General features: G+C 56.4%; 49 protein-coding genes, 2 tRNA genes and 2 pseudogenes (2 of these 53 only partly in view). 25 read left to right on the top strand and 28 right to left on the bottom strand.

The features are described 5' to 3' along the window. The 4 genes from trxB to BM261_RS01445 all read left to right on the top strand — a co-directional run. Positions 1-140: the 3' end of a thioredoxin-disulfide reductase gene (gene trxB / locus BM261_RS01460; protein WP_074894447.1), read on the top strand. The gene continues 811 nt to the left of window position 1, outside the view; 140 of the gene's 951 nt are visible here — the last part of the coding sequence; its start codon lies off the left edge, out of view; the stop codon is at positions 138-140. Positions 141-218: 78 nt separating this feature from the next. Further along, entirely contained in the window at positions 219-710 is a 492-nt protein-coding gene (locus BM261_RS01455; RefSeq protein ID WP_049249526.1) for a peptidylprolyl isomerase, read from the top strand. Positions 711-809: 99 nt separating this feature from the next. Further along, the gene (gene recA / locus BM261_RS01450) at positions 810-1,880 is read left to right on the top strand and encodes a recombinase RecA (protein WP_074894445.1); all 1,071 of its coding nucleotides are present in this window, start codon (positions 810-812) and stop codon (positions 1,878-1,880) included. 184 nt (positions 1,881-2,064) lie between these two features. Next, positions 2,065-2,847: a sugar ABC transporter permease gene (locus BM261_RS01445; RefSeq protein WP_240317904.1), complete on the top strand. Its 783-nt coding sequence runs from the start codon at positions 2,065-2,067 to the stop codon at positions 2,845-2,847. A 308-nt stretch (positions 2,848-3,155) separates the two neighbouring features. On the opposite strand, the gene BM261_RS01440 is transcribed toward BM261_RS01445, so the two are convergent. Both BM261_RS01440 and argH read right to left on the bottom strand, forming a co-directional pair. Beyond that, positions 3,156-3,246: transfer RNA gene (locus BM261_RS01440), tRNA-Ser, on the bottom strand. 242 nt (positions 3,247-3,488) lie between these two features. Then, complete coding sequence (gene argH, locus BM261_RS01435; RefSeq protein WP_074894441.1) at positions 3,489-4,868, bottom strand: argininosuccinate lyase; 1,380 nt, start codon at positions 4,866-4,868, stop codon at positions 3,489-3,491. A 40-nt stretch (positions 4,869-4,908) separates the two neighbouring features. Between argH and BM261_RS01430 the strand changes: the two genes are divergently transcribed. Beyond that, the gene (locus tag BM261_RS01430; RefSeq protein ID WP_074894439.1) at positions 4,909-5,955 is read left to right on the top strand and encodes a sensor histidine kinase; all 1,047 of its coding nucleotides are present in this window, start codon (positions 4,909-4,911) and stop codon (positions 5,953-5,955) included. Positions 5,956-6,081: 126 nt separating this feature from the next. Further along, on the top strand, positions 6,082-6,414 hold the full coding sequence (gene trxA, locus BM261_RS01425; RefSeq protein ID WP_074894437.1) for a thioredoxin TrxA: 333 nt from the start codon (positions 6,082-6,084) through the stop codon (positions 6,412-6,414). Positions 6,415-6,530: 116 nt separating this feature from the next. Here trxA and BM261_RS01420 read toward each other — a convergent pair whose 3' ends face one another. Next, positions 6,531-7,097 (bottom strand): peptidylprolyl isomerase, encoded by a 567-nt coding sequence (locus tag BM261_RS01420; RefSeq protein WP_070452301.1) that lies wholly within the window; start codon positions 7,095-7,097, stop codon positions 6,531-6,533. A gap of 209 nt (positions 7,098-7,306) precedes the next feature. Here BM261_RS01420 and BM261_RS01415 point away from each other — a divergent pair, with 209 nt between their 5' ends. From BM261_RS01415 to BM261_RS01405, 3 genes are all read left to right on the top strand, one after another. Then, positions 7,307-7,765 (top strand): pyruvate kinase, encoded by a 459-nt coding sequence (locus BM261_RS01415; RefSeq protein ID WP_240317903.1) that lies wholly within the window; start codon positions 7,307-7,309, stop codon positions 7,763-7,765. Positions 7,766-7,826: 61 nt separating this feature from the next. Further along, positions 7,827-8,240 (top strand): hypothetical protein, encoded by a 414-nt coding sequence (locus BM261_RS01410; RefSeq protein WP_074894433.1) that lies wholly within the window; start codon positions 7,827-7,829, stop codon positions 8,238-8,240. 87 nt (positions 8,241-8,327) lie between these two features. Beyond that, positions 8,328-8,870 carry a 5' nucleotidase, NT5C type gene (locus tag BM261_RS01405; RefSeq protein WP_074894431.1) on the top strand — a complete coding sequence of 181 codons (543 nt, stop codon included), beginning with the start codon at positions 8,328-8,330 and terminating at the stop codon, positions 8,868-8,870. A 142-nt stretch (positions 8,871-9,012) separates the two neighbouring features. Here the strand turns inward: BM261_RS01405 and rnc are convergent, their stop codons facing one another. From rnc to recB, 7 genes are all read right to left on the bottom strand, one after another. Beyond that, positions 9,013-9,741, bottom strand: coding sequence for a ribonuclease III (gene rnc / locus BM261_RS01400; RefSeq protein ID WP_074894429.1), 729 nt, complete (start codon positions 9,739-9,741; stop codon positions 9,013-9,015). Positions 9,742-9,933: 192 nt separating this feature from the next. Beyond that, positions 9,934-12,351, bottom strand: a complete 2,418-nt coding sequence (locus tag BM261_RS01395; protein ID WP_074894427.1) for a TonB-dependent receptor — start codon at positions 12,349-12,351, stop codon at positions 9,934-9,936. A 309-nt stretch (positions 12,352-12,660) separates the two neighbouring features. Further along, complete coding sequence (locus BM261_RS01390; protein WP_003770738.1) at positions 12,661-13,455, bottom strand: ABC transporter ATP-binding protein; 795 nt, start codon at positions 13,453-13,455, stop codon at positions 12,661-12,663. Continuing rightward, complete coding sequence (locus tag BM261_RS01385) at positions 13,452-14,357, bottom strand: ABC transporter permease (RefSeq protein ID WP_003770739.1); 906 nt, start codon at positions 14,355-14,357, stop codon at positions 13,452-13,454. Before BM261_RS01385 ends, BM261_RS01390 begins: the two co-directional genes overlap by 4 nt. Positions 14,358-14,566: 209 nt before the next feature. Further along, positions 14,567-15,592, bottom strand: a complete 1,026-nt coding sequence (locus BM261_RS01380; RefSeq protein WP_074894425.1) for an ABC transporter substrate-binding protein — start codon at positions 15,590-15,592, stop codon at positions 14,567-14,569. Positions 15,593-15,692: 100 nt separating this feature from the next. Next, a complete protein-coding gene (locus tag BM261_RS01375; protein ID WP_074894423.1) occupies positions 15,693-15,965 on the bottom strand; it encodes an accessory factor UbiK family protein in 273 nt (90 codons plus the stop codon). 78 nt (positions 15,966-16,043) lie between these two features. Then, positions 16,044-19,613, bottom strand: coding sequence for an exodeoxyribonuclease V subunit beta (gene recB / locus BM261_RS01370; RefSeq protein WP_074894421.1), 3,570 nt, complete (start codon positions 19,611-19,613; stop codon positions 16,044-16,046). A 136-nt stretch (positions 19,614-19,749) separates the two neighbouring features. Between recB and greB the strand changes: the two genes are divergently transcribed. Then, positions 19,750-20,238, top strand: coding sequence for a transcription elongation factor GreB (greB, locus tag BM261_RS01365; protein ID WP_074894419.1), 489 nt, complete (start codon positions 19,750-19,752; stop codon positions 20,236-20,238). Between the two features lie 71 nt (positions 20,239-20,309). Here the strand turns inward: greB and BM261_RS01360 are convergent, their stop codons facing one another. The 4 genes from BM261_RS01360 to pgeF form a co-directional block, all read right to left on the bottom strand. Next, positions 20,310-20,765, bottom strand: a complete 456-nt coding sequence (locus BM261_RS01360; protein ID WP_074894417.1) for a WG repeat-containing protein — start codon at positions 20,763-20,765, stop codon at positions 20,310-20,312. Positions 20,766-20,856: 91 nt separating this feature from the next. Further along, positions 20,857-21,717, bottom strand: a complete 861-nt coding sequence (locus tag BM261_RS01355; protein WP_074894415.1) for a phosphoribosylaminoimidazolesuccinocarboxamide synthase — start codon at positions 21,715-21,717, stop codon at positions 20,857-20,859. A 201-nt stretch (positions 21,718-21,918) separates the two neighbouring features. Continuing rightward, positions 21,919-23,238, bottom strand: coding sequence for a DUF445 domain-containing protein (locus tag BM261_RS01350; protein WP_074894413.1), 1,320 nt, complete (start codon positions 23,236-23,238; stop codon positions 21,919-21,921). Between the two features lie 643 nt (positions 23,239-23,881). Then, positions 23,882-24,670: a peptidoglycan editing factor PgeF gene (gene pgeF, locus BM261_RS01345; RefSeq protein WP_074894411.1), complete on the bottom strand. Its 789-nt coding sequence runs from the start codon at positions 24,668-24,670 to the stop codon at positions 23,882-23,884. A 127-nt stretch (positions 24,671-24,797) separates the two neighbouring features. Between pgeF and BM261_RS01340 the strand changes: the two genes are divergently transcribed. The 4 genes from BM261_RS01340 (at position 24,798) to BM261_RS01325 (ending at position 29,752) form a co-directional block, all read left to right on the top strand. After that, positions 24,798-25,547 carry a GNAT family N-acetyltransferase gene (locus tag BM261_RS01340; protein ID WP_049249553.1) on the top strand — a complete coding sequence of 250 codons (750 nt, stop codon included), beginning with the start codon at positions 24,798-24,800 and terminating at the stop codon, positions 25,545-25,547. 74 nt (positions 25,548-25,621) lie between these two features. Further along, entirely contained in the window at positions 25,622-26,368 is a 747-nt protein-coding gene (locus BM261_RS01335) for a lysophospholipid acyltransferase family protein (RefSeq protein WP_074894409.1), read from the top strand. Positions 26,369-26,735: 367 nt separating this feature from the next. After that, on the top strand, positions 26,736-29,057 hold the full coding sequence (locus BM261_RS01330) for a TonB-dependent hemoglobin/transferrin/lactoferrin family receptor (protein ID WP_074894407.1): 2,322 nt from the start codon (positions 26,736-26,738) through the stop codon (positions 29,055-29,057). 77 nt (positions 29,058-29,134) lie between these two features. Then, a complete protein-coding gene (locus BM261_RS01325) occupies positions 29,135-29,752 on the top strand; it encodes a biliverdin-producing heme oxygenase (RefSeq protein WP_074894405.1) in 618 nt (205 codons plus the stop codon). 345 nt (positions 29,753-30,097) lie between these two features. On the opposite strand, the gene BM261_RS01320 is transcribed toward BM261_RS01325, so the two are convergent. From BM261_RS01320 to BM261_RS01305, 4 genes are all read right to left on the bottom strand, one after another. Then, positions 30,098-31,630, bottom strand: coding sequence for an L-lactate MFS transporter (locus BM261_RS01320; RefSeq protein ID WP_074894403.1), 1,533 nt, complete (start codon positions 31,628-31,630; stop codon positions 30,098-30,100). Positions 31,631-31,827: 197 nt separating this feature from the next. Beyond that, positions 31,828-32,628, bottom strand: coding sequence for an NUDIX domain-containing protein (locus BM261_RS01315; RefSeq protein WP_074894401.1), 801 nt, complete (start codon positions 32,626-32,628; stop codon positions 31,828-31,830). Positions 32,629-32,674: 46 nt separating this feature from the next. Further along, complete coding sequence (gene aroC, locus BM261_RS01310; RefSeq protein WP_074894388.1) at positions 32,675-33,775, bottom strand: chorismate synthase; 1,101 nt, start codon at positions 33,773-33,775, stop codon at positions 32,675-32,677. A 132-nt stretch (positions 33,776-33,907) separates the two neighbouring features. Next, positions 33,908-35,740: an ABC transporter ATP-binding protein/permease gene (locus BM261_RS01305; protein ID WP_074894651.1), complete on the bottom strand. Its 1,833-nt coding sequence runs from the start codon at positions 35,738-35,740 to the stop codon at positions 33,908-33,910. A gap of 341 nt (positions 35,741-36,081) precedes the next feature. Between BM261_RS01305 and BM261_RS01300 the strand changes: the two genes are divergently transcribed. Continuing rightward, entirely contained in the window at positions 36,082-38,394 is a 2,313-nt protein-coding gene (locus BM261_RS01300; protein WP_074894386.1) for a TonB-dependent receptor, read from the top strand. A gap of 134 nt (positions 38,395-38,528) precedes the next feature. Here the strand turns inward: BM261_RS01300 and BM261_RS12240 are convergent. From BM261_RS12240 to BM261_RS01270, 6 genes and pseudogenes are all read right to left on the bottom strand, one after another. Then, positions 38,529-38,642 (bottom strand): annotated as a pseudogene (locus BM261_RS12240) (IS5/IS1182 family transposase); the annotation flags it as partial. 225 nt (positions 38,643-38,867) lie between these two features. Further along, positions 38,868-39,728 carry an SAM-dependent methyltransferase TehB gene (gene tehB, locus BM261_RS01290; RefSeq protein ID WP_074894382.1) on the bottom strand — a complete coding sequence of 287 codons (861 nt, stop codon included), beginning with the start codon at positions 39,726-39,728 and terminating at the stop codon, positions 38,868-38,870. A gap of 55 nt (positions 39,729-39,783) precedes the next feature. Continuing rightward, entirely contained in the window at positions 39,784-41,238 is a 1,455-nt protein-coding gene (locus BM261_RS01285) for a TrkH family potassium uptake protein (RefSeq protein WP_074894380.1), read from the bottom strand. 46 nt (positions 41,239-41,284) lie between these two features. Beyond that, the gene (gene trkA / locus BM261_RS01280; protein ID WP_049249577.1) at positions 41,285-42,679 is read right to left on the bottom strand and encodes a Trk system potassium transporter TrkA; all 1,395 of its coding nucleotides are present in this window, start codon (positions 42,677-42,679) and stop codon (positions 41,285-41,287) included. A 154-nt stretch (positions 42,680-42,833) separates the two neighbouring features. Then, a tRNA-Asn gene (locus BM261_RS01275) sits at positions 42,834-42,909 on the bottom strand. Positions 42,910-42,988: 79 nt separating this feature from the next. After that, a complete protein-coding gene (locus BM261_RS01270; RefSeq protein WP_074894378.1) occupies positions 42,989-43,531 on the bottom strand; it encodes a type IV secretion protein Rhs in 543 nt (180 codons plus the stop codon). A 183-nt stretch (positions 43,532-43,714) separates the two neighbouring features. Here BM261_RS01270 and BM261_RS01260 point away from each other — a divergent pair, with 183 nt between their 5' ends. From BM261_RS01260 to ubiD, 6 genes are all read left to right on the top strand, one after another. Next, positions 43,715-45,064 carry a DUF3482 domain-containing protein gene (locus tag BM261_RS01260; RefSeq protein WP_074894376.1) on the top strand — a complete coding sequence of 450 codons (1,350 nt, stop codon included), beginning with the start codon at positions 43,715-43,717 and terminating at the stop codon, positions 45,062-45,064. 130 nt (positions 45,065-45,194) lie between these two features. After that, positions 45,195-47,825 (top strand): leucine--tRNA ligase, encoded by a 2,631-nt coding sequence (gene leuS / locus BM261_RS01255; RefSeq protein ID WP_074894649.1) that lies wholly within the window; start codon positions 45,195-45,197, stop codon positions 47,823-47,825. Between the two features lie 86 nt (positions 47,826-47,911). Further along, positions 47,912-48,490, top strand: coding sequence for an acyltransferase (locus tag BM261_RS01250; protein ID WP_074894374.1), 579 nt, complete (start codon positions 47,912-47,914; stop codon positions 48,488-48,490). Between the two features lie 39 nt (positions 48,491-48,529). Further along, positions 48,530-49,615 carry a DegT/DnrJ/EryC1/StrS family aminotransferase gene (locus tag BM261_RS01245; RefSeq protein ID WP_074894647.1) on the top strand — a complete coding sequence of 362 codons (1,086 nt, stop codon included), beginning with the start codon at positions 48,530-48,532 and terminating at the stop codon, positions 49,613-49,615. Between the two features lie 121 nt (positions 49,616-49,736). Then, the gene (locus BM261_RS01240) at positions 49,737-50,057 is read left to right on the top strand and encodes a hypothetical protein (RefSeq protein ID WP_074894372.1); all 321 of its coding nucleotides are present in this window, start codon (positions 49,737-49,739) and stop codon (positions 50,055-50,057) included. A gap of 63 nt (positions 50,058-50,120) precedes the next feature. After that, on the top strand, positions 50,121-51,599 hold the full coding sequence (gene ubiD, locus BM261_RS01235; RefSeq protein WP_074894369.1) for a 4-hydroxy-3-polyprenylbenzoate decarboxylase: 1,479 nt from the start codon (positions 50,121-50,123) through the stop codon (positions 51,597-51,599). Between the two features lie 118 nt (positions 51,600-51,717). Here the strand turns inward: ubiD and BM261_RS01225 are convergent, their stop codons facing one another. Continuing rightward, the gene (locus BM261_RS01225) at positions 51,718-51,984 is read right to left on the bottom strand and encodes a SemiSWEET family transporter (protein ID WP_040665672.1); all 267 of its coding nucleotides are present in this window, start codon (positions 51,982-51,984) and stop codon (positions 51,718-51,720) included. Between the two features lie 209 nt (positions 51,985-52,193). Here BM261_RS01225 and BM261_RS12235 point away from each other — a divergent pair. Continuing rightward, positions 52,194-52,280, top strand: a pseudogene (locus BM261_RS12235) (IS1595 family transposase); the annotation flags it as partial. A 172-nt stretch (positions 52,281-52,452) separates the two neighbouring features. Then, entirely contained in the window at positions 52,453-52,854 is a 402-nt protein-coding gene (locus BM261_RS01215) for a hypothetical protein (protein WP_074894367.1), read from the top strand. 212 nt (positions 52,855-53,066) lie between these two features. Here the strand turns inward: BM261_RS01215 and BM261_RS01210 are convergent, their stop codons facing one another. After that, positions 53,067-54,863, bottom strand: a complete 1,797-nt coding sequence (locus tag BM261_RS01210) for a bifunctional chorismate-binding protein/class IV aminotransferase (RefSeq protein ID WP_074894365.1) — start codon at positions 54,861-54,863, stop codon at positions 53,067-53,069. A 247-nt stretch (positions 54,864-55,110) separates the two neighbouring features. On the opposite strand from BM261_RS01210, the gene ppk2 reads away from it, so the two are divergent. Further along, positions 55,111-56,040 carry a polyphosphate kinase 2 gene (gene ppk2 / locus BM261_RS01205; protein ID WP_074894363.1) on the top strand — a complete coding sequence of 310 codons (930 nt, stop codon included), beginning with the start codon at positions 55,111-55,113 and terminating at the stop codon, positions 56,038-56,040. A 126-nt stretch (positions 56,041-56,166) separates the two neighbouring features. Further along, positions 56,167-56,919, top strand: coding sequence for an endonuclease/exonuclease/phosphatase family protein (locus BM261_RS01200; protein ID WP_074894361.1), 753 nt, complete (start codon positions 56,167-56,169; stop codon positions 56,917-56,919). 113 nt (positions 56,920-57,032) lie between these two features. Here the strand turns inward: BM261_RS01200 and BM261_RS01195 are convergent, their stop codons facing one another. Beyond that, a complete protein-coding gene (locus tag BM261_RS01195) occupies positions 57,033-57,413 on the bottom strand; it encodes a hypothetical protein (RefSeq protein WP_074894359.1) in 381 nt (126 codons plus the stop codon). A gap of 20 nt (positions 57,414-57,433) precedes the next feature. Next, positions 57,434-57,531 carry the 3' end of a phosphatase PAP2/dual specificity phosphatase family protein gene (locus tag BM261_RS01190; RefSeq protein WP_074894357.1) on the bottom strand. It continues 1,552 nt past the right edge of the window, so only the last 98 of its 1,650 coding nucleotides appear in the window; its start codon lies off the right edge, out of view; the stop codon is at positions 57,434-57,436.

The raw sequence follows: 57,531 nt of genomic DNA, 5'->3' as shown, positions 1-57,531 counted from the left end.
ACGTCGGCGCAACCAACATCGAAGGCATTTGGGCGGCGGGCGATGTGAAAGACCACACCTACCGCCAAGCCATCACCAGCGCGGCCTCCGGCTGCCAAGCCGCTCTCGATGCCGAACGCTGGCTCGACGGCCAACACTGATTTCCACGCCGTCTGAAAAAAACCTTTACACGAAAAAAGTTTTCAGACGGCCTTTACCTCAACCGAAAGGATTGCAAAATGATTAAACTGACCACCAACAAAGGCGTGATTACCCTCGAACTGGATCACGAAAAAGCCCCGATTACTGCCGCCAACTTCGAACAATACGTTAAAGACGGCTTCTACGACGGCGTGATTTTCCACCGCGTCATCAAAGGATTCATGATACAGGGCGGCGGCATGACCCCGGACATGGGCGAAAAAGCCACCCGCGACAGCATTCAGAACGAAGCGCAAAACGGCTTGAAAAACGACAAATACACCATCGCCATGGCGCGTACCCAAGCCCCGCATTCCGCATCCGCCCAGTTCTTTATCAATACTAAAGACAACGACTTCCTCAACCACACCTCGCCCAGCCTGCACGGTTGGGGTTATGCCGTATTCGGCAAAGTAACGGACGGTTTCGATGTGGTCGATGCGATTGAAAACGTCACCACCAAACGCCACGGCTACCACGACGACGTTCCGGTAGAACCCGTTATCATCGAGAAAGCGGAAATCGTTTAATCCGCACATGCAGGCCGTCTGAAAACTTGGGTTTCAGACGGCCTCCCCTTATGAGATAATCATCACCCCATTTGACAAACCTCAACGAGAATACCCACCATGGCAGACGAGAAAAAAAGCAGCAAATCGGAAGACAAAAGCAAAGCCTTGGCCGCAGCCTTGGCCCAAATCGAAAAACAGTTCGGCAAAGGTTCCATTATGAAAATGGACGGCAGCCATCAGGATGAAGACCTCGAAGTCGTCTCTACCGGCTCGCTCGGCCTCGATTTGGCGCTCGGCGTCGGCGGTTTGCCGCGCGGCCGCATTGTTGAAATTTTCGGCCCGGAATCTTCCGGTAAAACCACCCTGTGTCTGGAAACCATCGCCCAATGCCAGAAAAACGGCGGTGTGTGCGCCTTTATCGATGCCGAAAACGCCTTCGACCCGATTTATGCGCGCAAGCTGGGCGTGAAAGTGGAAGAATTGATGGTTTCCCAGCCGGATACCGGCGAACAGGCATTGGAAATCTGCGATATGCTGGTGCGTTCCGGCGGCGTAGACATGGTGGTTATCGACTCGGTTGCCGCACTTGTACCGAAAGCGGAAATCGAAGGCGATATGGGCGACAGCCACGTCGGCCTGCAAGCCCGTCTGATGAGCCAGGCACTGCGCAAACTGACCGGCCACATCAAAAAAACCAACACCTTGGTGGTATTCATCAACCAAATCCGCATGAAGATTGGCGTCATGTTCGGCAGCCCGGAAACCACCACCGGCGGTAATGCCCTGAAGTTCTACGCATCCGTCCGCCTCGACATCCGCCGTACCGGCCAAATTAAAAAAGGCGATGACGTTATCGGTAACGAAACCAAAGTCAAAGTCATCAAAAACAAAGTTGCCCCGCCGTTCCGCCAGGCCGAATTCGATATCCTCTACGGCGAAGGCGTGAGCTGGGAAGGCGAATTGATAGACCTCGGCGTGAAATACGATATTGTTGAAAAATCAGGCGCATGGTACAGCTACAACGGTGCGAAAATCGGTCAAGGCAAAGATAATGTACGCGTTTGGCTGAAAGAAAATCCCGATGTTGCAAACGAAATCGACAGCAAAATCCGGGCTGCCGCCGGTACCAATATCGAAATTACCGAAGGCGTGCGTGATGAAACCGACGGGGAAGAACCGGAAGAATAAACTTTGGGTTCGGCTTGAATAGAAGCAGTATCGACTGTCTGTCTGATTCAAAACACCTTCTCCCCAATATGGACACGGTTGTTTTAAATTCAGACAGGCCGTCTGAAAAGCATGAATCAGAGTCCGGAAACGGCTGTTCAAACAAACAGGCAATTGCAGAGGCAATTGCCTGTTTTAACATAACTTGATAGAATTACGCCAAATATTATATTGTCAATTACTCACTTTATCTAAAATCATGTCTAAATTTTCTAATTCATTAACCAAGTCGCGCAATCCTTTCGATCAGCAAAAAAACAAAAAAAGTGCCGCGCCGGGCAGTACGGCGGGTGCGTTGGGATTGTTGTTGTCCATTCTTGCCTTTGCCGTTTTGCCGCTGTTGAAAACGCTTGAGTTAGGCAGCGTTGTTACTGACTTGGGCGTGCCGCTATATGTATTGCCGATCGCTTTGGCAGTCTTAGCGGTGGTGTGCGGATTCAAAGGACGGGGCGGAGTGGCCGTAATCGGATTGTTGCTGGGCATCGCGTGCCTGTTGTTGGCGGGTACCTGTGTCGGCATCGAGCGCTTTGCACCACAGTTTAATACGGCATTGAAGCCTGTTTATGAACTATCCGGTTTGGAAATGCCGACGGCTGTTTCCCCAGTAACGGGGAGTCCCGTTCCCAATATCGAACAGAAAAGCAGCCCTAATCCTGACTCTGCTGCTGATGCCTTGATTTTTACGCAAAACCTGGTTGCGTCCAAGCTATCGGAAGGTTTGGAGTTGAATCAGATTACAGAGGCACTGATGTTGAACGAAACGCAGCATAAGTATTGGCAAAGTATCAGCATCCTGCAGGGCACGATTACCGCTATTCCGGTTGGCAGCGATCAGGCTTTGGCTATGCTTCCATTGCAGGAAGGCAATAAAATTACATGGGTATGCAGCGGCAATATTCCCGATAGTGTAAAAGAGTTATGCGAATAACTTGCTCACAAACTGGATTTAATCAGGCCGATGCAGTAGGAGGCTTTGAACCCATAAACTAAACAGTGCTGGGCAATCTACTTTGATTGTTCAGCATTGTGCATGAAGAAAATGATTTTCTTTGGGGGTGTGCAATACAGCTGGATATTCTTAATTTTAAAGTTAATGTATAGTCTCATTGACTGCCATATTGTCGGTTTATCTTACCTACATTCTTTGATTGTCTGAGGTTCGAACCTTGTGGCAGTTGATTAAAATGGAGATAAACAAAAAGCAGACTGTATAAAACAGTCTGCTTTTTAAATTTGTGGCGGAAAGGAAGGGATTCGAACCCTCGATACGCTATTCACGTATACACGCTTTCCAGGCGTGCGACTTCAACCACTCATCCACCTTTCCTGAAATAAGAGGCGCATTATAGGGAAATTTATTGTTGAAGGCAATATTTTTTTCAGACGGATTTAAACAGGGAGTATCTAAATATGAAAATATTCAGGCCGTCTGAAAATTAGTTCAAATGATGCCTCTGTCTTTTTCACATAAATCATCAGGATTTTCCCGATATTGCCTGTCTAAATCCTTCAGGAAATATAAAAGGCCGTCTGAAAAAAGTTTTCAGACGGCCTCTTTCATCACTTGAATCAAGCCAGTAACTGCCGCCAGCGTTTCACTTGGAAGCGCACTTGCTCCGGTGCGGTTCCGCCCAAGTGGTTACGCGCGTTCAGGCTGCCTTCGGGTGTCAGCACGCCGTACACGTCGTCTGAAATCAGCTTGCTGAAACCTTGCAAGACTGCAAGCGGCAGTTCGCTCAAATCGACGCCCGCTTGGTCGGCATGGCGCACGGCTTGGGCGACGACTTCGTGGCTGTCGCGGAAAGGCATGCCTTTTTTCACCAAATAATCCGCCAAATCGGTGGCGGTGGCGAAGCCCTGCATCACGGCGGCGCGCATATTGTCGGGTTTGATGGTCACGCCGCGCATCATATCGGCGTAAATCCGCAGCGTGTCGATGAGCGTGTCGGCGGTGTCAAACAACGGCTCTTTGTCTTCCTGATTGTCTTTGTTGTATGCCAAGGGCTGAGATTTCATCAGGGTAATCAAGCCGATAAGGTGTCCGATGACACGGCCGGATTTGCCGCGCACGAGTTCGGGCACGTCGGGATTTTTCTTCTGCGGCATGATGGACGAACCCGTACAGAAACGGTCGGCAATGTCGATAAAGCCGAAACGCGAACTCATCCACAAAATCAATTCTTCGGACAAACGACTCAGGTGAACCATAACCAGCGAGGCGGCGGCGGTGAACTCGACGGCAAAATCGCGGTCGGATACGGCATCGAGCGAGTTTTGGCAGATTTGTTCGAAACCCAGCAATTCGGCGGTGATTTCGCGCTGAATCGGATAAGTCGTACCGGCAAGGGCGGCTGCACCGAGCGGCATACGGTTGACACGTTTGCGACAGTCTGTCATGCGCTCAAAATCGCGTCCGAGCATTTCGACGTAGGCGAGCATGTGGTGTCCGAAACTGACAGGCTGGGCGACTTGCAGATGGGTGAAACCGGGCATGACGGTTTCGGCGTTTTGTTCCGCCAAATCGACCAAGGCCGTCTGAAGGCTCCGAATCAGGTCTTGAATGACGGTAATCTGGTCGCGCAGCCACAGGCGGATGTCGGTGGCGACTTGATCGTTGCGGCTGCGGCCGGTATGCAGGCGTTTGCCGGCATCGCCGATTTTGTCGGTAAGGCGGCGTTCAATGTTCATGTGGACGTCTTCCAAATCCAGCGACCATTCGATTTTGCCGGCTTCGATTTCTGCCAAAATCTCGGCCATACCCTGTTGGATGGCATCCAAGTCGGATGCGGGCAACACGCCGGATTGGCATAACATCTCGGCATGAGCGAGTGAGCCTTGGATGTCCCATTGTGCCAAACGTTTGTCGAATTCGATGGAGCCGGTGTATTTTTTTACCAGTTCGGATACCGGCTCGTTGAATCTTCCCGACCATGTTTTGTTGCTATTCATATATAATCCGCAGTTTACATTGGTTAATGATAATAAAGAAATGGGTATTATACGTCAAATGGGCAGCTGGTTTGCAGTTCCCGATATGCGCAATTTGGGTACGACGATCAGGATAGTCGCATTCGGTATCATTGCAGCATTGATGCTGCCTTTGGTGTCCGGCGACGGCGGTTCGTATTTCAATAAAGTTTTGAAGGAGCTTGAATGGATTGCCCCGGTTATTCTGATAAACGGATTGGTCGGCTGTTTTACAGACCGTTTTTTAGTCAGGTACAGTCATGGCGTGTGGATTAAAATCATTGCCTGCATGGCCCAGTTTTTTATTGTCGATTATATATTTCTGGGTACGCGGGGTGAGTTTGTCAGGCATTTGGTTCTGTATGGGACGGGATTGCTCTTCATGATGTATGTCGAGGCCAACCGTTTGCGCGCGTTGTCTCCTGCAGTATCGGAAGCCCGATTAACGGCCTTAACAGCGCGTATCCGGCCGCATTTTCTGTTTAACAGCCTCAATGCCGCCATCAGCCTGATACGTTTGCGGCCTTATGATGCCGAAACCCTGCTGGAAAACTTGGCCAACCTGTTCCGCGCCCAGTTGCGCGACGGCGGCCAGTACAGCACGTTGGGGCAGGAAATCGAATGGGCGCAGGAATATATCGCCATCGAGCAAATCCGTATGGGGCACCGCAGGGTTCAGGTGGAGTGGCATCACGATGCGCCGGATGATGCGGAAACTCCGCAGCTGCTGTTGCAGCCGTTGCTGGAAAATGCGGTTTTCCACGGCGTGGAAACCACCCACAGGCCGGGCAATATTGTGGTTCAAACCGCTTTGCAGGGGCATTGGCTGTATATCCGCATTGAAAACCCCTTTACACCGCATGAAAATATGGAGAATACGCAAAAAGTCCACCGCAGCAATTCAATGGCCCTGAAAAATCTGAAAGAGCGTTTGGACATTATGTATGACAATGATGCCCAGCTGAAATTGGAAGCATTGGACGAATTGGGCATTTACCGCGTCGATATCCGCTTGCCTTACCGCAGCAAGGAAAAAGAAACGGAATACCAAACCCTTTTCGGCGATTAACGTCGTTGATAAAGCGTATGGCTGCCATACGCGAAAACTATTGTTTGCACCTAGGGCTTGAAATCGGCGGTCATTCCCCATATTCTGTCTGCCGTATTGCTTACAACCGAAAGAAAAGGACAAACCATGAGCAGCGAATTGATTGTACACAGCAGTGATGCCGATTTCGAACGCGACGTTTTACAGTCTGACGTTCCCGTATTGCTGGACTTTTGGGCACCTTGGTGCGGACCGTGCAAAATGATTGCACCAATTTTGGACGAAGTGGCTGCCGAATTTGAAGGCCGTCTGAAAGTGGTTAAAATCAATATTGACGAAAATGAGCAAACCCCCGCCAAATTCGGCGTTCGCGGTATTCCGACTTTGATGGTGTTCAAAAACGGCCAAAACGTGGCAACCAAAGTGGGCGCGCTGGCCAAAGGCCAATTGACCGCTTTTGTTAATGCCTCCATTGCCTAAGCGGATTTTTATTCATTTGAAACAAAACGGTATGCTTAAAAGCATACCGTTTTTCGTTGTGCGCCGTATTGATGGCGGCAAACCGGTCGGAAGTGCCGCCATGTTTTTCAGACGGCCTATTTCAAAATATTGACACGGCGGATGATGACGGGTTTGACCGGGACATTTTGATGAATGGCCTGATCGGTAGTGGAAACTTTGCCGATATTGCGCACGACGTCCATACCGCCGATGACTTTGCCGAATACGGCATAGCCGTAGCCTTGGGGCGATTGGTCTTTATGGTTTAAAAATCCGTTGTCAGCCAGGTTGATAAAGAATTGGCTGGTGGCGGAATGCGGGTTGCCGGTGCGCGCCATGGCGATGGTGCCTGCCGTGTTTTTCAGGCCGTTCCCCGCTTCGTTGCTGATGGCTTTATCGGTGCTTTTTTGTGCCAGGTCGGCCGTAAAGCCGCCGCCCTGAATCATGAAGCCGTCTATCACGCGGTGGAAGACGGTATTGTTATAAAAGCCTTTTTCGGCATAGCGGACAAAGTTGGCTACTGTTTTCGGCGCGCGCTGTTCATCCAGGCTGAGTTTGATGGTGCCGTAGTTAGTGTCTATCTCGGCCAAGGTTTCGGCTTGGGCGGTCAGGCCGGAAACGGCAAAAGCGGCGGCCAGCAGCAGTTTGGCGGTTTTATTCATAAAATGACTCCCGTGTGAAAAAGGTGCAATCATGCGCGATTTTTTTGTGAGGAAGGGTAAACGGCGGTTAAAACCTGTTTGAGGCCGTCTGAAAATAGGGAAACGGCAAAAAGCCGGGTTTCAAAAAAGCCAACGTGCAGTAGAAGTCTGAAAGCAGCCTGAAAGTCGGCTATACTGCAAACCCTTATCCGTAAACAAGGAAACAAACCGTGGCGGTGAATAATTACTGGCACATGCAGATGCATCCGACAGACGAACCGGCGGATTTCGGCTGCCATATCGATTGGATTTTGGAACACCGGAGCTTTATCGGCATGGGCGAATGGGAAGGTGGGCGCGATACGATTAACACATTTGTCAATGAGATGGCGGTAAACGACATCGTTGCCATCAAGCGCGGAGGCAAACTGGTGGCTTTGGTTCAAGTCATCGGCGATGCCTATTTCGTCCCGCGCGAAAACGATGCCGACCCGCGCACGCAATGGATGGAAAACCGCCGCCCTGTCCGCGTATTGGACTGGGCAATCAACGGCGAAACCCTGCCGCAACGGATGGGCACGTTAAACCGCTGTGCCAGCCAACAGGCGGAGACCACAAAGATTATCCGAAACTGGCACGCGCGCGTGAACGAATCGTTGAAAAAACGCGGAATTCCGATCGAAGTCTGACCGATTTTGATGCCGTAGCCTGTAGGGTAGGGAACCGATTTGCCGTTGGAGCGGGATTGTTATGGGCATACTGACAACCTTCATCGTTGCACTTTTTTCCACATCAGAACCTAAAATTGCCGAAATCCGACACACGGCGGAGTACGGTGGTTTGCTGCAAATCCGGATTGCGGCGGATAATAATCGGCCATGCGGCAGCATACACATGACGCCGGAGAGCTTGGATTACATCATTACTTGCGGCCGATACGCAGGCAAAGCCCTGATGCCGCATCATGACATCATATTGAACCATACCGGACAGCAGCTTGTCGCGCACTACCGTTCAAACGGAAAAATATTGTTCAAAATCAACTGTTCTGCCGACGAATACAGAAAAATCTCGACCTTTCTGCCCGAACCGGTAGAGGATGTGCGGATGGAGATTGGAAAGGAAAGCCCGCATCCGCCCCGCAGTCATCCGTCAGACAAATAACGGCCAACCAACTTATAATACCCAATTTCCGGGTATGGCCGTTTCATGCGGCCTGCCGCTGTCCGACACACACCTGAAAGCCACAATATGCTTATCCTGCTTGATCAAGACAACGTACTTGCCGATTTTGAAAGCGGCTTCCGCCGGCATTGGCGCAACCGTTTTGGCGAAGACGCGCCGATAGAAGGCAAAGAACATCTCTTTTATATCCGCGACCGCCTGCCCGAGCACCTGCAAGCATATGCGGCCGAACTTTACGGCACAGTCGGTTTTTTCGAGAGCCTGCCGCCCGTCTCAGGCGCGGTGGAAGCCGCACGCGCGCTCTTGGCTGCCGGGCACGACGTGCGCATCTGTACCGCGCCGGTAAACCAATACCGTTACTGTGCCGGCGAAAAAATTGCTTGGGTAGAACAGCATTTGGGCACGGAATGGACACGGCGAGTCATCATCACCAAAGACAAAACCTGGGTACGCGGCGACATCCTTATCGATGACAAACCCAATATCGAAGGCACATTGCCGCCCCTATGGCAGCACCGTCTCTACGATGCACCGCATAACCGTCATCTTGATGTGCCCCGCATCGTATGGGCACAGCCGGACACTTGGGCGGATTTGCTGACCGGTTGATGCCGCTTTTGTGCGGATGGCCGATATGGCGGATTCGCCGGGGTTGGGTTGGTATTTGATAGATTTTGTTTCGATTGAAAGATTACCCATATGCCGAGAGGCCGTCTGAAAGGGTTTCAGATGGCCTCTTGCTGCATTCTGCCTATTTGTTTTTCCTGCGTTTCGATTTGGCGGGCGGGTGGTGCTGTTCCAGCCATTCGAACGCCGTTTTTGCGGTTTGCTGTTCGGCGGCACGGCGGCTGTGCGCTTCTGCGGTAGTGATGAAGCCGAGTTCGCCCAAGTCGCAGGAAACGGTAAAGCGGGCGGTGTAGCCTTCGCCTTCTTGGTGTTCGATGCGGTATTTGGGCAGTGCGAGGCGGCGTGCCTGCAGTGCTTCCTGCAACATGGTTTTGGCATCTTTGCCTTCGTTATCGAAGTTGATGCTGCCGACCCGGCGGGCAAACAGGTGGCGGACGACTTGTTCGGCAGCGTTGAAATCCGTGTCGAAGCTGACGGCGGCAAACATGGCTTCCATGGCGTCGGAGAGGATGGAAGGCCGTCTGAAACCGCCGCTCTTGAGTTCGCCGTTGCCCAACAGCAGGGCGTCGCCGACTTTGAGTTCCGTTGCGATTTCGGCCAGTGTGTCTTGATTGACGAGGTTGGCGCGCAGGCGGGACAGGCGGCCTTCGGGCAGGTCGGGGAAGGTGTCGTAGAGCATTTTGGCTATGGTGTAGTTCAAGATGGCATCGCCGACAAATTCGAAGCGTTCGTTATGGCGGGAGGAGTAGCTGCGGTGCGTGAGGGCGCGGGTCAGCAGTTCGGGCTGTTTGAATCGGTATTGCAGTTTTTGTTGGATGTGCTGCAATGCGGCGGTATGCAGTTTCGGGTTCATTTCGGTATCCGTCGGGAGGCCCGAATGCTTTTCCAGACTCGGCAGGAATACGGAAAAGGATTGGGACGGTTTGCGGCATCAGAGGCCGTCTGAAAAGGCGGTATTGTAACGGATTTGTATGCGGATGTGCCAAAGAGAGGCCGTCTGAAAAGCCTTAATCGGTTTTCAGACGGCCTTTTGTGCGGCTGTGGTTTAGAAATTCAGTCGCAGTCCGGTGCGCAGGGAGCGTCCGGGAAGCGGGGCAAGATATTTGAGGGTGGAGTTGTGCGGCCGTGCTTCGACGTTGCCTAAGTTGCGTGCATCGGCAAACCATTCGAGTGTGAGGTCTTTCGGCAGTTTGCGGGTGTAGGAGAGGTAGGCGTCCCATATGTTGTAGCCGCCGAGGTTGGGCTCTTCATATATGGCGCGGCCGCGACGTTTTTGTGCGGTGTGGCGCGTCAGGCTGCTGCCGAGCAGCCAGTTGCCTTTGCTCCATTCCAAGCCGATGCCGTAGCGAGAGGTAGGCATGGCGGGCATGTATTTGCCTTGGTTGTGGGAGCGGACGCATTTCAGCCATTTTTCGCGGTTTCTCGAGTCTTCCGGGCTGCAAGAGCTGTGATTTTCAGCAGGGTAGTTTTTGACCAAGTCGGCAAAGAGGCGTGCTTCCAAATTACCCGCGCGGTTGAGATCGAAGAGGTGGGTGAATTCCAGTTCGAAGCCTCGGATTTTGGTGTCTCCCTGCTGCCAGTAGCGCAGCGGCATCCATTCTACTTCTGCGCCGCTGTCGTTGAGGTAAATGTAGTTGTCGAAGGCGGTGTGGTAGTAGGCGGCTTTCAGGGTGCTGTTTTTCCATTTGAATTCATTGGACAGCTCCCAGGTTTTCGCGGTTTCTTTTTTCAGGTCGGTATTACCGCTTTCGTTGGCAAAGACGGCAAAGTGGCGGTTGGCGGCAAACAGCTCGTTGATTTCGGGTGCGCGCTGCGAGCGGCTGTGGCGGATGCCGATGCGCCAGGCATCAAAGGGTTTCCAAGACAATGCGGCCTGATTGCTGTTGAGGCTGTAGCGGTATTGTTTGTTCTCAAGCGAACCGCCGTAGTTACGCATCGGTTTGAAGCCGTTGAAGTTTGGGGTATGGCTGACACGGCCTATCCGGCTGCCGATTTCGGCTTCCCAGTTGCGGTAGTTGAGTTTTTCCAAGGCGAAGATGCCGTAGGATTGTGATTGGGTGTCAGGCATGAGGCGGTCGATTCCTTCGCCACCGGTACGGCGTTTTTTCCAATCCAGTCCGGCACTACCCCGTACCAGGCTGCCGATTTTGTGGTTGAGTTCGACGCGCAACTGCGTACTGCGGCTGTCGATGCTGCTGACGAAGTGGTCGGCAAGCAGTTCGCGGTTTTCGGCATCGGTGTAAGCCAGTTGTGTTTTGACGTTATCCAGCCAGTTGTTGTTCGGCCGGTATTGGGCCTCGGCCGTCCAGCGGGTTTGGTCGGCGGAGATGTTGGTCGGCAATGAGCCGTCCAGATGGCTGCGGGTGCGGAGGAAGGAATAGCCGGGCATGCCGTAGTCTGTCAGGTAACGGCTGACGCCGATGCCCGCATAACCTTGGCTGCCGATATAGCTGGCGCCGACGGAAAAGTTACGGGTGTGTTGGTGGCTGTTGGTAAGTTTGCCGTGTTCGTTGGGTGTGATGTGGGTGATGCTTTTGACGGTTTGACCCTTGCCGCTGGTGATGCTCGGATCATACAGCGGGTTTTCCGCCCAATTTCCCCACTGAGGCCGTTCTGTCCTGTAAATGTCGGCGTAATCCAGCCCCATCATGTCGCGCCATGCTTCGCCGCGGTCAAGGTAATTCTGCATGACATAACGGTAGTAGCCTTTATTGAAAAAAAAGTCGTACTGTACGTCGAATTGGCAGGCTTTCCCAAGAGGGAAGTAGTGCCTTTCGCCGACGGAATTGTAGCAGGCATCGGCTTTGCTGTTGCCGGGTATGCGATAGTGGGAAATTTTGCTGTTGATGCCGTCTACATGCCAGGCTATTTTGCCAATTTTGCCGTCTAGAGACAGCAGCTCGGTGTGGGGTGTGTTGTAACCGCCGCTTACTTCGGCTTTGCCCGTCCAGTTTTTTTCAGGCAGTTCGTCCGGGATTTGTCCGGTTTCTACGTTTACCGCGCCGCCGATGGCGTTGCCGCCGTAAAGTACGGCGGTGGATGATTTATGTACGGTGATTTTATCGGCCATAAAGGGATGGACAGCGGTAGGCAGGTTGCCGCCGAAGGCTGCCGTATCCGAAATGCCCAAGCCGTTTTCCATCAGTTTCACCCGTGTACCGCCAAGGCTGCGGATTTGCGGTGTGCCGTTGCCCGGACCGAAGCTGCTGTTTTGTACGCCGCTGATTCTTTCTACTGTCTGCCCCAATGAGGTGCTGCGGGCGGATTTCAATTTTTGTCCGTCCAGAATGTCCAGCGAATCTTTGCTTCCGCTGTCCAAGCGGCTGCCGCTTTGCGCCGGCCGTTTGCCGGATACGGTTACTTCGGGAAGTTCCCCGGTTTGCACATCTTCGGCATATGAGAGCGCAGGAAAGGCGGCAATGGTGAGAAGTACGGATAATTTGATTTTATTTGAAGGGTTCATACTTTTCCTAATGCTATAATCTATCAAAAACAGTTATATTATATCATTTAGCGAAAAAAAATGTTAATAGGGAAGTAAAAAATATTTCTCTGCAGATGAAAAGAGAGGCCGTCTGAAAACATGGTTGGATGCTTTCAGACGGCCTCTATCGTTGATTCGGCAAATAACTTTACAGAGAATGTTTATCTAATTATATGAATTTCCGAGTAAATAAATTTTTAATTGCGTGTGTTTACGGGAAGTGGTTTGCCGTCTGACATGACAGGCGCACACATTTCCGATAAGTGGTTAGGCACTTTATCCTTATCGTTAATCTAGTAATAAAGAGTCGTCAGATATTTGTTCGCCACGCGTCCGTTCGAACAGGTCGAGCAGGTCGGGAACGTCCATGCCCGCGCGTTTTTCCCCGCCGACATCGAGGACGACGCGGCCTTGGTGCAGCATGACGGTGCGGCTGCCGTGGTCGAGTGCCTGACGCATGGAATGGGTAACCATCATGGCGGTCAGTTTGTTGTCGGCGACGATTTGTTCCGTCAGCTCCATCACGAAGGCCGCGGTTTTGGGGTCGAGGGCAGCGGTGTGTTCGTCCAGCAGCAGGATTTTGCTTGGTTGCAGGCTGGCCATCAGCAGGCTGACGGCTTGGCGTTGGCCGCCGGAGAGCAGGCCGATGCGGTCTGTGAGGCGGTTTTCGAGGCCGAGTTTGAGCAGGGCGAGTTTTTCGCGGAAGAGTTCGCGGTTTTGGCGGTTCAGGGCGAAACCCAGCCCGCGTTTGCGGCCGCGGGAGTAGGCCAGCGCCATGTTTTCTTCGATGCTGAGTGCTTCGCAGGTGCCGGCAAGCGGGTCTTGGAAGACGCGGGCGACGAGGTGGGCGCGTTTGTGGGCGGGCAGGCGGGTAACGTCGCGGCCGTCGATATGTATGCTGCCGCTGTCCACCATCAGGTCGCCGCTGACGGCGTTGAGGAAGGTGGATTTACCCGCGCCGTTGCTGCCGATGACGGTAACGAATTCGCCGTCTCTGATGTGCAGGCTCATGCCGCGCATGGCAGGGTTTTCGATGGCCGTGCCGGGGTTGAAGGTTACTTTCAGGTTGTCGGCGCGCATCATGGTGTCGGTTTCCTTTTCAGACGGCGTTTGACGGCCGGCAGTTGCAGGGCGAATACGACCAGTACGGCGGTAATCAGGTTCAGGTCGGTGGGGCGCACACCTATGCTTTGCAGTTGCTCGTTGCCGAGTGCGAAGGCAATCATCAGGCGATAGACGATAGAGCCGAGGACGGCGGACAGGGTGATGAGGAAGATGCGTTTTGCTGGCAGCAGGTTTTCGCCGATGATGACGGCGGCCAGGCCGATGACGATGGTGCCGATGCCGCTGCTCATGTCGGCGCTGCCGCTGGTTTGGGCGAAGAGTGCGCCGCCCAGGGCGATAAGGGCGTTGGAGAGGGCCATGCCGAGGACGATCATTTTAGAGGTGGGCACGCCCTGGGCGCGCGCCATGCGGGCGTTAATGCCGGTGGCGCGTACGGCCAGGCCGGTTTTGGTGTTGAAGAACCAGTCGAGCAGGAGTTTTGCGGCGATGACGAAAAACAGGACAATGAGCGGCTGTACCCAGAATTGGTTGGAAAAATCGGGTGCGGTAAAGGGGGAAAAGACGCTGGGCGTGTCGATAAGGGGCAGGTTGGGCGTGCCGCCGGTAATGCGCAGGTTGAGCGAATAGAGGGCGACCATGACCAGGATGCTGGCCAAAAGGGGCAGGATGTTCAGTGAAACGTGCAGCCAGGCGGTAACGGTGCCGGCGGCCGCTCCGGCCAATGCGCCAAGCAGGCAGGCCAGCCAAGGATTTACGCCTGCTCCGACGGAGACGGCGAAAACGACTGCGCCGAGCGGGAAGCTGCCGTCGGCGGTTAGGTCGGGGAAGTCGAGGATGCGGAAGGAAATCAAAACGCCCAAGGCGACTAATGCGTAAATCAGGCCGGTTTCGATGCCGCCGAAAAAGGCGATCAAGGTCATTGCTGCGGTGTTTCTTTCTGGTTGTTTCCGATGTGCCGGTATGGCGGGACGGCTGTTGGCAGTGGCTGGATTGGGGACGGAATGCGTTGTGCCGCCCTGCCCCGATTTAAGTTTTACCCGTTATGCGGATTCGGCCACTTACGTTTTCAGACGGCCTTTTTTCGGGAGGCCGTCTGAAAACGGTGTGGCCGGATATTTTGCAGGAGGGTTTATTCTTTAACTTCTTTGGCTTCTTTCAGCAGCTCTTCCGGCAGGGTGATGCCCAGTGCGGCGGCGTGTTTTTTGCTGAGGTAGAGGTCGAGCTGGTCGAGTTTTTCAGACGGCATATCGCCCGGTTTGCCGCCTTTCAAAACGGCTGCGGCGAGCTTGCCTGCTTTTTGGCCCGTGCCGAAGGAGTCCATGCCCAAGGCAGCAACTGCGCCGCGCGTTACCGAGTCGGCATCGGAGGCGACCAGGGGGATTTTCAGTTCCATCGAGGCTTTATACATGGATTCGTAAGAGGAGACGACGTTGTTGTCGAGCGAGGTGAAAATCACGTCGGCTTTGCCGCCAAGGCTGCGCGCGGCGGTTAATACGTCGGCCGAACGCTGTGCGGGCGCGGCGGCTACTTCGATGTTTTGTTCGGCGGCTTTGGCTTTCAGGCGTTCGAGCACGGTGGTGGAATTGACTTCGCCGGGGCTGTAAACGTAGCCGATGGTTTTCAGATTGGGCACCAGTTTTTTCATCAGGTCGATTTGCGGGCCGACGGGCAGTTCGTCGGATACGCCGGTGATGTTGGTGTGCGAGGGTTCGAGCGAGGGCACGAGTTTGGCGCCGACGGGGTCGGTTACGGCGGTGTAGATGAGGGGGATGTTTTTAGTGGTGGCGGCGACGGCTTGTGCGCTGGGGGTGGTGATGGCGATGATGGCGTCGGGGTTGGCACCGGCGAATTTTTTCGCGATTTGGGCGGCGTTGGCGGTGCTGCCTTGCGCGCTTTGGAAGTCTACGGTGAGGTTTTTGCCTTCTTCAAAGCCTTCGGCTTTCAGGCCGTCCAGAACGCCTGCGCGGATAGTGTCGAGCGCGGGGTGGTCGGCGATGGCGGTGATGGCGATTTTTTTCTGTTCCGCCGCCGAAGCAGCCGGGGCGGGGGCGGTTTGGCCGTTGTCGGCCTGTTTGTCCGCCGGTGTGCAGGCGGCGAGGATGGTGGCGGCAATGATGCCGAATATGGAGCTGGTGTATGCGGTGCGCGGGGTCATGGTCGGTTTTCTTTCGCTGAAAGGGTTAAATTATAGCGGGTTTTGTATGTTTTTGTAATGACGGCAGGCGTTTTGCCTGCCGTTTGCCGGATGAGTCTTTTCAGACGGCCTCTGTGCCGTTTTCGCTGCCGCCGGATGTTTCCTGCGGGTTTTCCAGTTTGTCCAGCCGGGCTTCGAGTTCGGCCAGTTTGGTACGGGTTTTGATGAGGACTTGCTGCTGGATGTCGAATTCTTCGCGGGTGACCAGATCCATTTTGTTAAACGCGCTGCCGAGCATGGCTTTGACGTTTTTTTCCATATCTTTGGCCGGGCTGTTGGCGATGGTTTCGCCGATTTTGGCGGATACTTCTTCTAAGATTTTCGAACCGAACATGGCTGTTTCCTTCTTTAAACTGAACAGGGCGGATGACGCGGCATTGTATAGGCAAACAGGCCGTCTGAAAAGTTTGCGCTACAGCCATTCGGCCAGTGAGGCGGTGGGGATGTCCCACGACCAGATGCCGTTGCGGCCGCCGGAATCGAGTCCGCGCAGGAAGAGGTAGCGGATGCGGACGGTGCGGGGCATCTGTCCGCGCTGTTTGAGGTGGCGGGCGGCGGCAAGGGCGTATATCCAGGCTTGGAGGTAGTAGTGGTGGTCGGCGACGGCTTGGTCGAGGGCGGATTGGGTGTAGCCGTCGGTGTCCATGCCCAGGTGGTTGGATTTGTAGTCGATGATGCAGGCCGTGCCGTCGGGCAGCAGGCAGGTCAGGTCGATGAAGCCGTTGAGGAAGCCTTGCAGGGTGGGGAAGTCCAGCCGTTCTGCGGCGGCGGTGCAGGCTTCGGGCAGGCCTGCTGCGGCAAGATGGTTTTTCAGACGGCCTAATTCCAAACGGTCGAAGTGCATGACGAAGCCCATTTCCGCTTTGCGGCGGGCGGCGGGGAGGGCTGAGAGGGTGGTGCCGCCGTGCAGTGGTGCGGCGGCGGTTTGGTCGGCCATGAGGCAGACGGCATCCAGCCATTCGGTTTCGATGCCGTGTTTTTCCAATATGGCGGCGATGTTTTCGCGCTGTTGTCCGGCGGGGTGGGCGAAGTCGTGTTTTTCGAGGATTTCGTGCAGGCAGATGCCGGCGGCCGCGCCGCGGGGAAAGTGGAAGATGTCGCGCGGGGCGTTGTCCGTGTCGGGAAGCGGCAGAAGGCTGTCGGCGGACAGTTCGGCCGGGTCGAGCGCGGGTTGCAGCCCGTCGTCGTCATCGGGCTTGGCTGGGCCGTGGCCGAGGTAGCGGGTGAGGCCGGTAAAGCTGGTGTGGCGGACGAAGCTGAAACGGCGGGGCGGGTAAACGGCGGCGCGGTATTCGGTGCCGCTGCGGCGGCGGGTTTGCACGGCTGCCGAAAGGGGTGCGCCTTCCTGCCATTCGATGCTTTCGGGGGCGGCGTTTATCCAGCGCAGCCAGTTGCGGCGCAGCATTTCGGTCTGGTTTTCTTTCTCGGCTTCGTAGGCTTGGCGGGCTTTCAGACGGCCGTCTGAAGGCAGGCCTTCGAGCAGGTAGGCAAAGGTGTTGCGCGGGGTACTGCTGCAGCGGGCGGCATAGATGACGAGTTGTTCTTCGGCGCGGGTGAGGGCGACGTAGAGCAGGCGAAGGCGTTCGCCCAGGTCTTCGTCGTCGAGCTGTTCGCGGTCGGCTTCGTCGAGCTGGCTGTCGGCAAGCAGTTCGCTGCCGTTTTCGCGGTGGAGGATGTGCCATGCTTCGTTTTTCTTTTCGGCGGTGTCCCAGGAGAACGGGCAGAACACGAAGGGATATTGCAGGCCTTTGGAGGCATGGATGGTTACGATTTTGACCAGTGCCTCGTCGCTTTCCAGCCGTAGGACGGCGTTTTCGTTTTGGGGCGGGTCTTGGATTTGGGCCAGCAGCCATTGGTGCAGCGCGGCGGGGGTGTGGCTGTTTTCGTTTTCGTCGGCCAAAAGTTCGGCCAGCTGCCAGAAGTTGGTCAGGGTGCGTCCGCCGTCTGCGGCCAGCAGCCTGCCTTCGAGGCCGTAGCGGCGGGCGAAGGCGGTCAGGGCGGCGTAGATGCCCTGCCGCTGCCAAATTTGCAGGAAATCTTCGGCGGCGGAGATGTATCCGGACAGCAGGGCTTCGTCGCGGTTGAGGGCATGGAGTTGTTCGGCGGTTTGACCGAACAGGATGCCGGCGAGGATGAAGCGCAGGGGTTCGGTGCGGCGGGGGTCGAGCCAGAAGCCGAGCAGGGCGGCCAGGGCTTTGGCTTCTTCGCCGGCAAATACGGATTCGCGCTCTATCGATACGCTGGGGATGCCGCGTGCGGCCAAGGTGCGCTTTATCATCGCGCCTTGGTTGTGGCTATGGACCAAAACGGCGATTTGGCCGGCTTCCGCCGGAATGTTTTTGTAATTCAGACGGCCTTCCGCCGCTTGGTTGATCAGGGCGGCGATTTCGTCGGCGCAGTATTCGGCTGCGCGGCTGCGGAGGGTTTCTTTGTTGGGGTCGGGTTCGCCGCCGTCGTTCAGCCAGCGGATTTTCAATGCCGCCTGCGGCGGGGTGAGGCGGCTTGTCGTGCGCGGGGCGGTAACGGCCGGGTAGCCGATGTGTTCGAGGACGAAGGGGCGTTCTTTCTGTTGGAACAGGCGGCCGATGTTGTCGATGAGCAGGCTGTGGCTGCGGTAGTTGTGCGCGAGGGTGTAGTGGACGGGGGTGTCGGCGGCGGCTTGGAGGTAGGCGTAGATGTCCGCGCCGCGAAAGCCGTAAATCGCCTGTTTGGGGTCGCCGACGAGGAAGAGCGGGTTGCCGTGGGCGGCAAAGGTGCGGCGGAAGATTTCGTATTGCAGCGGGTCGGTGTCTTGGAATTCGTCTATCAGGGCAACGCGCCAGTTTTGCGAGACGGCTTCGGCGAGTTTGTCTCGGTGCGCGCCGGCGGTGAGGGCGTGGTAAACGTCGAGCAGCAGGTCGTCGGGACTGCGTTCCTGCCGCGTCGCCCGCTGTTCGGCGGCGGTGCGGCGGACGTATTGCAGGCAGTCGAGTTGCAGGGCGATAAGTGCCTGTTGTTCGGCATCGAGCAGGCTTTCTGCCGCAGTAAGCGTGCGATCAAAAAAGCTAAGTTCGGCTAATTCCCCATTAGATAGTGGACTATTTTTTTTAGCTGCATTGAGAAGGTATTCTGTAGAGAATACACGTTTTTTATTCTTATTTTTTAGGTTTTTTACTATCCATTCTGTAGGTATCTGATCTTGCTTGAGAAGCTCAGTTAATTTATTAAGTTTCTCTTCATAATCGGGTTGTTTAAACCAACCCTGATGCAACATGGGATGCACACGCCAGAACAGGTCTTTCAGTTCGGGGAAACGCTGTTGCAGTTCCGTCCAAACCGCCTGCGCCCGCTCCGTTTCGGCGGCCAAATCGGTTTGAGGCCGTCTGAAAAGCAGGTCGGGGCGGCCGAGGTAGCGGGAAAACTGTTGCAATACCTGGTCGGGCGTGAGGTCGGCATGAAAGGCGAGGCGGGCGTTTTGCGCGTCGTGCGACACGTTTTGCCGCCAGAAATCCTGCGCGTAGGTGTTCAGATCGCGTTTGTCGTTGTCGTCGGCGGAAGAGGTTTCAAACGGCACTTGGCAGAGGAAGGCGTAGTCGCCCAGCAGGCGTTGGCAGAAGCCGTGGATGGTGTAGATGGCGGCGTTGTCGAACTGCGACAGCGCGGCTTTCAGGCGCAGTTCCAGCCGTTCGGGCGTTTCCTGCCGCGCCGCCTGTTCGAGCAGGCCGCGCATGAAATCGTCGGCTTCTTCGTCCATTTTGTCGCCGCGTATCCGGCGGAAGGCTTCGTCCAAACGGCCGCGCAGGCGGGTTTTCAGTTCGGCGGTGGCGGCTTTGGTGAAGGTAACCACCAGCACTTTGTCCACAGGCAGCTTTTCCAGCAGGATCAGGCGGGCGAAGAGGGCGGCGATGCCGTAGGTTTTGCCGGTGCCGGCGGAGGCTTCGATTAAGGCGGTGCCTTGTACGGGGACGGTCAGCGGGTCGAACGGGAGGATGCTGCGGGACATGGCGGCGGGTCGGAAGTGTGGAAAACGCGCATTATAGCAAGGCGGCCGTCTGAAACGTTGCGGCGGCGGGTTGTGCTTGTGGTTTTTCCGCCGCCTTTCGCGCTAAAATGCCGCTTTTTTTCAGACGGCCTTTGCTATGAGCGACACTCCGAACTACATCACGCCCGCAGGCTGGCTCAGCTTGAAAGACGAGTTGTACCAGTTGGTCAATAAAGAACGGCCCGAAATCGTGCAGATTGTGAACTGGGCGGCTTCCAACGGCGACCGCAGCGAAAACGGCGATTATCTTTACGGCAAACGGCGGATGCGCGAAATCGACCGCCGCATCCGCTTTCTCACCAAGCGTTTGGAGGCGGCGCAGGTCGTTGATCCGGAAACGCGCGAGGCCACCGACCAAATCTTTTTCGGCGCAACCGTAACCCTGCTGCGCGGCAACGGCAGCGAGCAGACGGTAAAAATCGTCGGCATAGACGAAATCGACACCGCGCAAAACAAAATTTCCTGGATTTCCCCGCTGGCGCGCTGCCTGATTAAGGCGCGGGAGGGCGACGAAGTGTCGCTGAACACGCCGGAGGGGCGCGAGGACATCGAAATCCTCGAAGTGGCCTATGTCAGAATCGATTGAGTCCGCCCGTAGCGGGATAAGCAAACAGAGCCGGAAAATATCCGGCTCTGTTTACGTTTCGGTTGTCGGTTTTACTGTTTGACTTCGCGGCCTTTGAGGTCGATTGAAAAATCACGGCCGTTTTGCCGCACTCTGGCGGACGTGCCGTATTGTTCGATAAACGGCTCGGCCTCTTCATAGCGGAACGGGATGCGGGTTTTGTCCGACAAATCGATGTAGCCCCAAAGCTTTCCCTTTTTTACCGGTATCAGCAGTTCTCGGTTTCTCGGAAACCTTTCCGCCGGTTTGTCGGCGGCATCTTGATATTGCGGCGGGATAATAATTTTTCCGTCCAATTCGGCATAGCCGTAAAGGCCGTTTTTCTGAATTAACATCACGACGTTGTCGTAGCAGCCTACTCCGTCGAAGCGGGCAGCGACGTTGGGGTCGGGTTTGACGCAGATGGAGGGCATGGCGATGGCGGCGGCGGGCAGGGCGGCGGCCACTAAAAAGGCGGCGGAAAACAGGGCGGCGGTTTTCTTGTTCATATCGGCTTTTTCTGTGCGGTTCGGGTGTAAACGGGGAGGGAAAATGTTTTCAGACGGCCTCTCCGGGCAGGGAGGCCGTCTGAAAAACGGTTTAGCGGGTCAGCAGGGTCAGGGCTTCGCGGTATTTTTCCACGGTTTTGGCGATGACGTCGGCGGGAACGCGCGGGGCAGGGGCCTGTTTGTTCCAGCCGCTTTGCTCCAGCCAGTCGCGGACGAACTGTTTGTCGAACGAAGGCGGGTTGGTGCCGACTCGGTATTGCTCTGCCGGCCAGAAGCGGCTGGAGTCGGGGGTCAGCACTTCGTCCATCAGGGTCAGCGTGCCGTTTTCGTCGAGGCCGAATTCGAATTTGGTGTCGCAGATGATGATGCCGCGCGATTTGGCGTATTCGGCCGCTTCGGTGTACAGGCGGACGGCTTTGTCGCGCACTTCTTCAGCCAGCTCTTTGCCGATGATGTTTCGGCATTCTTCGAAGCTGATGTTTTCGTCGTGGTCGCCGACGGCGGCCTTGGTGGACGGGGTGAAGATGACTTCGGGCAGCTGCTGGGCTTCCTGCAGGCCGGCGGGAAGGGGAATGCCGCATACCGCGCCGGTTTGCCGGTAGTCTTTCCAGCCGCTGCCGGCCAGGTAGCCGCGCACGATGGCTTCCACTTTGACGGGGGTCAGTTTTTTGGCGACGACGGCGCGTTTTTCCAGTGCCTGCGCCTGCTCGTGCGGCAATACGTCGTAAACGGTGTCGCCCGTGAAGTGGTTGGGCATGATGTGGGCGAGTTTGCCGAACCAGAAATTAGAGATGGCGGTGAGGATTTCGCCTTTGCCGGGAATGGGGTCGTCGAGGATGACGTCGAAGGCGGAGAGGCGGTCGGATGCGACCATCAGCATACGTTTATCGTCGATTTCGTATAAGTCGCGTACTTTGCCGGAATAGATTTTTTTCAAACCGATGTGGGTCATGGCCGGGTTTCCTGTGGGTTGAAAGGGTGTGGAAAGGGGCGCATTGTACTCCAAACGGCGTGTTTTGCAGCATGAGGCCGTCTGAAAAAACGTCTGCGGCCGGGATTTTCCGCAACGGTTTTTCAGACGGCCTCCGATGGGGGGCGAAGGTGCGGCCTTGCGGCGGCGGAATGTTTTTCAGACGGCCTTTAAAGTTTGTTTTTAAAACAGCCATTGCGAGAGGCTGTAAATCAAGAGGCCGGCCAGGCCGCCGACGAGGGTGCCGTTGATGCGGATGTATTGCAGGTCGCGGCCGAGGCCGAGTTCCAGTTTGTCGGTGATTTCTTCGCCGTTCCAGCGTTTGACCTGTTCGGCGACGAAGGCGGCGGCACGGCCTTTGTTGCTGCCCAGCAGTTCGCGGGCAAGCAGGGCGAGGCGGATGTCGGCGCGGCGCATGAGGCGGGGGTTGCGTTCGATTTGCGCCGGGATGCGGTCGAGCAGTTTTTCTATTTGCGCGCGTATGCGTGAGTTTTCCGCCGCCGTGTCGCGCCGCGTCCATTCGGTCAGGCTTTGCCACAGTTGCGCGAGGCTGCGCTGTAGGGCGGGGGAGGCGGCGAGTTGCGCCTTGCCCGCTTCGAGGCGGCGGTGCCAGCTTGCGGAGTGGCGCAGTTCGCCGATCATGCGGGTGTATTGGCGGTCGAACATTTGCCGCAGGGCGTGGTCGGGCTGTGCGGCGGCATCGGCCAGGCAGCCGTCCACCCAATCCAGCACTTTGGCCGCTACCCAGTCGTCCACGCGGCCGACGAGGGCGGATTTGAGGGAGGCTTTGAGTTTGTCCCAGCTGCCGGGCGAGCCGCCGTCGATTTTGGCCGCCCATTCGCGCAGGTTTTGTTCCAACAGCACGCGGGTGCTTTCGCTTTGCAGCCATGTCCGCGTGTGGCCGAGCAGGGCAAGGAACAGGCTTTCGTGCATGTCGCGGTTTTTCAGCAGTTCCATGCCGTCGGCCAGCGTGCTGCCGATTTTGCCGCCGTCGTATTGTTCGGCCAGCAGTTTGGCGGCAAAGCGGGCGGCCTGTTCGGGCGGCACGGTTTGCAGCAGGTCGGGCAGGCGGGCGCAGAGCGGGGGCAGCCAGATGCGGCGGACGGCGGGGTCGGCCAGGCGGCGCAGTAGTTTTTCCGTCGGTGCGGCGCGGTAAACGCGCAGGGCGACCGGCCGTTCGCGCAGGAAGTTGTATTCGATGAAGCGGCCGAGTTCGTCGGCAATGCGGTTTTGGTTGCGCGGCAGGATGGCGGTGTGGGGGACGGGCAGTCCGAGGGGCCGTCTGAAAAGGGCGGTAACGGCAAACCAGTCGGCCAGCCCGCCTATCATGGCGGCTTCCGAGAAGGCTTTGAGGTAGGCCAGTTGGGGGTAACGGTGCAGGAAGGCTGCGGAAAGGCAGAACAGTGCGGCGGCGGCCAAAAGCAGGGCGGTGGCGAGGCGGCGGCTTTTTTTCAGGCGCAGCCGTGCGGCTTGGGTGCGTGCGGCGGCGGAAAGGGTTTGCATGGCGGTTCCTTATGCTTATTTTTTGTGCGGTTTGTTTTTTGCCTGTCTCCCGAAAGGCTTAGGGGGTTTATCCACATTTTCTATACAGGGCGGCAAACAGCGGCTGTGGGTTTTGTCGCCCGCACGGTTTGTTCAGGCCGTCTGAAAAAGGTGTCTGCCGTTGTGGTGCGGATGTTTTAAGTTTGCCTGTTTTTTAGGCATTTTATTTTTCGGTCGGCGTTTGAAGGGCTTATCCCGCTTATCCACATTTGCTGCACAGGGCGGCAAACAGCGGCTGTGGGTTTTGTCGCGCGCATTGCTTGTTCAGGCCGTCTGAAAAAGGTGTTTGCCGTTGTGGTGCGGATGTTTTAAGTTTGCCTGTTTTTTAGGCATTTTGTTTTTCGGTCGGCGTTTGAAGGGTTTACCCCGCTTATCCACATTTGCTGCACAGGGCGGCAAACAGCGGCTGTGGGTTTTGTTGCCCGCACGGTTTGTTCAGGCCGTCTGAAAAAGGTGTTTGCCGTTGTGGTGCGGATGTTTTAAGTTTGCCTGTTTTTTGGGCGTTTTGTTTTTCGGTCGGCGTTTGAAGGGTTTATCCTGCTTATCCACATTTTCTATACAGGGCGGTAAACAAGGCTTGTGGACGGCCTTTGCACGGCGGTTTTCAGACGGCCTCGCCAGCCGGTTTTTCCAGCCAAATCATGCTGACCATCCGGCCGGTTTGGCCGTCGCGGCGGTAGGAGAAAAAGGTGTCGCGTTCCAATACGGTGCAGTGCGTACCGCCGTAAATCAGGTTTACGCCTTCGCGGCGCAGGGTTTGCCGCGCGAGGGCGTAGATGTCGGCCAGGTATTTGCCGCCGCCTATGCCTTCAAAGGCGTTTTCGGCGGTGGAATGCAGGCGGCAGAAGGCTTCGCGCACGTCTTCGCCGACCTCGAAAGCATCGGGGCCGATGGCGGGGCCGAGGTAGGCCATGATTTCGCCGGGATCGGCCTGCATCGCGGCCACCGTGTTTTGCAGGATGCCGCCTGCCAGGCCGCGCCAGCCCGCATGGGCGGCGGCCACCACCGTGCCCGCGCGGTCGCAAAGCAGAACGGGCAGGCAGTCTGCCGTCATCACCGCGCAAGCTGCCGTGCCCGTGCGGTCGAATGATGCGTCGGCTTCGGGCGTGCTGCCGAGCACGTCTGCGGCGGGCAGCACGATGCTGCTGTGGGTTTGGTTCAGGTAGGCGGGCGGCACAGGTACGGCGGCTTGCACGATTTCGCGGTTGCGCGCGACGTTTTCCGGCCGGTCGCCGACATGGCCGCCGACATTCAGGGAAGCATAGGGGGCTTGGCTCACCCCGCCGTTTCGGGTGCTGACCAATGTTTTCACGTTGGCGGGTGCCGGCCATTCCGCCTGAAAAAACGGCAGGCCGTCTGAAACGAGGTTGAGGGTTTGACTGATGGTTTTCACGGTGATTCCTTCATTGTCCTTGAAAAGGCGGAGTGTGTTTTCAGACGGCCTATCATACCCGATTTCCCGCCGCGGCGAGATGTTGGCTATAATGCCGCCCTTTCACATCCGGATTCAGACAAATCACATGAACAGCAGCCGTTTTAATTCCACCGGTCCCAAAATCGGCCTGAGCGTACGCCTGGCCGAAACCCAAGCCGAAATCGAAGCCGCGCAACGCCTGCGCTACCGCGTGTTTGCCGAAGAATTGGGCGCGGACATCCCGAACACCGACGGGCGCGACATCGACCCCTACGACGAGCACTGCCACCACCTCCTCGCCTTCGACGACGCTACGGGCGAAGTCATCGGCTGCTACCGCCTGATTACCGAAGAAACCGCCAAAAAAGTCGGCGGCTGGTACAGCGAACACGAATTCGACCTCTCGCCGCTGAAAGACATCCTGCCGCAAACCGTCGAACTCGGCCGCGCCTGCACCCACCCCGACTACCGCAACGGCGGCCTCGTCATGCTCCTGTGGACGGGCTTGGTCAAATTCATGAAAGACGAAAACCTGCGCTTCATGATAGGCTGCGGCAGCATCGAAATGCACGACGGCGGCAGCGACGCGGCCGCGCTTTACCACAGCCTGAAAGAAAAATATCTCGCGCCGGAACAATGGTGCGTCAAACCGCTCAACCCCCTTAAATGGAACGAAATCACGCCGTCTGAAAACCCGTCCGTGCCGCCTTTGATTAAAGGATATTTGAAAGCCGGCGCGTGGTTTTGCGGCGAACCCTGCGTAGACGAAGCCTTCAACTGCGCGGATGTCTTAATCATGATGGACATCACGCAACTGAGCGACCGCTATCTGCAAAAATTCGCTCCGAAAGTCTGAAACAGCCGACAAAAGGCCGTCTGAAAACCTTTCAGACGGCCTCCTGTCCGTATAATCATAAAAAAGCCCGATACATGAATCAAATACGCTTCATATTCCGCCTGGTCTGCATAGGCGGCTGCCTGCTTTACGGCATGGCCGAAATGTTCTTCCTCTTTCCGTTTTACAGCAAAAAACGCAAATTGCGCGCGATACAGATATGGTCTTTGCGCGTCCTCGCCTCGTGCGGCATGAAACTGAAAACCTACGGCAGCCTCCCCTCCGAAGAACACGGCCAAATGCTGATCTGCAACCACATCTCATGGCTGGACATCATGGCCGTAAACGCCGCTTTCCCCGGCCGCTTCGTCGCCAAAGACGACGTGGCCAAATGGCCGGTTATCGGCTACCTCGCCACACAGGCGCAAACCGTTTACGTCGCCCGCAACAAAGGCACCGAAGGCAACAGCGAAAAAATCCGCCGCGTTACCGAAGCCCTGCAAAACGGCGACACCGTAACCCTCTTTCCGGAAGGCACCAGCACCGAAGGCCGCAGCATCCTCCCCTTTAAAACCAGCTTTTTTCAGGCGGCCTATGAAGCAGGCGTCCCTCTGCTGCCCGTCCTCTGCCGTTACCCCAACCCCGATGGCAGCAGCCCGAACCCCCATGCCGCCTACTACGGCGACATCAGCCTGTGGCAATCCATCCGCGCCATTATTTCCCAACCGCAAAGCACGGTGGAACTGCACTTCCTCGAGCCTGTTGCCGCCACCGAAGCCAGACAGGAAACCGCCCGCGCCATCCATGCCTTGTTAAGTAGGAAGCAGGACGAATTGGGCTGACCGGGCGGCAAGCCTGACGGATATTCCTTTATCGATGCAGACGGCATGACTTAATAAGTCATGCCGTCTTTTTATCGCCATTGTTGCCGAATACCAACAGAAAAAAACAGGGCTTCCGGCACGATTCCAAATATTTTCATTAATTAGAAAACATAAATTCAAGTAATACAAAGTTATAGAGAATAAATCACATTATCTTGATGATAAGGAAGTGTGAAATTAACGCCGCTTGATGTAAGCAAAAATTTGCCTGAGTAAATTTCATATCGGATAATCCGCATCGATAGAAAACCATTATCAATTATGGCAAAGTAACAGCCGCATTGAGAAACGGTTACGGATACAGACGAACTTCAGAGGAAATGAAATGAAGCACAACAAAATGACGCCAATAGCCTTGTCCGTAGGGCTTCTGTTCTGCTGCGCCGCCCATGCGGCCGACAGCGTCGAACCGGTAGAAAAATCAGACGCGCTGAAACAAGTAACGGTAAAAGGCCGCCGCAACGCGCCGGCCTCCGTGGAACGGGTAAATGCCAAAACCATTCAAGAGCAAATGATTCGGGATACCCGTGATTTGGTGCGTTATTCGCCAGATGTCGGTATTGTGGATAACGGCCGTCACTTGAAGGGTTTTGCCATGCGCGGAGTAGAAGGTAACCGTGTTGGTATCAGTGTGGATGGTGTTAGTTTGCCTGATTCGGAAGAAAACACACTTTATGCTCGTTATGGGAATTTCAATCCATCCCGTTTGTCCATCGATCCTGAACTGGTCGGTAATATTGATATTGTGAAAGGTGCGGATTCATTCCAATCAGGCAGCGGTGCTTTGGGTGGAAATGTCAATTATCGTACACTGGATGCAGGGAATATTGTTCAGCCTGATAAAAAATTTGGCACATTGGTTAGAAGTGGTTATGCCACTAAAAACCGGGAATGGACCAATACTGTTGGCTTCGGTTTTCAGGGAGATAGCGTGGATGCCGTATTGCTTTATTCTCAACGTTATGGGCATCAGATGAAAAGTCGAGGGGAAGGACCAGAGTATAGATATAGTCAAAGCCAACATCCTGATCCTGCGAAGCATCGAAATCACAGCTATTTGGCCAAGATTAACTGGCAGATTGCTCCGGCACATCGTATTGGTATAGCGGCTAATGGTCAGAATGGGGGCAACTACACAGATGAGCGTTCCTATACATCCTACGGTTCGGCATGGCGTGAAGCGGATGACAAGCACAAGCGTATCAATTTCAACACGTATTATGAATATACGCCGGAGTCTCCGTGGCTTTCTATGTTGAAGGCGGATTACGACTATCAATATACTGACTTGAGGGCGGTAAATTATGCCGGCGGCAGAAATCGGCAAACAGATGAAAAAGAATTGGATGAAATTAAAGACCGCAGTATGACGACACGCTTCCAGCGTTTCACCCTGCGTATGGACAGCCAACCTTTCCGTGCCGCCGGACAACATGTGTTAAGCCTTAAAGCTTTCATCTCCAGACGAAATTTTGAGACTCTGAACGAAGACCAAATCAATATCGCGTCCAACGCTAGATACGGCAACCCGCCCGACACCGTCCGCGAAACCATCCAATATCCGGTCAGAACCACGCAGTATGGATTATCGATAAAAGACAATATAACGTGGAGTCCTGTTTTTTCAGGGCAATTTGGTGTGCGTTATGATAGCGAAAAGCTTAAACCATTGGATTTAAATGCACCTTGCAGCAGAGCCTGTACGGCGGAAGGTAAGCCTGATGGTGCCAATTTATCCAACTGGAGCGGTTTTGCTGGTCTGTATGCACAGATTAACCCAACTTGGAAAATCGGTTACAACTTTTCCAGCGGCTACCGTGTGCCGACTGCATCAGAAATGTATTTTACTTTTACCAACGCCTATGGCACATGGAAGTCCAATCGGGATTTGAAACCCGAAAGAAGCATCAATCATACGCTTTCATTGCAGGCGAACCATCAAAGAGGAATGTTTGACCTGAATGTATATCACAGCAGTTATCGTGATTTCCTATTTGAACAAACCAATCTGATAGAACAAACCCAATATGGGCGAACTTTCCAAACTCCGATGTCGCAAACGGTCAATATCGATAAAGCACGTATTTCAGGTTTGGAAATCAAAAGCAGCTTGAATCTATCGGAGGGTTGGAAACTTTCCGGCACACTGGGCTACAGCCACGGGAAATTGTCGGATGCGAAAAGTTTGTTATCCATCCAACCGTTAAAAGCCGTTATTGGTTTGGACTATGAACGGCCTGACGGCAAATGGGGCGTGTTCTCCAGACTGACTTATTTGGGTGGTAAAAAACCGCGTGATGCCAAAGTAGAAGAAATCAAAGACCGCTGCCTGGAATACGAATACGATTACTGGACCGATGAAGAAGTATGCACGAAAACAGAACAGTATAAAGAAATCGCCACTTACAAATACCTCAACAAAAAAGCCTATGTATTCGACTTATACGGCTTTTACCGTCCGGCGAAAAACCTGACCCTGCGCGCGGGTGTGTATAACTTATTCAACCGTAAATACCACACATGGGATGCATTGCGCGGAATCAATGCCAATAGTACTACCAACTCCGTAGACCGTAACGGCAAAGGCTTGGAACGTTATTATGCGCCCGGCCGCAACTACGCCGTATCGCTGGAATGGAAGTTCTAAACCCGTTTAACCGTTTTCAGACGGCCTTCGAAGCAGCAAAAGGCCGTCTGAAAGCATACAACCCGAAAGGAAATACAATGAGCAACGAAACCACATTTGCCAAAACACTCAAAGAAAAAACCACCACCGTCCACGACAGCGTGGACAACTTGGTGATGTCGGTCGAACCCTTCGTCAGCAACGAGAACTACATCAAGTTTTTGAAACTGCAATCCGTGTTCCACAAAGCGGTGGACCACATCTACAAAGACCCCGAATTGAATAAAGCCATTCCCGAACTGGAATACATGGCGCGTTACGATGCCGTGGTCAAAGATTTGGCCGACTTGGGCGAACAGCCTTACGAATACGATAAACCGCTGCCGCACGAAACCGGTAACAAAGCCATCGGCTGGCTCTACTGCGCCGAAGGCTCGAACTTGGGCGCGGCTTTCTTGTTCAAACACGCCAAACAGCTCGAATTCAACGAAGAAAAAGGCGCGCGCCATTTGGCCCCCCATCCCGCCGGCCGCGGCAAACACTGGCGTGCCTTCGTCGAACTCTTAAACGCGCTGCCTTTGAGCGAAGAAGCTCAGGCCGAAGCGATTGAAGGCGCGAAAGAAGCGTTCGCCTTCTATAAAGTCGTGCTGCGCGAAACCTTCGGCCTGCCCGAAGGCGCGGAAGCACCGGAAGGAATGCAGGCGCACCGCCATTAAGCATTAAGCTGCTATAAACAGGGAGGCCGTCTGAAAACCGTGTTTCGGTTTTTCAGACGGCCTTTGATTGTTGTACGGACGGAATATATATCAACGATTCACTGAGTTTCAGATGTCGAATCGAGTGTTAAACGTCATTCCCGCGCAGGCGGAGAGTCCGAGCCTTGGATTTTCGGGTGTAGCTAAAGTCTGCCGCAGAACAACCCTCTGGATTCCCGCCTACGCGGGAATGACGGCATGGGCATTTATAAGCTGCGCGGCTTGATTGCCATATTTGCCGCGTCGGGGCGGAAGCCTGCCTCGGCTTTGCCTTTGACGAGATGCGGTCTGTCGGGAAGCGCGGGTTTAGCGGAACAAATCCAATACCTTGAGCGCGACCATAATCACGCCGTAGGCCAGCGGGATGCCGACCGCGAGCCAGCGCAGTTTCACGCCCGTGCCGCTGTGGGCGATTTCTTCCGCCGCCTGCGCCGCTTCTTCAAACGCGCTTTCTTCCGGCACTTGGTGCGGGATGTGGAAGCTGCCGTCGGCATGGTGTTTTTCGTTTACCGGCCGCACCAGCAGGTTGCAGATCAGGCCGAGAATCAGAAGTCCGGCCATGATGTACATGGTGATGCTGTATGCCTGTGCCGCCGGCACGCCGCTGTCGATTTGTCCCTGCCGGATGTAGTTCACCAGCACGGGACCGAGCACGGCGGCGGTAGACCAGGCCAGGAGGACACGGCCGTGGATGGCGCCGACTTCCAGTGTGCCGAACAGGTCTTTGATGTATACCGGCATGGCGGCAAACCCTCCGCCGTACATGGAGATGATGACGCAGAAGCCGATGATGAACAGCGTTTTGCTGCCGCTTTCGCCCAACGAGGGGATGGCGAAATAGAGCAGTGCGCCGAGGATGAAGAAGAGGTTGTAGGTCGGTTTGCGCCCCAACCGGTCGGAGATGCTGGACCAGAAAAAGCGGCCGCCCATGTTGAACAGGCTCAACAGGCCGACGAAGCCGGCCGCCGCCGCCGCACCGACCGCCGCACCCGCGCCGACGGATTGTTCGGAAAACAGTTCCTGTATCATGACCGAAGCCTGTCCCAGCACGCCGATGCCGGCGGTAACGTTCAGGCACAGAATCCAGAACAGCAGGTAAAACTGCGGCGTTTTGACGGCCTGTGAGGCGGTAACGTGCTTGCTGCTGACCAGTTTCCCGCCCGCTTTCGGCACGAAGCCGGCAGGTTTCCAGCCTTCTGCGGGGATGCGGATAGTCAGCACGCCGAAAAGCATGAAGAAGAAATAGAGGATGCCGAGGACGACGAAGGTTTCCGCCACGCCGACCGAAGTCGCGCTTTTAAAGAAGTCCATCAGCACCACCGACAGCGGGGAGGCCAGCATCGCGCCGCCGCCGAAGCCCATAATCGCCAGGCCCGTGGCCATGCCCGGTTTGTCGGGAAACCATTTCATCAGCGTGGAGACGGGGCCGATATAGCCCAATCCCAGCCCCACGCCGCCGAGTACGCCGTTGCCCAGATACAGCAGCCACAGGTTGTGCTGCCGCACGCCCAGCGCGGAGACGAGGAAGCCCAACCCGAAGCAGACGGCGGCAACGAACATCGCTTTGCGCGGGCCGACGCGCTCCATCCATCTGCCGAACATCGCGGCCGATGCGCCCAGCACCGCCAGCGCGATGCTGAATATCCAGCCCACGGTGGCCAGCGACCAGTCGCCGGGTGCGGATTCGGTGATGCCGAGGACTTTCGTCAGCGGGGCGTTGAAAACGGAATAGGCGTAAATCTGCCCGATGGAAAGGTGGACCGCCAGCGCGGCGGGCGGCACCAGCCAGCGGTTGAAGTCGGCCGGCGCTACGGTGTTTGCTTTATCTAAGAAGGACATGGGAACGGACGCATATGGGAAGTTAATAAAGAAGAGGCCGTCTGAAAAGCATGAAAAGCATTTTTCAGACGGCCTTATTCTAACCAAATTTAACGCAGGTCAAGATGAAATATCTTGACTTTCAAAATGACTGAATTTTGTTTGCCCGACAACGGCGGCGGATGGATGGGAAGACGTTGTTTTTCCATCTATCGGACTTATCCGCCTATCACGACGGCTTGCGCGCCGGCGGCCAGCCATGCGCTGCGGAAGGCAGCCGCCGTTTCGGAGGGTGCGGCCACGGCCAGCGGTACGGAGCAGCCTTCGTCCAAAGCTTCGAGCACGGCCCGTGCGTCCGAACCGTCCGCCACGCGCCACAATAAAACGTCGGTTGCCGGATGTGCCGCAGCCGCGCGGTATTCGTTTGCGTCCGCCACCTCTACCCATACGCTTTCGGCCTGCGGCGGCCTGCCGGAGGTTTGCAGTGCGCCGACGGGCAATAAAATATTCGCTTCCTGCGGCAAGGCCGACGCATACGGCACGACGCGGTATGCGCCCATGCCGTTTTCGCCGCAAAGCGCGCCGTCGGCGGAGAGTGCCAGTTCGGTCGGCACGGAGAGGGCTTTGAGCAGCGGGCCGTTGGCCGGCAGCATAGGGGAAACGGTGAAGTCGCCCGCTTTCTGCCAAGACCATGCCTGGCCTTCGCGCGCCTGTATATCGCCCGACCATTGGTCTGCCGCCACGCGGTAAAAACGCAGGCGGACGCGGGCGTGTTCGTAGGAATGGACGCGGCACAGCCACGGCACGGCGGCATGGATGCGGATGCCGAGTTCTTCTTCGAATTCGCGTTGCAGCGCGGCGGTTTCGTTCTCGCCGGCCTCGACCTTGCCGCCGGCAAATTCCCAATAGCCGGCATAAGGCTTGCCTGCCGGACGGGAAGACAGCAGGTATTCGCCTTTGCCGTTCAGGATGATGCCGGCAACGACGTGAAGCAACGGGCGGGAATCAGTTGTGCTCATATCGCTCTGTTCCTTGTCAAATGGTTTTCAGACGGCCTTTTCTGTTTTATCCGCGCTGTTTGGCGATGTCGGGCGTATCAACGGCTACGTCGGCATTTTGCGCGCGGTGGCGTAGGGCGTGGTCGATAAGCACGAGCGCGAGCATGGCTTCGGCGATGGGGGCGGCGCGCAGGCCGACGCAGGGGTCGTGCCTGCCGTGGGTGGCGAGTTCGACGGGGTCACCGTTGATGTCGATGCTGCGGCGCGGTGTGGCGATGGAGCTGGTGGGTTTGATGGCGATATTGACGTGGATGTCTTGTCCGGTGCTGATGCCGCCGAGGATGCCGCCGGCGTGGTTGGACAGGAAGCCTTGCGAGGTCAGTTCGTCGCCGTGTTCGCTGCCGCGTTGGACAACGCTGCCGAAGCCCGCGCCGATTTCTACGCCTTTGACGGCGTTGATGCCCATCATGGCGTAGGCGATTTCGGCATCGAGGCGGTCGAATACGGGTTCGCCCAAGCCGACGGGGACGTTGGCGGCTTTGATATGCAGCTTCGCGCCGACGGAATCCAAGGATTTGCGCACGCTGTCCATATAGTTTTCCAGTTCGGCGATTTGGCTTTGGTTGGCGGCGAAGAAGGGATTTTGGGAAATGTGTTCGCAGCCTTCAAACTGAATTTCTTTTTCGCCGACTTGGGTAACGTAGGCGGTGATTTCCGTGCCGAATTTTTCTTTCAGCCATTTTTTGGCAACGGCTCCGGCGGCAACGCGGGCGGCTGTTTCGCGGGCGGAGCTCCTGCCGCCGCCGCGGTAGTCGCGCGTGCCGTATTTGTGCCAGTAGGTATAGTCGGCATGGCCGGGGCGGAAGCTGGTGGCGATGTTGCCGTAGTCTTTGCTGCGTTGGTCGGTATTGCGGATTAAGAGGGCGATGGGGGTGCCGGTGGTTTTGCCTTCGAAGACGCCGGAGAGGATTTCGACTTGGTCGGCTTCGCGGCGTTGGGTAACGTGGCGGCTGGTGCCGGGTTTGCGCCGGTCGAGGTCGGCTTGGATGTCTGATTCGTTCAATGCCAGTCCGGGCGGGCAGCCGTCGATGATGCAGCCCAAACCTGCGCCGTGGCTTTCGCCGAAAGTGGTAACGGTGAAGAGTTGTCCGAAAGTGTTGCCTGCCATTGTCCGTCCTTTATGTGGTTTTGTGTGCCGTCAAACGGTGCGGATTTTAGCATAGGCAAACATCGGGAGGCCGTCTGAAAACATGTATTTCTTCGGATGCGGTGTTTTCAGACGGCCTTAAAAGGTGCGCGCTCAGGCGGGTTGGGCGGAGTCGCAGGGCAGGTCGGGCAGGCTGCCGACGGTGAGGTTGAGGTTGTGGAAGGCGGCCAGCGAGCCCCTGTGGCCGATGCTGATGATGATGCTGTCGGGCAGGCGGTTGCGGATTAAGGTGTAGAGCATGGCTTCGGTCGGTTCGTCCAGCGCGGAGGTAGCTTCGTCGAGCAGGATGAGTTGCGGGGCGGCGAGCAGGATGCGGGCGAAGGCGATGCGCTGGAGTTCGCCGGGCGAGAGGCGTTGCTGCCAGTTGTCGGCGGTATCGAGCAGCGGTTCGAGGTGTCCGAGGCGGCATTCGCGCAGGGCGGCGGCGACGTTTTGCGGGTCGGTGGCGATGTCGGGGTAGCAGACGGATTGCAGCAGCGTGCCTTGCGGCATATAGGGTTTTTGCGGGACGAACAGGGTGCGGCTGCGCGGCGGGCGGCTGATTTTCCCGCTGCTGCCGAAAGGCCACAGTCCGGCCAGCGTGCGCAGCAGGGAGGTTTTGCCGCAGCCGCTGGGGCCTTGGATCAGCAGTGAGTCGCCGCATTCGGCGCGGAAACTGATGCCGGAGAGCAGGGTGTCGCCGTTGTTGCGCTTCAAGCCGACGTTTTCCAGTATCAGGCCGTCTGAAATTTCTTCTTCCTGCGGCCGGTCGGCGGTTTGCGGCGCGTCGAGGTAGTCCATAAAGCCGCTCAAGCGGTCGAGCCGGGCGCGGTAGACGGTGAAGTCTTTGTAGAAATTGCGGAAGAAGGACATCGATTTTTGCAGGCGGGCAAAGGATTGGACGGTTTGTTGGACGTCGCCGATTTTGATTTGTCCGGCAAACAGGCGCGGAGCCTGCAGCATCAGCGGCAGAAGCTGCATGATTTGGCTGAAGACGTCGTTGAAGCCGCTGAGGCCGATGCTTTGCCGCGCTATGCGCCAGCGGTTGCGGACGATGGCGCGGAAGCGTTCTTTGAGCTGTTTTTCTTCCTGCCATTCGCCGTTGTAGAAGGCGATGCTTTCGGAATGGTCGCGGATGCGGACGAGGGAATAGCGGTAGTCGCCGTTGAGGTGTTCGTTTTCATAATTGGAACGGATCAGCGGTTTGCCTATCCACATGGCCAGCGCGGTGGCGGCGAGGATGGCGATGTAGACGAGGAAGACGATGCCGTGCGGGATTTCAAAGCCGAATACCGGCAGGATGCCGGCCAGCCCCCATAAGACGATGGTGAATTCGATGGTGGAGACGATTGAATTGAGCATGCCGCGCAGGAAGGTGATGGTGGAAACTATGAAGTCCTGCGCGTCCATCTGGATACGTTGGTCGATGTTGTCGGGCGCGTCGCGCCGCATTTGGAGGCGGTAGTAGTTTTTCCGTGCCAGCCAGTTTTCGGTCAGCACGCGGTTGAGTTGTTCCGACCATTTGATGGCCAGGGCTTGGTCGAGGAAGTCGTTGATAATCAGGTTTACCGAGCGGATCATCATCAAGGCGGCGTTAATCAATACCGCCTTCCAAAATACGTCGGCCAGCCTGTCCTGCATCGCGCTGTACGCGCTGCTGTTCAAAAACGTATTGAGCACATACAGTCGGATTTCGGTCAGCAGCAGGACAATCATCAGCAGCGATACCGCCAACGTCTGTAGCGCGCCGCGCCTGCCCATGCACGGCTTTAATACCTGCCAAAACTTGCGGCCGAAACGGCTGCGGCCGATGAGGAACACCGCACATACGGCTATCGAAACGACGCCGAGCAGGGTTTGCAGCAGCCACAACGGCGTGGCACTCAATTCGGCCTGCCATTTCTGGAGGGCGGCGGCCGGTTGGATCAGGCCGCCGATGGCGGGCATCAGTTCGGCAAGACGGACGGATTCTATGCTCATGGAAAGAAGGGAGGCCGTCTGAAAAAGTCATCTGTCGATGCCAAACCTTTTTCAGACGGCCTGATGTGTGCTGAAAGGGGCGCAATGATAAATTATCTTATTTGGTGGCGACAAGTGTTTCGTCAAAATTTTTTAGCAGAAAAAAGAATTGCTTAGATAGCATGGGAAACAAAATTACAACATCTCCGGTTAATTTTTGTAAGTAATCGGATATTTTGTTTTAAGGTTTGCCGGGTTTGTCGGATAATGCACACCCTTATCATTTTCTTTTATTTTCCTTTGCAAACCTTGAGTTATAGGGTAACAATATGAATCAGAGATTAGCCATCCTTCCTTTGATGATTGCCGCTGCATTTGCCTGTGCCGATGATAATGTTTCCGAACAGTCGGGCGGGTTGCAGGACGTGGAAGTCCGCGCCGATGCGAGACGCGTCAAAGCCGCCCGTTCTTATTCCATCGCCAGCGACGGCGATATGCGCGACCGCGTGAACTTGGGCGTATTGGGTAAAGCCAACGCTTTCACCGCGCCGATTACCGTCGTCAATTACGACGAACAAGCCCTCAACAACACCGAAGCGCGTACTTTGGTGGATGCCGTAGCAAAAAAAGACGCTTCCGTTTGGCAGTTCGGCGGCGAAAGCAACACGCTGACCGGCCTGTATTTCCGCGGTTATCAGCTTGACTCGCGCCAATTCAGCGTCAACGGTTTGGCGGGTATGTACGGCACGCAAGGTACGGCCAGCGTGCAAGTCGGCTCCGCACAACTGATTAAAGGCGCGTCCACCGCCGTAAACGGCATGGACCCTGAAGGTGCGGTATCCGGTTCCGTCAATATCGAGACCAAAAAAGCCGCCGATGAAGGCAACCGCAAAATCGGTTTGGGCTGGTTCAGCAACAACCGCGCCCAAGGCACATTCGACTTGGGTCAACGTTTCGGCGAAAACAAAGAATTCGGCGTGCGCGCCAACGGTAAACTGCGCCACGGCGACACCCCGCGCCACGGTTACAGCGAAGACAACAAAGAATTTGCCTTAAATGCCGACTATCGCGGCGAAACACTGCGCGTGGCGTTCGACTCCATCTACGCAAAACGCAAAACCAACGGTGGCCGCGCGCGCATGCAGGATATTCAAAACCTGCAAGCGGGACTGTTTAATGCGCCCGACGGCAAAACCAACCTGCTGCCTGCGTGGAACTGGCAGAACACCGTCGGCCAGACCAATATGCTGACTTTCGAATGGGATGCGTTTGAAAGAGCGCAGATTACCGGCGGCATCGGCTACAACAAAGCGCGCTATTACGGCACGCTGATTTCCCCGACCGTTTGCTTGAACGCGACCAGCACTTGTACCGATACGGCCAATACCAATGCCAGCGGCAGGACGACTGCCCGCGCCTACGATTACAATACCGGCACGGCGCGCCTGGCCGATCAATATTTCCGCACCTTGAGCATGAATTTGTCCGCACGCGGCGAATTTGAAACCGGCCCGGTCACGCACAACTGGAGTACGGCTTTTGACCGCGTTATCCGCCAACGTGCCACCGTGCGCGGTTCGGCGGCAGGCAGCAGCAGTGCTTTGATTGATGCAAACGGCAATATTGGCGCACAACTGGCCTCATTCAAACCGGACTATCCGACCGCTTGGGAAAACGCCGCCAACCTCGATGCCAATATCAAAGTCAACAGCCTGGCTTTGTCCGATACGCTGAGCTTTGCCGGCAACAAATACCGCCTGACCTTGGGCGGACGTTTCCAGGCAGTCGAATATACCGACAAAAAATCCAAAGCAAGCGGCGATGCCAAACGCTTCAGCCCGATGCTGATGGCTGCATGGGTACCGCAGCCCGATTTGGTGGTATACGGCAACTACATGGAAGACTTGGAGCCTGCCGACATCAAAACCGATGATGACGGCAACACCACCATGTCCAAACCGCGCGTCAGCCGTCAGTTTGAAGTCGGCGTGCGCAAAAACTGGGGCGACTTTGTTACCACTTTGAACGCATTCCAAATCAAACGTCCGGGTTACTGGAGAGGTCAGACAACCACTGATGCAAAAACTAGGAAAACAACGCTGACCTACGGCAACAATTCCGATTTTGCCCGCTATAAAGCGCAAGGTGGCGCGGCCGGCGACGAACAAGGCATGGAACGCAGTCGAGGTATCGAGTTCAACGCATACGCCAATCTGTTGAACAAAACCCTGCGTCCGACTTTCGGCCTGATGTACCTGCAATCGACCGTGAAGAATTATCCGAATTCGCGCGATATGCTGGTCAGCGGCGTACAAGTCGCCAATCCGCGCGTGATTGCCAAAGCGGGCGTGGAATGGGATACCCCGTTTGCCAAAGGCCTGACGCTGAACGGCGGCGTGCAGTATTTCGGCAAGTCTTACCAAGACACGCAAAAACAATACGCCTTCCCGTCCTACGCCTTGGTTGACGTAGGCGCGCGCTACAAAACCAAGCTGGGCAAAAATACCCTGACCGTCAGCAGCGCGGTGGAAAACCTGTTCAACAAAAACTACTGGCAGGTGCAGCGCGGCCAATACGACCGCAGCTTCGCCGTCGTCGGTATGCCGCGCACTTATTGGCTGAAAGCGGAATTGGATTTCTAAACCGCCGGCAGTTTGTATAGAGGCCGTCTGAACATAAAGTTTCAGACGGCCTCTTTGTTTATTGCCGCTTATTGCTTAATGAAGGACTTCCATGCCGTGATTCCCGCTCTAGAGGGTCGGCCTGCGGCAGCCTTCAGGTATAGTGGATTAAATTTAAACCAGGACGGCGTTGCCTCGCCTTGCCGTACTATTTGTACTGTCTGCAGCTTCGTCGCCTTGTCCTGATTTAAATTTAATCCACTATATTTCCGAAAACCCGATGCACGGATTTCCTCGCCTGCGCAGGAATGACGTTCAACGGCAGATTTGGTATCCAAAATTCAGTGAATGGGCGATATACATCTCCCGTCTGTACCACAACCGGCTGCAAGCGGAATCGGATTTTTCAACCGCCGGCAGTTTGTTTGTATTGAGGCCGTCTGAAAACATGTTTTCAGACGGCCTTTTTGTCGTTTTACCTGTTGCCGGACGGATTAGGGTTTGCGTGCCAGCATGGTGACGAATTTGAGCCTGATGGGGTTGCCCGCTTCGTCGGTGGCGTGCATGTTGCCCGGCTCTTCGCGGTATTCGACCAGTTCCCAGCCTTGGTAGTAGTCGCGCAGTTCATTTTCCTTGAAGGTAAAGGAGAAGGGCATGGGGCAGGGGTAGTCGTCGGTATTCATGGCGGAGACGATCAGGTTGTAGCCGCCGCGCGCGGTGTTCTGCTGCATGTTGGCGATGATGTCGGGTACGCGGCCGGCTTGGAGGAACATGAAGACGACGGTGGCGACGATGAAGTCGTAGGGTTCGTCGAGGGCGGCGGCGTTGATGTCGTAGCCCGCGATTTGCAGCGGCAGGTTTTCTTGCGCGGCAAGGTCGGAGAGGGCGTAGAGCGGGTTGGGGTTTTGATCGACGGCGGTTACGTCGTAGCCTTTGAGGGCGAGGTAGAGCGCGTTGCGTCCTTGCCCGCAGCCGAGGTCCAGCGTTTTGCCGGGCGGGACGGTGGCGGTTGCGGCTTTGACGGCGGAGTGGGTGGCGGTCATGCCGTATTTTTTGTGGAAATAATCGGCTTTGTCGCAGTGGAATTCGAGTTGCATGCGTAAGTTTTCGCCGAGCGGTTCGATTTTGTGCCACTGCTGCGGCTCGATGGTGTGGATGCCGCTATCGGGCGAAAGTTCTTTTTCGGACAAGATGTTGTCGTGTTCGTCCAAACCGTAGAATTTCAGACGGCCTTCCAAGACGCGCAGTTTGCCCCAGGTGCCTTCCTGCGTGTTGTGGCGGGAAAGGAAGGCGGCGGGGATGGTGTCGGCCGTCCAGACGGGCATTTGTTTGTAGCAGATTAAGTCGTTGTTCATGATGGGCCTTTCGTTTGCAGTTGAAGGGGCGGCAGGGCGTTTTCAGACGGCCTGTTTATTTTTTCCAGTAGTCGGGTGTAAAGAGGATGAAGACGGTGAAGATTTCCAGCCGGCCGAGCAGCATGACGGCGGCACACATCCATTTTTGCAGGCCGCTTAATGCGGCGTAGTTGTCGGCGGGGCCGACCGCGCCCAGTCCGGGGCCGGCGTTGGTGATGCAGGCGATGGTGGCGGAGAGGGCGGTGATGAAGTCCATGCCGCTGGCCAGCAGCCCCAGCGTGAAGATGACGACGGTCATGAAGTAGACGAAGATAAACGCCATCACGGCCATGGCGGTGCGGTCGGAGATGGAGCGGCGGTTGAGTTTTACCGTCCGCACGGCGTTGGGGTGCAGCAGCAGGGAGACTTCGCGCAGGCTGAATTTGGCCAGCACCAGCGCGCGGGCCATTTTGATGCCGCCGCCCATCGAACCGGTATTGGCCAATACGTTGGATAAAAAGAACATCCACAGGGTAACCAGCAGCGGCCAGGTGGCGAAATCGGCGTTGGCAAAACCGTTGGCCAGGCCGATGGAAACGAAGTTGAAGCCGACGTAGCGCAGGGCTTCCAAAGGTGTGTAGTAACCCTGTTGCCACATGTAGACACTGGCGGCGGCGATGCTGGCGGCAAGGATGGTGAGCATGGCGCGGGCTTCTTCGTCGCGCCAGTAGGGTTTGGGCGATTTTTCCCGTGCCATGGCGAAGTGGCTGGCGAAATTGACCGCGCCCAAAATGGTGGCAGCGATCAGTACGGCTTCGATGGCGGGGGAATCGAAGAAGGCGATGCTGGCATCGTGGGTGGAGAAGCCGCCGAGGGAAAAGGCGGACATGGCGTGGCATACCGCGTCAAACCAACCCATGCCCGCCCATTTCAAGCCCATGCAGGTAAGCAGGGTGAAGCTCAGGTATACCAGCCAGAGGCGTTTGGCGGTTTGCGAAATGCGCGGTGCCATTTTGCTGTCTTTGTCGATGCCGGGGATTTCGGCTTTGAACAGTTGCGTGCCGCCCACGCCCAGCATGGGCAGGATGGCGACGGCCAGGACGATGATGCCCATGCCGCCCAGCCAGTTCATCATGTGCCGCCAGAAATTGAGGGACGGGGCGAGCGTGTCGAGGCTGGACATAACGGTGGCGCCGGTGGTGGTCAGGCCGCTGACGGCTTCAAAGAAAGCGTCGGTGTAGCCGATGTTGGGGAAATAAAGGTAAAAGGGCAGGGCGGAGATGGCGGCAAAGCCCAGCCAGAGGAGGAATACCAGTGTGAAGCCGTCGCGCGGGCGCAGTTCGCGGTCGTGTTTGCGGGTGGCCGCCCAGACGGCGGTCGAACCGGCCAGCGTGGCCAGTGCGGTTCCGGCGAAGGCGTTGAAAGCGGAATCGTGGTAGAGGTAGGACACCAACGTGGGGACGAGCAGCAGGACGGCGTAGAGCACGGCGAGCTTGGACAATACGTGGACGATCGGAGCGATTTTATACATGGCTGTGTTTTCGTTTGTGCGGGCGCGGGGCTGTTTTCAGACGGCCTCAACCGAAAAAGCCCACTTTTACCTGAATCAGTTTTTCCAGTTCGCGTACCACGCGGCGGCGGGACACGAAGAAAATCAGATGGTCGCCGTCTTGCAGTTTTTCGTCGCCCTTATGCCCCATCGTTACTTCTTCGCCGCGCACCAGTGCGGCAAAGTGGCAGCCCGACGGCCATTTGACTTCGGACACGCGGCGGCCGACCAGGGCGGAGGTTTCGGGCGTGCCGTGGACGATGACTTCCACCGCCTCGGCATGGCCGCGCCGCAACGGGTGAACCGCCGCGACATCGCCTAAGCGGATGTGGGTGAGGATGTTGCCGATAGTCATCATGTGCGGGGAAACCACAATGTCTATTTGGTTGCCCTCCAGCAAATCCACATAGCGCGAACGGTTGATGATGGTGATGACCCGTTTCGCACCCAAATCTTTGGCCAGGAGGCTGGCCATGATGTTGTTTTCGTCGTCGTTGGTTAAGGCGAGGAATACGTCGATTTCGTCGATGTACTCGTGCGACAGCAGGTTTTCGTCGGTGGCGGAACCTTGCAATACCAGGCTGGAATCGAGGTTTTCCGCCAGCCATTCGGCACGGTTGGGATTGTGCTCGATAATTTTGATGTCGTAGAGGTTTTCCACCTGCTTGGCCAGGCGGTAGCCGATGTTGCCGCCGCCGGCAATCATTACGCGGCGGGTGCGCTGTTCCAGCGGCCGCAGTTCGCGCATTACGGTTTTGACGTGGCGGCTGTCGGCGAGGAAGAATACTTCGTCGCCTTCGATAATCACCGTTTCCGCCGTCGGTACAATCAGGCGGTTGTTGCGGTAAATCGCGCAGATTTGGCAGTCCACGCCGTCGGGCAGGTGTTTGCCCACCAGAGAAATCGGCTGATTGACTAAAAGCCCGCCGTTGTGCGCCTGCACCACGGCCATCCGCGCCTTGTCGTCGGCAAAACGCAACACCTGCAATGCGCTGGTGTAGCTCAACAGCGAAGCCATGCGCTCGGTAACCAGCTGTTCGGGGTGGATGGAATCGGTAACGGCAAAGGCCTCCAATACGAGGCGTTCTTCCTCGTTGCCGAATTCCAGATAGTCGCTCAGGCGCACGCGGGCGATGCGGTTCGGAATGTTGAACAGGTCGGCGGCAATCCTGCAGGCGGCGAGGTTGGTTTCGTCGTGCCGCGTCAGGGCCAGCAGCATGTCGCAGTCGTCCGCGCCCGCCGATTGCAGGATGCTGGGCGATGCGCCGTTGCCGACGATGGTTTGCACGTCCAGCCGCGTGCCGATGTTGCGCAGCGCGTTTTCGTCGGTATCGATGATGGTTACGTCGTTGTTGGGCATGGCCGCCAGATTCTGCGCCACGGTGGAACCGACCTGGCCGCTGCCGAGAATGATGATTTTCACGTTGTCCGCTCTGCCGGAAAAAGGCGGCATTATAAACCGAAATGGCAGACAGGGCTGCAACGGCGGGCTGCCGTTTTTCAGACGGCTTACGGGATATTGTGGAATATTGTGTAAAAAAGAAAAAGCCAAGTTCGAAAACTTGGCTTTCTGAATTTGGCTCCCCGACCTGGGCTCGAACCAGGGACCTGCGGATTAACAGTCCGTCGCTCTACCGACTGAGCTATCGGGGAAGAAAGGCGGCATTATATCTCTAATTCCGATTTTGTCAATTCATTGCGGCGGAAAATGTATCCGGCCCGTTTAAGTTCATCAATTTTCGGTAGATTTGGCCGGGCAGATGCGGGCAAAATAGCGCGGCAGCGGGCGGTTGCCGCAGCTTTGGTGGAAAAAGGCATCCAAAATGCGGCGGTATTGCCCGAGTTCTTCGGCCGAAGCGGGACGGTATCCGGCGGAAACGGCAAAATGGGATGCCAGTATTTCCGCCTGCTGTTCCATATTCAGTTCGGCAAAACTGACGATGCGGCCGAGGGCGGGGCAGTGGTAGGCGCGGCGGCCGAGGTAGCCGCCCCGCGTCCACAAAAGCAGTCCGCCCAGCCAGGTTTGGAAGCCGTGCTGCCATTGCCAGACGTGGGTCAGTTCGTGTATCAGCCAGATTTGGTAGGACGTGCCGGCTTGGGAAAAATCGTCCAGATAATGCGGCGCAGGGTAGTATATTGACCCGTTGGGGGAAACGGCGGCCGTCAGCCATTTCGGCGCGCGGCAGATGCGGACGGCGGCGTAGTCGAGGTGGTTGCCGAATACGCTTCGGGCAAGGCGGGTTTCTCCGTCGGTCAGGCGGCGGGATTCGGGCATGGCGCGTTCCTTGTTTGCGGGCGGGCAGGGCGGTTTGGCCGGCGGTTGTGTGCAGGCCGTTGCCAAGAAGGGTTCTTTTTCCGACAATAGCGTCTGTTTTGCGGCAGGCCGTCTGAAAAACGGTTTCCGATTGTTTGCGAATGTTTTCAGACGGCCTGACATTGTACCTTTTATTAAATCAAAATGACCGACAGCAAATCTCTTTCGTTGGCCGTAGTCGGCCACACCAATACAGGTAAAACTTCGCTGCTGCGCACATTGCTGCGCGACGGCGGTTTCGGCGAGGTGGCCGATGCGTCCGCCACCACGCGCCATGTCGAACGGGCGGCAGTGTGCGACGACGGCGGCACGCTGCTTTATTTGTACGACACGCCCGGGCTGGAAGACGCGGGCGGCGTGTTGGACTGGTTGGAAGCGAACACTTCGCCGCGCGAAGACGGCGTAGACCGCCTGCATGCCTTCCTCGCCTCGCCCGCGGCCGCGGGGGAATTCGGGCAGGAGGCGAAAGTGTTGCGCCAGCTGCTGCAAAGCGACTCCGCCCTTTACGTTATCGATGCGCGCGAGCCGGTGTTGAACAAATATAAAGACGAGCTGACCGTATTGTCGTGGTGCGCCAAACCGCTGATGCCGGTGTTTAATTTCACCTCCGGCGGCGGCCTTTCGGCTTGGACGGATATGCTGGCGCGGCGCGGTTTGCACGTTTGCAGCAGCTTCGACACGGTGGCTTTCGATTTCGACGGCGAAATCCGCCTGTGGCAAAACCTGGCCACCATGCTGCCCGACGACGGCACGCTCCGCCGCCTCATTAGCTGGCGGCAGGACGAATGGCGGCGTTTGGACGGAGCGGCGCGTGAGGCCGTCGCCTCCTTCCTGCTGGATGCGGCCGCCTGCCGTCGGGAGTGCGCCGAAGGCAGCGATACCGCGCCCGTGCTGGAGGAAATGCAGGCGGCGGTCAGACAGGCCGAACGCCGGCTGCAATCGCATTTGCTCGGGCTTTACCGTTTTTACTACAGCGAGATAGACAACGACGGCGGCTGGGCGTTGAGCGCGTTCAGCCAAGACCCGTTCGACGGCGATTTGTTGAAAGAATACGGCATCCGCACCGGAACGGGCGCGGCGGCGGGCGCGCTGATCGGCATGGGGATAGATTTGGCCACGCTCGGCGGTTCTCTCGGGCTGGGCACCGCCCTGGGCGGCCTGATAGGCGGCGTGTTGCCGAATATGGGCGATTTGTCCGACAAAATCAGCGGCAGGCAAACACTGCATATCGATTCCGCCACGCTGACCCTGCTGGCCGCCCGCGCCCTCGACCTGCTGCACGCGCTGCAAACGCGCGGCCATGCGGCGCAAAGCCCGGTGGTGCTGCAAAGCGGCAAAACGCCGTGGCCGGCCGACAAACTGCCGTCCGAATTGAACCGCGCCCGCCGCCATCCCGATTGGTCGCCGCTCAACGGCGGCTCCGAAATGTCGGCCGAACGCCGCGAGTGCGCACGCACGTTGGCCGAACGCCTCAAAAACGCAAAAACGGCTTGAGGCCGTCTGAAAAGCTGCTTTATCCGTTTTCAGACGGCCTCAGGCCGTTTTCCGTATGTTCAGGCCGTCTGAAAACGGTATAATTCGCCGTTTTCCCCTTTGAGATTTTCTTTTTTAAAGCAGAACCATGATACAAGAACACTATCATCCGTCACTCATCGAGCCTGCGGCGCAGAAAAAATGGGACGACACCCGTATTTTCAACGTCTCCGAAGACGCTTCCAAACCCAAATACTACTGCCTCTCCATGTTCCCCTACCCCAGCGGCAAGCTGCACATGGGGCATGTGCGCAACTACACCATCGGCGACGTATTGAGCCGTTTCAAACGCTTAAACGGCTTCAACGTCATGCAGCCTATGGGTTGGGACGCGTTCGGCATGCCGGCGGAAAACGCGGCGATGAAAAACAACGTCGCCCCCGCCGCTTGGACGTACGACAACATCGAATACATGAAAACCCAGCTCAAAAGCCTGGGTTTTGCGATTGACTGGGAACGCGAAGTCGCCACCTGCAAACCCGAATACTACCGCTGGGAACAATGGCTGTTTACCAAGCTGTTTGAAAAAGGCATCGTCTATCGCAAAAACGGCACGGTAAACTGGGACCCTGTTGACCAAACCGTCCTTGCCAACGAGCAAGTCATCGACGGGCGCGGCTGGCGTTCGGGCGCGTTGATCGAAAAACGCGAAATCCCGATGTATTACTTCAAAATCACGGATTACGCCGAAGAGCTGCTCAACGACTTGGACAAGCTGGAACACTGGCCGGAACAAGTCAAAACCATGCAGCGCAACTGGATCGGCAAATCTCGCGGCATGACCGTGCGCTTCGCCGTTTCAGACGACAGCAAACAAGGCTTGGAAGGCGATTACGCGAAATTTCTGCAAGTTTATACCACCCGTCCCGACACGCTGATGGGCGCGACTTATGTTGCCGTTGCCGCCGAGCATCCGCTGGCAACCGCCGCAGCCGCCGAAAAACCTGAATTGCAGGCATTTATCGCCGAATGCAAAGCCGGCTCGGTTGCCGAAGCCGATATGGCGACGATGGAGAAAAAAGGCGTGCCGACCGGCCGCTATGTCGTCAACCCACTCAACGGCGACAAGCTGGAAGTGTGGATTGCCAACTATGTATTGTGGGGCTACGGCGACGGCGCAGTGATGGCGGTTCCGGCGCACGACGAACGCGATTTCGAGTTTGCTACCAAATACAATCTGCCGAAAAAACAAGTCATTGCCGTCGGCGACAACGCATTCGACGCAAACCAATGGCAAGAATGGTATGCCGACAAAGAAAACGGCGTATTGGTCAACAGTGGCGACTTGGACGGCATGAATTTTCAGACGGCCTTCGACGCCATCGCCGCCAAACTGCAAAGCCAAGACGCGGGCGAACCGAAAACCCAATACCGCCTGCGCGACTGGGGTATTTCGCGCCAACGCTACTGGGGTTGCCCGATTCCCATCGTCCATTGCGAAAAATGCGGCGACGTCCCCGTCCCTGCCGACCAACTGCCGGTCGTTTTGCCTGAAAACGTCGTACCCGACGGCATGGGTTCGCCTTTGGCAAAAATGCCCGAGTTTTACGAAACCACCTGCCCATGCTGCGGCGGCGCGGCGAAACGCGAAACCGACACCATGGACACCTTCATGGAATCAAGCTGGTACTTCTTCCGCTACATGTCGCCCAAGTTCGCAGAAGGCATGGTATCGACTGAAGCCGCAAAATACTGGGGCGCGGTCGACCAATACATCGGCGGTATCGAACACGCGATTTTACACCTCTTATACGCACGCTTCTTCACCAAACTGATGCGCGACGAAGGTTTGGTCAGCGTGGACGAACCGTTTGAACGCCTGCTCACACAAGGCATGGTCGTCTGCGAAACCTACTACCGTGAAAACGCCAACGGCAGCAAAGACTGGATCAACCCCGCCGATGTCGAGCTGACTTTCGACGACAAAGGCCGCCCCGTTTCCGCCGTCCTCAAAGCCGACGGCCTGCCCGTCGTCATCAGCGGCACGGAAAAAATGTCCAAGTCCAAAAACAACGGCGTCGATCCGCAAGAGCTGATTAATGCCTACGGCGCGGATACCGCCCGCCTGTTCATGATGTTCGCCGCACCGCCCGAACAGTCCCTCGAATGGAGCGACAGCGGCGTCGAAGGCGCGCACCGCTTCCTGCGCCGCCTGTGGCGCACCGTTTACGAATACCTAAAACAAGGCGGCGCGGTCAAAGCGTTTGCAGGCAGCCAAGACGGTTTGTCCAAAGAACTCAAAGACCTGCGCCACAAACTGCACGCCACCACCGCCAAAGTCAGTGACGACTACGGCCGCCGCCAGCAGTTCAACACCGCCATCGCCGCCGTGATGGAACTGCTCAACCAATACGACAAAACCGACACCGGCAGCGAACAAGGCCGTGCCGTCGCCCAGGAAGTATTGGAAACCGCCGTACGCCTGTTGTGGCCCATCGTGCCGCACATCTGCGAAACCCTGTGGAGCGAATTGAACAGCGCGAAACTGTGGGAAGCAGGCTGGCCGACAGTCGACGAAGCCGCCTTGGTCAAATCCGAAATCGAAGTCATGGTTCAAGTCAACGGCAAACTGCGCGGCAAAATCACCGTTGCCGCCGACGCCTCCAAAGCCGACCTCGAAGCCGCCGCACTCGCCACCGAAGGCGCGGTGAAATTCATGGAAGGCAAGCCTGCCAAGAAAATCATCGTCGTGCCGGGCAGGCTGGTGAACATCGTGGTGTAAAGCCCGTCGGCGCAATAAAGGCCGTCTGAAAAGCGGATTCGGGTTTTTCAGACGGCCTCAATCAATCAAAACAAAGGAGACGGAACATGGACTACACCGTCCACCCCACGGCCATTATCGACGAAGGCGCGCAAATCGGCGCGGGCAGCCGCGTTTGGCATTTTGCCCACATCTGCGGCGGCGCGAAAATCGGCAAAAACTGCTCGTTCGGCCAAAACGTGTTCGTCGGCAACAAAGTGACCATCGGTGACGACTGTAAAATCCAAAACAACGTTTCCGTGTATGACAACGTTCACTTGGAAAACGGTGTGTTTTGCGGCCCCAGCATGGTGTTCACCAATGTCTACAACCCCCGTTCGCTGATTGAGCGCAAAAGCGAATATCGCGACACTTTGGTTAAAACCGGCGCGACGTTGGGCGCGAACTGCACCATCGTCTGCGGCGTCACCATAGGCAGGTTTGCCTTTATCGGCGCAGGCGCGGTGGTCAATAAAGACGTGCCCGACTATGCCCTGATGGTCGGCGTGCCCGCCCGCCAAATCGGCTGGATGAGCGAATACGGCGAACAGCTTGAACAACTGCCGCTCACAGGCAGCGGCAAAGCCGTCTGCCCGCACAGCGGCGAAACGTATATCCTTTCAGACGGCCTCCTCAGCAAAGCTTGAGGCCGTCTGAAAAATGCCCTACCCACCATGAGAAACACCATGCAATTTATCGACCTCGCCGCCCAGCAGGCGCGCATCAAACCCCAAATCGACGCAAACATACAAAAAGTCCTCTCGCACGGCCAATATATTTTGGGGCCTGAAGTGGCCGAACTGGAAGACAAACTGGCGGCCTACTGCGGCGCGAAACACTGCATCGGCGTCGCCAACGGCACTGACGCGCTGCAAATCGCCCTGATGGCCCTGGGCGTAGGCGCGGGCGACGAAGTGATTACCCCCGGCTTTACCTATATCGCCACCGCCGAAACCGTCGCCCTGCTCGGCGCAAAACCGGTTTACGTCGATATCGTCGAACAAACCTACAACCTCGACCCCGCCAAGCTCGAAGCTGCGATTACCCCGCGCACCAAAGCCATCGTGCCCGTATCGCTCTACGGCCAGTGTGCCGATTTCGATGTGATTAACGCCATCGCCGCCCGCCACAACCTGCCCGTCATCGAAGACGCGGCGCAGAGTTTCGGCGCATCGTACAAAGGCCGCAAATCAGGCAGCCTGACCACTGTTTCCTGCACCAGCTTCTTCCCCAGCAAACCTTTGGGCTGCTACGGCGACGGCGGCGCGGTTTTTACCGACGACGACAATCTGGCCACCGTCATCCGCCAAATCGCGCGCCACGGCCAAGACCGCCGCTACCACCATATCCGCGTCGGCGTAAACAGCCGTCTGGACACGCTGCAAGCCGCCATCCTGCTGCCCAAACTGGCGATTCTGGAAGAAGAAATCGGCCTGCGCGGCCGGGTTGCCGCCGTTTACGCGCGGGAACTGGATAAAGCCGGTATCGCCGCACCGTTTATCGAAAGCCACAATATCAGCGCGTATGCCCAATACACCGTGCGCGTGAAAAACCGCGATGCCGTTCAGACGGCCTTGAAAGCGGCAGGCATCCCGACCGCCGTCCATTATCCGATTCCGCTCAACAAGCAGCCCGCCGTCGCATCCGATGCCGTGCTGCCCGTGGGCGATTTGGTGGCCGAAGAAGTGTTGAGCCTGCCGATGCACCCGTATATGACGGAGGAGCAGGTGCGGCAGGTAGTCGGCGCGCTGGCACGGGCATTGTCCCGATAATCTTCCATACGCGGTTTCAGGCCGTCTGAAAACGGATATTGCTTTTTCAGACGGCCTCTGACGGCAGAAACCGTATCCTGACCCGTTCAAACCGAATAAAGCCGAAATAAGGGAGGCCGCTATGAAACCGAGTACCGCCGCAATCCTTGCCGCTTTGCTGCTCGCTGCCTGCTACAACAACGAGGCAGACGGCGAAAGGCTGAAGGCGCAGTGGCAAAAGCAGCTGGCCGCGTTGCCCGTCGGGGCGGATAGTGCGCAAATCAAGGCGTGGGCGTGGGAAAACAGGATTTTCTTAACCGCCGACCGGCAGGGTTATACCGCCGCGCGCGAATTTTTGGGCGGCGGCGATGCCGCATGTCAGAGATGGCTGGTGACTTTAACGGTCAAAACCGATGCCGAAGGCCGCGTGCTCGACAGCCAAGTCGAAAGTGCCTGCGACTGAACCGTTCAGGCCGTCTGAAAGCCCGACCGACGTTTTCAGACGGCCTCTAAACAAGGATAAAACATGAAATACAAAGACCTACGCGACTTCATCGCCATGCTCGAGCAGCAGGGCAAACTCAAGCGCATCGCGCATCCCGTTTCCCCGCATTTGGAAATGACCGAAATCGCCGACCGCGTGCTGCGTGCCGAAGGGCCGGCGTTGCTGTTTGAACACCCGATTAAGCCCGACGGTACGCGCTACGATTATCCCGTGTTGGCAAACCTGTTCGGCACGCCCGAACGCGTGGCGATGGGCATGGGTGCAGACAGCGTGTCCAAGCTGCGCGAAATCGGGCAGACGCTGGCGTATCTGAAAGAACCCGAACCGCCCAAAGGCATTAAAGACGCGTTTTCCAAACTGCCGCTGCTGAAAGATATTTGGAGTATGGCGCCGAACGTGGTGAAAAATGCGCCGTGTCAGGAAATCGTGTGGGAAGGTGAAGACGTTGATTTGTATAAACTTCCGATTCAACATTGCTGGCCGGAAGACGTTGCACCGCTGGTAACGTGGGGCTTGACCGTCACGCGCGGTCCGCACAAAAAACGCCAAAATCTCGGCATTTACCGCCAACAATTAATCGGCAAAAACAAGCTGATTATGCGCTGGCTGTCGCATCGCGGCGGCGCGTTGGATTATCAGGAATTCCGCAAACTCAATCCCGATACGCCGTATCCCGTCGCCGTCGTGCTTGGCTGCGACCCCGCCACCATTTTGGGTGCGGTAACGCCCGTTCCCGATACCTTGGGCGAATACCAGTTTGCCGGACTGCTGCGCGGTTCGCGGACGGAACTGGTGAAATGTATCGGCAACGATTTGCAAGTGCCCGCCCGTGCCGAAATTGTGCTGGAAGGCGTCATCCATCCGAACGAAACCGCGTTGGAAGGCCCATACGGCGACCACACCGGCTATTACAACGAGCAGGACCATTTCCCCGTGTTCACGGTCGAGCGCATCACCATGCGTGAAAACCCGATTTACCACTCTACCTACACGGGCAAACCGCCCGATGAACCCGCCGTTTTGGGCGTGGCGTTGAACGAAGTGTTCGTACCGCTCTTGCAAAAGCAGTTCCCCGAAATCACAGATTTCTACCTGCCGCCCGAAGGCTGCTCCTACCGCATGGCGGTGGTCAGCATGAAAAAACAGTACGCCGGACACGCCAAGCGCGTGATGATGGGTTGCTGGTCGTTCCTGCGCCAGTTTATGTACACCAAATTCATCATCGTGGTCGATGACGATGTGAACGTGCGCGACTGGAAAGAAGTCATCTGGGCGGTAACCACGCGCATGGACCCCGTGCGCGACACCGTTTTGGTGGAAAACACGCCCATCGACTACCTCGACTTCGCCAGCCCCGTCAGCGGACTCGGAGGCAAAATGGGCTTGGACGCAACCAACAAATGGCCGGGCGAAACCGACCGCGAATGGGGACGGGTCATCCAAAAAGACCCTGCGGTTACGGCTAAGATTGATGAGATTTGGGGGGAATTGGGGTTGTAAATTCAAGTGCAGGCTGCTTTTATTGCGTAGATAACCGAGAGAAGCAGCCTGTACAGCATTTGACTGATTTAAAAGATGCTATATTAAATAAAGGGGCTGACGTAGATTAGCCCCTTGTTTAAAGCGAAGTCAGAAAAGTCAGAAATCCCAATATCACGCCGACTGCGTTGGGTATAATCAGAATCCAGTCTTTCCGGGGTTCTTTGCTCCAACCGTACAAAACCCAAATCAGACAGGATACTGCTGCAAACAGGGGTTGCCACGGCTGCGCCTTTGCCCCTTGTATATTGGCGATAATTTGGGGGATATAGGCGACAAATACGAAAATACCCATTGCCGCCCCTATACTGCCGACAACGGTATTGAATTTTGCCTTGCTTATCATGGTGGTAAGTCTCCTTTTAATATGAAAATCGAGGCGGTAGATAATATAGGCAGGCTGACTCAGCCGAGGGAACAGCCGCAGCCGCAATGATGTTCGTGGCCTTGGCCATGTTCGTCCGAATCTTCGGCAAGCAGGGCTTCGTAGTCGCCGCTTTCAATCAGGCTGACCAGTTCTGCCGGACTTTCCGCACCTTCTACCTAGTCGCAGAATCGACAGCTCTATTCTACCGCAAAATCCGTATGGTTATCAGCCATCATTTGGCCTTGGCTGCCGATGAGGTTTTTGAGGGCTCTGTTTGTTTCTTAATATATCTTAATTCTTAATGAAGAAAAGGGATGGATGCCTTATTCTGCCTGCTATTGGTTTGGACTTTGTTATCCAGCAGGCACTTATTACGTTTTTTTGTCCCGAGATTATAAACGTATCCAACCATAGCACCCGTCCAAACTCTGATTTGAAAGGAATGCCGTGAAATCATCCGCCCATATCGCCGCTGCCGTGCTGCTGTGCGCCGCTTCCCCGTTTGCCGCCGCGTTGTCGCAACCGATGGGGCAGACGGTGGAAATCGTCAATCAATGCCCGCACGACATCGCCATCCGTGCCAAAGGGCTGTTCAATCCGTGGCGCAAAGTCTTCAACCGCCGCACGCTGGAAGCTGGCGGCCATATGCAGGAAACGCAATTTTTCTGCTCGCTGTTTTCCTGCAAAATCAAGCCGCTGCCCAACTGGACATTCAGCGGCGGCGGGCAGGACGAGCTGCCATACGAAGCCGTTCTTCTCCGCAACAGGCCGTCGCCCGGCCACACGCAAGTGGTTGTCTGCCCAGAGCAAAAGCAGCCTGCACATTTGAAAGGCCGTCTGAAAGCCTGATTTCAGCCGATTATCAGTCTGCAGTCTTTCGGTATTTTCAGAAACACTGGCGGTATGCGGTGATGAAATGCGGCAGGATTCGGCAAGACGGCAGGGGCGGTTTTGCGGATTTTTGTTTGAAGGATGGCAGAGGCCGTCTGAAAGTCAAGCAGGCTTTCAGACGGCCTCTTTTTTACAGATTACGCGGAACAAAGGCGAACAGCGGCCTGCCGTTATTTCAGGTGGACGGCGAACAGGCCGCGCAGGGCGTTGCACAGGCGGATTTCGTCGGCCTGCATGAGTCGGGCGCGGCTGATTCGGCTTTCAAAAACGCGACTTGTGCCGAGATATTGCTGCGGTTGCTGCAGGATTTGCCGCCGCATGATGCCGTCCAAAATGTCCAGCTCCAGAGGCGGGGTGTGCCATTCGCTGCCGAAACGGACAAAAACGCTGCTGCGCCCGCCTTCGAGCAGTTCGCCCGCGCGGTTGAAAAACAGGCTGTCGAACGCGCCTTGCGCTTCGGCCTGCCGCCAGCCTTGGTCTAAGGTTTCGCGGTGCGTGGTTTTGAAGCGGCGCAGGAAGTCGCGTTCGGGCAGGGCGGTGTCGGAGAGAATGATGCTTTGATTGGGCGGCAAGTCGGACAGCGGAGCGTGGCTCAGTTGCAGGCCGTCTGAAAACAGGGCGGCTTTGACACGGTATGCGCCTTGGTCGGGCAGTTCGGCCAGATGGCGGCGGATTTGCTGTCCGGCATCGTCGGGCAGGCTGAGGTTTAGGGCGGCAGCGGCGGTTTTCAGACGGCCTAAATGGTCGTCCAACAGCGGGATGCGGCCGGCTTCGGCGCGCATGGTTTCAAACAGGCCGAATTCGGGGGGAAGTTCGGTCAGGAAACGGGCTTTCCAGCCGCATTCGCGATATTCGCTTTCGGGGTCGCTGTCGGCCACGATGCCGGAGCCGACGCCGTAAACGGCGCGGTAGGGCGGAAGGCCGCTTTCGGGCGGCGAGGGGCTGAGTTGCAGGGTGCGGATGACGACGTTGAGCGTGCCGCCGAAGCCGAGTCCGCCCGCGCAGGGTTCGAGGTGGCCGATGCTGCCGGTGTAGAGGCCGCGCGGTTCGGTTTCGAGTGTGCCGATGATTTCCATGCTTTTGCGCTTGGGTGCGCCGGTAATGCTGCCGCAGGGGAAGGCGGCGCGGAAGATGTCGGCTGCGGACGTGCCTGCCTTTGCCTGTGCTTCGATGCGGCTGGTCATCTGCCATACGCCGCCGAAGGGGCTGACTTTGAACGGTTCGGGGACGCGCACGCCGCCGGTTTGGGCGATTTTGCCTAAGTCGTTACGCAATAAATCGACAATCATCACGTTTTCGGCACGGTTTTTTGGGTCGGACTGCAGGGCGGCGGCGCGTTCGGCATCGCGGCCGTCGTTTAAAATCGGTGCGGTGCCTTTCATGGGTTCGGTGGCAATCAGGCCGTCTGAACGGATGTTTAAGAAGAGTTCGGGCGAAAAGCAGAGCGTCCATGTTTGGCCGTTCTTTTCATCGGGCAGGCAGGCGAGCGCGGCGTAGGGGACGGGTTGGCGCAGGCGGTGGTAGAGGCGGACGGGGTCGCCGTAGGCAGAGAGGTGCAGGCGGACGGTGTGGTTGATTTGGTAGCAGTCGCCGCGTGCGATGGCGGCCTGGATTTCGGCAATGTCGTTTAAATATTCGATATGCCCGCGCGATATTTCCGGCCGTGAGATGCCGGCGGGCGAACCGTCTTCCCGCGCGGCCAGCCATTCGTCGGCATTGACGTTTTGCTTGTCGGCAAACCAGTGCAGGGCGAGGGTGTCGCTTTCGGTTGCCGGCAGGTTTTGCAGCGGTATGCCGAAGCCGTAATCGGCGGTGAGGAAGAGGTGCAGGCCGCGCCGCCAGCCTTGCGCCAGCAGGCCGTTCAAACGGTCGAGGCCGTCTGAAAGGATGCGGTCGCTGTATTGCAGGTTTTGGAAGAGGACGGCGCGGCCGGAAACGGCATCGTCGAGCAGGGCGAAATAGGGCATGGGCTTGCGGGGAAAAAAGGCGGATTATAGCCCATAAGCCGTCTGAAAAACGGAAAGGCGGGGCGTGTCGGCGGTTGATTGAGGGTTTGCTTCGGTTTGGGATGGAAAGCGTTGCATCAGGCGGCCTAAATATGCTTAGGTATTTGTTTGTTTTTGTCAAAGAGCGTAAAATCAGGGTATAGATTATTCCTGCGTCCGAATACGGGAAGCCGTTCGGGCGTACTTTAAAACTTTGAAAGGACGAACCATGACCGATCATCAACTGAAACCGTTCGAGCAAGTCAATGTGGGCGAGGGTAAAGACCGCCTGCAGATTTTTGAAGAAGAGGTTTTGCAGCATCAAGGACGGGTTTCCAGTGAAGATTCCAACACTGCGCCGCTGCCCGAAAGCTATCCCTACCGCCTGCGGATGAACCGCCGTGTGTATGAGAAAGAAAAAGCTACTTTGCAAATCGAATTGCTGAAAGTGCAAAGCTGGGTGAAAGAATCGGGCCAGCGTATCGTCAGCCTGTTTGAAGGACGCGATGCAGCAGGTAAGGGCGGCACCATCAAACGCTTTATGGAACATCTGAACCCACGCGGCGCGCGCGTGGTGGCGTTGGAAAAACCGACCGAAACCGAACGCGGCCAATGGTATTTCCAGCGTTACATCCAAAACCTGCCCACCGCCGGCGAAATGGTGTTCTTCGACCGCTCGTGGTACAACCGCGCAGGCGTGGAACGCGTGATGGGTTTCTGCGAACCGCAAGAATACCTGCTGTTTATGCGCCAAGTGCCCGAACTGGAAAGAATGCTGGTAAACAGCGGCCTGCACTTGTTTAAATTCTGGTTCTCCGTATCGCGCGAAGAACAGCTGCGCCGCTTCCTGTCCCGCCGCGACGATCCGCTGAAACACTGGAAACTGTCGCCGGTGGACATCCAGTCGCTCGACCGTTGGGACGATTACACCGAAGCCAAAAACGCCATGTTCTTCCATACCCACACCGGCGATGCGCCGTGGACGATTATCCGTTCCGACGATAAAAAACGCGCCCGTTTGAACTGTATCCGCCACTTCCTGCACCAGCTCGACTATCCGGGCAAAGATGTGAAAGCCATCGGCAAAGTGGATAACAAAATCGTGTTGGTTCCCGATACGCGGTATAAAGAAAAAAATCTCGACCTGGGTCACGATTAAAGGTGTAGACTGAACAAGGGGCCGTCTGAAAAACGTTTTCAAGGGTTGAACCCGCGTTTTCAGACGGCCTTTTTTCCAGTTACACATCCGAATACCGGAAACCCATTCGAGCAGGTGCAACCCATCATGACCGAGCCGATTACCATCGCCACCTACAATATTCATAAAGGCATGTCGCCGCTGAACCGCAAAGTGCAGATTTCGGACATGGCGCAGGCATTGGAAAGCTTGAAGCCCGACATCCTGTTTTTACAGGAAGTGCAGGGACAAAACCTGTTGCGCGAATTGAAACTGCCCGATTTCCCCGCCCGTCCGCAAGACAACATCATTGCCGAACGTCTCGCCTATCACTCGAGCTACGGCAAAAACGCCGTTTTTCCGCAAAAACACCACGGCAACGCCATCCTCAGCCGACTGCCGATACAGATGCGGCAAAACGTCAATATCAGCGTGAACCGCCTGGAAAAACGCGGTGTCCTGCATTGCGAAATCCTACCCGATGGCTGGGAAATGCCCATCGTCTGCCTTTGCGCCCACCTCAACCTTTTCGAACGCGACCGCGTCAAACAATATGTGGCGATTTTCGAATACGTAACCACCTACATTCCGCCGGAAGCCCCGCTGATACTGGCAGGCGACTTTAACGACTGGCGGCACAAATCGACACTCAATATCGGCAGCACCTTGGGGCTGACCGAAGTTTTCCTCGACCGCCACGGTGCACTGCCGAAAACTTTCCCCGCCCGTATGCCCGTGTTGAGCCTGGACCGCATCTATACGCGCAACCTCGATATCCTCAACGCCACCCTGCACAGCGAGGAACCGTGGCAATACCTGTCCGACCACCTGCCGTTGAGTGCCACCGTGCGGATGCGTTGAAGCGGGCAGTGTGTCTGTATAGGAAGGCCGTCTGAAAAAGTTTTCAGACGGCCTTTTCCTTTTTATCAGGTGTGGTTGGGAGGTGGGGCTTTGTATCGAAACATTTTGGAAAATCAAACGGACTGCATCAGCAGGATGAGCAGTTGCGCCGCAGTCAGGTAAAGGCTTTTGCGCCACAAGGCAAGCGCACCCGCCACACGTTGCGGCATGGAGAGGTCGTCTGAAATACGGCGCAAGCCGGTTTGCCGCAAGGTTTGGTCGAAGGCTGCGGGCGTATAGCGGCCGTCGGTAAAATCTTGGAACACGCGGCGGTCGAACTCGATGCGGATGTGGTAGTACAACAACACTGCCGCCAAGACAAGCTGCACCGCCGACCACACGCCGCCGCGTTGTGCGGACAAAGCGAATAACAAGGCATTGAACACGGCGGTATAGCGGGCGGTGGCAAGCAGGCGGGCGGTAATCAGGCTGTCGGTTGCTGGTGTCGTATTCATGGGTTTCCCTTTTGATATGTTCAGAAATTTTTCAGACGGCCTGCCGCCGCTTCTACTGCCCTTGCCGTTTCCGGCGGCAACACCATCTGCGGACGAGCCTGTTTCAGTTCCGCCGTTG

This window comes from Neisseria elongata subsp. elongata, from assembly GCF_900113545.1.
Lineage (GTDB): Bacteria > Pseudomonadota > Gammaproteobacteria > Burkholderiales > Neisseriaceae > Neisseria > Neisseria elongata.
The sequence above is the reverse complement of the archived record's forward strand: the minus strand, read 5'-3'. Positions and strand labels throughout refer to the sequence as shown.

What these genes read in the sequence shown, in the direction of transcription:
- BM261_RS01455 (WP_049249526.1), top strand. Translation starts at nt 219, where the DNA reads ATGATTAAACTGACCACCAACAAAGGCGTGATTACCCTCGAACTGGAT.
- recA (WP_074894445.1), top strand. Translation starts at nt 810, where the DNA reads ATGGCAGACGAGAAAAAAAGCAGCAAATCGGAAGACAAAAGCAAAGCC.
- argH (WP_074894441.1), bottom strand. Translation starts at nt 4,868, where the DNA reads ATGAATAGCAACAAAACATGGTCGGGAAGATTCAACGAGCCGGTATCC.
- BM261_RS01430 (WP_074894439.1), top strand. Translation starts at nt 4,909, where the DNA reads ATGGGTATTATACGTCAAATGGGCAGCTGGTTTGCAGTTCCCGATATG.
- trxA (WP_074894437.1), top strand. Translation starts at nt 6,082, where the DNA reads ATGAGCAGCGAATTGATTGTACACAGCAGTGATGCCGATTTCGAACGC.
- BM261_RS01420 (WP_070452301.1), bottom strand. Translation starts at nt 7,097, where the DNA reads ATGAATAAAACCGCCAAACTGCTGCTGGCCGCCGCTTTTGCCGTTTCC.
- BM261_RS01410 (WP_074894433.1), top strand. Translation starts at nt 7,827, where the DNA reads ATGGGCATACTGACAACCTTCATCGTTGCACTTTTTTCCACATCAGAA.
- BM261_RS01405 (WP_074894431.1), top strand. Translation starts at nt 8,328, where the DNA reads ATGCTTATCCTGCTTGATCAAGACAACGTACTTGCCGATTTTGAAAGC.
- rnc (WP_074894429.1), bottom strand. Translation starts at nt 9,741, where the DNA reads ATGAACCCGAAACTGCATACCGCCGCATTGCAGCACATCCAACAAAAA.
- BM261_RS01395 (WP_074894427.1), bottom strand. Translation starts at nt 12,351, where the DNA reads ATGAACCCTTCAAATAAAATCAAATTATCCGTACTTCTCACCATTGCC.
- BM261_RS01390 (WP_003770738.1), bottom strand. Translation starts at nt 13,455, where the DNA reads ATGATGCGCGCCGACAACCTGAAAGTAACCTTCAACCCCGGCACGGCC.
- BM261_RS01385 (WP_003770739.1), bottom strand. Translation starts at nt 14,357, where the DNA reads ATGACCTTGATCGCCTTTTTCGGCGGCATCGAAACCGGCCTGATTTAC.
- BM261_RS01380 (WP_074894425.1), bottom strand. Translation starts at nt 15,592, where the DNA reads ATGACCCCGCGCACCGCATACACCAGCTCCATATTCGGCATCATTGCC.
- BM261_RS01375 (WP_074894423.1), bottom strand. Translation starts at nt 15,965, where the DNA reads ATGTTCGGTTCGAAAATCTTAGAAGAAGTATCCGCCAAAATCGGCGAA.
- recB (WP_074894421.1), bottom strand. Translation starts at nt 19,613, where the DNA reads ATGTCCCGCAGCATCCTCCCGTTCGACCCGCTGACCGTCCCCGTACAA.
- greB (WP_074894419.1), top strand. Translation starts at nt 19,750, where the DNA reads ATGAGCGACACTCCGAACTACATCACGCCCGCAGGCTGGCTCAGCTTG.
- BM261_RS01360 (WP_074894417.1), bottom strand. Translation starts at nt 20,765, where the DNA reads ATGAACAAGAAAACCGCCGCCCTGTTTTCCGCCGCCTTTTTAGTGGCC.
- BM261_RS01355 (WP_074894415.1), bottom strand. Translation starts at nt 21,717, where the DNA reads ATGACCCACATCGGTTTGAAAAAAATCTATTCCGGCAAAGTACGCGAC.
- BM261_RS01350 (WP_074894413.1), bottom strand. Translation starts at nt 23,238, where the DNA reads ATGCAAACCCTTTCCGCCGCCGCACGCACCCAAGCCGCACGGCTGCGC.
- BM261_RS01340 (WP_049249553.1), top strand. Translation starts at nt 24,798, where the DNA reads ATGAACAGCAGCCGTTTTAATTCCACCGGTCCCAAAATCGGCCTGAGC.
- BM261_RS01335 (WP_074894409.1), top strand. Translation starts at nt 25,622, where the DNA reads ATGAATCAAATACGCTTCATATTCCGCCTGGTCTGCATAGGCGGCTGC.
- BM261_RS01330 (WP_074894407.1), top strand. Translation starts at nt 26,736, where the DNA reads ATGAAGCACAACAAAATGACGCCAATAGCCTTGTCCGTAGGGCTTCTG.
- BM261_RS01325 (WP_074894405.1), top strand. Translation starts at nt 29,135, where the DNA reads ATGAGCAACGAAACCACATTTGCCAAAACACTCAAAGAAAAAACCACC.
- BM261_RS01320 (WP_074894403.1), bottom strand. Translation starts at nt 31,630, where the DNA reads ATGTCCTTCTTAGATAAAGCAAACACCGTAGCGCCGGCCGACTTCAAC.
- BM261_RS01315 (WP_074894401.1), bottom strand. Translation starts at nt 32,628, where the DNA reads ATGAGCACAACTGATTCCCGCCCGTTGCTTCACGTCGTTGCCGGCATC.
- aroC (WP_074894388.1), bottom strand. Translation starts at nt 33,775, where the DNA reads ATGGCAGGCAACACTTTCGGACAACTCTTCACCGTTACCACTTTCGGC.
- BM261_RS01305 (WP_074894651.1), bottom strand. Translation starts at nt 35,740, where the DNA reads ATGCCCGCCATCGGCGGCCTGATCCAACCGGCCGCCGCCCTCCAGAAA.
- BM261_RS01300 (WP_074894386.1), top strand. Translation starts at nt 36,082, where the DNA reads ATGAATCAGAGATTAGCCATCCTTCCTTTGATGATTGCCGCTGCATTT.
- tehB (WP_074894382.1), bottom strand. Translation starts at nt 39,728, where the DNA reads ATGAACAACGACTTAATCTGCTACAAACAAATGCCCGTCTGGACGGCC.
- BM261_RS01285 (WP_074894380.1), bottom strand. Translation starts at nt 41,238, where the DNA reads ATGTATAAAATCGCTCCGATCGTCCACGTATTGTCCAAGCTCGCCGTG.
- BM261_RS01270 (WP_074894378.1), bottom strand. Translation starts at nt 43,531, where the DNA reads ATGCCCGAATCCCGCCGCCTGACCGACGGAGAAACCCGCCTTGCCCGA.
- BM261_RS01260 (WP_074894376.1), top strand. Translation starts at nt 43,715, where the DNA reads ATGACCGACAGCAAATCTCTTTCGTTGGCCGTAGTCGGCCACACCAAT.
- BM261_RS01250 (WP_074894374.1), top strand. Translation starts at nt 47,912, where the DNA reads ATGGACTACACCGTCCACCCCACGGCCATTATCGACGAAGGCGCGCAA.
- BM261_RS01245 (WP_074894647.1), top strand. Translation starts at nt 48,530, where the DNA reads ATGCAATTTATCGACCTCGCCGCCCAGCAGGCGCGCATCAAACCCCAA.
- BM261_RS01240 (WP_074894372.1), top strand. Translation starts at nt 49,737, where the DNA reads ATGAAACCGAGTACCGCCGCAATCCTTGCCGCTTTGCTGCTCGCTGCC.
- ubiD (WP_074894369.1), top strand. Translation starts at nt 50,121, where the DNA reads ATGAAATACAAAGACCTACGCGACTTCATCGCCATGCTCGAGCAGCAG.
- BM261_RS01225 (WP_040665672.1), bottom strand. Translation starts at nt 51,984, where the DNA reads ATGATAAGCAAGGCAAAATTCAATACCGTTGTCGGCAGTATAGGGGCG.
- BM261_RS01210 (WP_074894365.1), bottom strand. Translation starts at nt 54,863, where the DNA reads ATGCCCTATTTCGCCCTGCTCGACGATGCCGTTTCCGGCCGCGCCGTC.
- ppk2 (WP_074894363.1), top strand. Translation starts at nt 55,111, where the DNA reads ATGACCGATCATCAACTGAAACCGTTCGAGCAAGTCAATGTGGGCGAG.
- BM261_RS01200 (WP_074894361.1), top strand. Translation starts at nt 56,167, where the DNA reads ATGACCGAGCCGATTACCATCGCCACCTACAATATTCATAAAGGCATG.
- BM261_RS01195 (WP_074894359.1), bottom strand. Translation starts at nt 57,413, where the DNA reads ATGAATACGACACCAGCAACCGACAGCCTGATTACCGCCCGCCTGCTT.